Here is a 55,543-nt window from a genome sequence, read left to right as displayed (position 1 = left end):
GTGTGCAAGCCCGCGATCGCCTCGATCCTCGCCTCGCAGCATTCCCCGTACCCGCTCGACGGAGGCCTCGGCCCGCTCCAGGACACCAACGACCGGGCGCTGGCCAACATGCAGAAGGACGGGACGTACTCCGTGGTCCCGCGGATCCCGGGCGGGGAGATCACGCCCGCGAAGCTGGCCGTCATCGCCGGCGTCGCGGAGCGGTACGGCCTGTACACGAAGATCACGGGGGCGCTGCGGATCGACCTGTTCGGCGCCCGGCTGGAGCAGCTCCCCGACATCTGGCGCGAACTCGTCGAGGCGGGCTTCGAGTCCGGCCACGCGTACGGCAAGGCGCTGCGCAACGTGAAGAGCTGCGTCGGTTCCACGTGGTGCCGCTACGGCGTCCAGGACTCGGTGGACCTGGCGATCCGCATGGAGCTGCGCTACCGGGGCCTGCGCTCGCCGCACAAGCTCAAGATGGGCGTGTCCGGGTGCGCCCGCGAGTGCGCGGAGGCCCGGGGCAAGGACGTCGGCGTGATCGCCACGGCGGACGGGTGGAACCTGTACGTGGGAGGCAACGGGGGCGCGACCCCGGCCCACGCCGAACTCCTGGCCCAGGACCTCGACGAGGCAACGCTCATCCGCTACGTCGACCGGTACCTCATGTACTACATCCGCACCGCGGACCGGCTGCAGCGCACCGCGCACTGGATGCGCGACCTCGACGGCGGCCTCGGGCACGTGCGCGACGTGGTCGTCCACGACTCCCTCGGCCTGGGCGCCGACCTCGAGGCCGCGATGGACCGCCACGTCGAGGACTACGAGGACGAGTGGGCCGCCACCCTGAGGGACCCCGACCGGCTCCGCCGGTTCCGATCCTTCGTCAACGCGCCCCGGACGCCCGACGACTCGCTCGCCTACGCCGAGGAGCGCGGCCAGCGCGTCCCGGCCGGACCGGTGCCCCTGGGCACGTCGATCCCCGTGGGCGCCCCCGCCGGAGGCCGGGCGTGAGCCCCGCCGGGCGGCCCGGCCGCGTCACGCTCGTCGGGGGCGGCCCCGGGCCTGCGGACCTGCTCACGCTCCGGGCCGTCCGCGCCCTCCGGGCCGCCGACGTCGTCTTCCACGACCGGCTCGGCCCCGGCGCCTCCGTCGCCGGGCTCGCCCCCGGGGCCGAACTCGTGGACGTCGGCAAGGCGCCGGGACACCACCGGGTCCCCCAGGAGCGCATCAACGCGCTCGTGGTCGCCGCCGCGCTGGCCGGGAGGACCGTGGTCCGGCTCAAGGGCGGCGACCCGTTCGTCTTCGGCCGCGGCGGCGAGGAGGCGATCGCCTGCCGGGAGGCCGGGATCGAGGTCGAGGTCGTCCCGGGCGTCACGAGCGCCGTCTCCGTGCCCGCCGCCGCGGGCATCCCCGTCACCCACCGCGGGGCCGCCCACGCCGTCACCGTCGCCAGCGGACACGATCCGTTCTCGGAGGCCGAGCTGTCCCACCTGGCCGGGCTCGGGGGCACCATCGTCCTGCTGATGGGGGTCGGGACCCTCCAGCAGACGGCGGCCGGCCTGCTGCGCCACGGGCTCGCCCCGACGACGCCGGCGGCCGTCATCGAGCGCGGCTACACGCCCACGCAGCGCTGCACCCGGGCCCCGCTCGGGCGGCTCGCCGCCGCGGCGTCCGCCGCGCGCGTGTCCGCCCCGGCGGTGGTGGTGATCGGCGCCGTCGCGGCGCTCGGCGACGACGGCGTCCGGGCCGTGCTGGGCGACGACGGCGTCCGGGCCGTGCCCGGGCGGCTGGACGGGTCCGCGCCGTCCCGGAAGGTGACGGCGTGAGCGCGCCGCCGCTGGCCGGCTTCCGGATCGGCGTGACCAGCGACCGCCGCTCGTCCGAGCTCGTCCACGCGCTCGAGCGGCGCGGCGCCGCCGTCCTCCACGCGCCGCTGCTCCGGCTGGCGCCCCTGGATGAGGACGCGGAGTTGCTCGAGGCCACCCGGGCCGTGATCGCCGCGGCCCCCGAGACCGTGCTCGTCACCACCGGGTACGGGCTGCGCCGCTGGCTGGATGCGGCGGATGCGCACGGCCTCGGGCAGGACCTGCTCGCCGCGCTGGGGGGCGCGGCGGTGCGGGTCCGCGGGCCGAAGGCCTGCGGCGCGGCCCGCGCGGCGGGCCTCGTGGAGTCCTCGGTCGCCGCCGACGGGCTCACGGCCACCATGGTCGACGAGGCCCTGGCCGCCGGCGTCGCGGGCACGACGGTGGCCGTCCAGCTGCACGGGCTCGGCGACGCCGCCCAGCTCGGGCGCCTGCGGGCGGCGGGGGCGCGTGTCGTGGAGGTCTCCCCCTACCGCTGGCTGCCCCCGGAGGACGGTGCGGCGGCCGCCCGGCTGGTCGAGGCCGCCTGCGCCGGCCGGCTCGACCTGGTCACGTTCACGGCCGCCCCGGCCGTCGACGCGATGTTCGCCGCCGCGGCCCGGGCCGGCGGCCACGCGGCCCTCCTGGGCCAGTTCCACTCGGACCTGCTCGCCGCGGTCGTGGGCGACGTGACGGCCGCCCCGTTGCGCGCGCTCGGGATCGAACCCGTCGTCCCGGACCGGCACCGGCTCGGTGCGCTGGTCCGGGCCGTGACCGACCGGCTGTCGGCGGCGGGCGGAGTGCGCCTGCGGACGCGGTTCGGCGAGTGCACGCTCCAGGGCACCACGGTCTCGCTCCAGGGCTCCCACGCGACGCTGGCCGGCGCGCCCCTGGCCGTGTTCAGGGCCCTCGCCCGGGCCGGCGGCGCGGTCGTGCCGAGGGCGGCGCTGGCGGCGCACCTTCCCGAGGGCGGCGGCGACCACGCGCTGGACATGGCCGTCAGCCGCCTGCGCCGGACGCTTCCGGAGCCGCGCCTGGTCGCGACGGTGATCAAGCGCGGCTACCGGCTCAGCGTGTAGCCCCGGGTCAGGCGCAGCACCAGGCCCGCGGCCGCGACGGCCAGGACGGCGGCGATCGCCGCCGTCGTCCCGACTCCCGCGTCGAAGGCGCGCGCCGCGGACTCCAGCAGCGCGTCGCCCTGGGCCGCGGGCAGGCCGACCGCGGCCTCGTGCGCCCCGCCGAGGGTTTCGCGGGCGCGGTCCGCTGCGGCCGCGTCCGTTCCGGCGGGCACGACGACGGCGGCGCGGTAGGCGGCGTTGAGGATGCTGCCGAGCACCGCGGTGCCGAGCACGGAACCCAGTTCGTAGGCGGTTTCGGAGATCGCGGAGGCGGCGCCGGCCTTGCGGGCCGGCACCGCGGCGAGGGCGAGGTCGTTGGAGACGGTCTCCGCGAGGCCGACGCCGGCGCCCAGAACCGCGAACGCGGCGAGCAGCCCCGCCGTCGACCCCGCGGGGCCGGCGACGGCGGCCACCCCGTACGCGGCCGCCCCCAGCAGCAGGCCGGCCACCATCACCGCGGCGGGGCGCACCCGGCGCACGAGCGGGACGGCGGCGAACCCGAACGCCACCGTCAGTGCCAGCCCGGGCAGCATCGACGTGCCGGCGGCGACCGGGCTCAGTCCGGCGGCCAGCTGCAGGTGCTGGGCCAGGAAGTAGATGAACCCGACGAAGGAGAACACGCTGAGCAGGTTCACCGACAGGGCCGCCGTGAACACCGGGTTGGCGAACAGGCGCACGTCCAGCATCGGGACGCGGCGGCGCAGCTGGCGGCGGACGAACAGGGCCCCGCAGGCCAGTCCGAGGGCCACCCACGCCACCGCGGCCGGGGTGCCCGCGACGGCCGCCTTGATCCCGTACACGACCGGCACCAGGGTGCCGACGGCCAGCAACAGCCCGGGCGGGTCGACGGGGCCCGGCTCCGGGTCGCGGGACTCGGGCAGCAGGAATGGGCCCGCCGCCAGCAGGGGGAGCAGGGCCGGCACCGCCAGCAGGAAGACCGACCCCCACCAGAAGTGCTCCAGCAGCCAGCCGCCGACGATCGGCCCGAGCGCCGCCCCGCCGGAGAAGCCCGCGGCCCACACCGCGATGGCCAGGCGGCGCTCGCCGGCGTCCGTGAAGATGTTGCGGATCAGCGAGAGCGTGGCCGGCATCAGCGCCGCGCCGAACACCCCGAGCAGGGCGCGGGCCGCGATGAGCGCCTCGGGCCCCGGCGCGAACGCGGCGGCGGCGGACACGGCCCCGAAGCCGGTGGCCCCGGCCAGGAGGAGCCGGCGCCGGCCGATGCGGTCGCCGAGGGAGCCCATCGGCACCAGCAGGCCCGCCAGGACGAGCGGGTAGACGTCGATCAGCCACAGCAGTTGCGTCCCCGTCGGTTCGAGGGCCCGGGACAGGGCCGGGACGGCGAAGCTGAGGACCGTGTTGTCGACCGAGACGAGCAGGACCGGGCACATGAGCACCGCGAGCGCGGCCCAGCGCCGGGCGCGGCCGGGGTCGCGGCGCGTTGCGGGGGTGGGGGCTGCGTGCTGGGCCATGGGACACCTCGGATCGGGCGGCGGAACGTCGGGGGAGCGGGCGGAGGGCCGCGGCCCCCGCTGTAACTGTACCGTCCAGACGGTATAGTTGACGAGTTCGTTGGCTAGAGTGGCAGCCATGGCCCGCCCCGACACCCGCGAGAAGATCCTCGACGCCTACGCCGCCCTGGTGGCCGAGGACGGAGAGCGGGCCGCCACCATGGACGCCACGGCCGCGCGCGCCGGGGTGTCCAAGGGAGGGCTGCTCTACCACTTCAAGTCCAAGGACGCGCTCGCCGCCGGCGTCATCGAGCGCTTCGAGGCCGCCGCCGCGGAGGACCGGGACGCGATGCGGGCCGCCCCCGAGGGGGCCTCGCGCTACTACGTGCGTACGTCGTCCTCGACCGGGTCGGTCCTCGACACCTCGTATTCCGCCGTCGTCCGCCTCGCCGGCGCCCACCACGAACCGGCCCTCGAGGCGCTGGGCCGCGTCCACGAGGGCTGGATGTCCCTGATCCGCGCGGAGGTCGGGGACCCGAACGCGGCCGAGGCGATCATGCTCATCGGCGAGGGCCTCTACTACCACTCCACGCTCCCGAGCTGGCCCCGGAGCGCGCTCGGCCGGTCGCCGGAGGACCTGCTCGAGCAGGTGGACCGGCTGAAGGGAAGCACCGCCCCGTGACGCTCACACTGCCCCGGCACCCCTGGCGCGGCCGGATCGGGGCGCTGCTCGGGATCCTGCTGATGGCCCTGAGCCTGCGCGCCGCCGTCGTCTCCGTCCCCCCGCTGCTCGGCTCGATCCGCCCGGAACTCGGGCTCGACGCGCTGACCATCGGGGTGCTCGCGATGCTCGCGCCGGTGATCTTCGCCGTGTCCGGCCTCGGCACGCCCCGGCTCATCCGCGCCTGGGGCCTCGAGCGGACGCTCGGGGTGGCCGTGCTGCTGGCGGTGGCCGGGCAGCTCGCCCGCGCGGCGGTCGGCGGGGTCCCGCTGTTCCTGCTGCTGTCGGCCGTGACGATGGCCGGGTACGGGATCGGCAACGTCGTGCTCCCGCCCCTGGTCAAGAAGTACTTCCCGGACCGGCTCGGCGTCGTCACCGCCGGGTACGTGACGCTGCTGGCCGTCGGCACGGCGATGGCGCCGCAGTTCTCCGTGCCGCTGGCCGGCGTGCTCGGCTGGCGCGGGTCGATCGCGTTCTGGGCGCTGGCCTCGGCCGTCGTCCTGGTCCCGTGGATCGTGCAGCTGGCGCGCGACCGGCGCGCCCGGCGGCGGCCGGAGGAGTCCGACGGCGGCGCCCCCGCCCCCGGTCCTCCCGCCGCAACGCCGCGCGCCCCGGCGGACCTGCCGCACCTCGCGGCCGGCCGCCCCGACCGGCCCCGGGCCGGCGGGCCGCAGGTCCCCGCGTCCCCCCTGAACCCGTGGCGGCACCCCGTCGCCTGGGGGCTGGCGATCTTCCTGGCCGGCAACTCGGCCCAGACGTACGTCTACTTCACGTGGCTGCCCCCGTATCTTGTCGCGCAGGGCATCGGCGAGGCGACGGCGGGCAGCGCGCTGGCGTACTTCGCGATCCTCGGGCTGCCCGTGTCCCTGCTGGTGCCGCTGGTCGTTCCGCGACTGCGGCATCCGGTCCTGGCCGTCCTGCTGTTCACGGGATGCTGGGCCACCGGGCACCTCGGGCTCTACCTGGACCCCACGGGCGCGACCTGGGCCTGGATCACGTTCGCCGGCCTCGGTCAGGGCACGTTCGCGATGGCCCTGCTGATGGTCAACCTCCGCTCGCGCACCACGCACGGCTCGGGCGTGCTGTCCGGGTTCAGCCAGGGCCTCGGCTACGCGGGGGCGGCCCTGGTCCCGATGCTGTTCGGGGTGGTCCGCGACGCGACCGGCGGCTGGGGCGCGTCCTTCGCGATGCTGGCCGGCTGCATCGCCGTGATGCTGGTCGGCGCGGTGATGATCAACGGGCCGCGCCGGATCGAGGACGGCCCGCGCGTGCGGGAGCCGGAGCCGGCCGGGACCCGGTAGTCCGCATGACGGACGCCCCGGGCTGGGAAAGCCCCCGGGGGGGCGTCCCCGCGATGCGGATCGTTGGCAGTTGCGCGCCGGAGGGCGGAATCGTTCTGGGTTGTGGGCTCGAATCGTGAATCGTTGGCAGTTGCGCGCCGGAATCGGGAATCGTTCGAAGGTCATCCGCCCGATCGGGGCCTTTCCGGCCTGCAACTGAGAGCGATTTCCGGATCCGGGCGTGATCTGCGAACGGGATCGGCCGGGGGCCGGCAAGTACTAACGGTTCGGGCCCGGGGAACCCGCCGAGCAGCGGCCTCCCGCCGCAAGGGGCCCGTTGCCGGCTGGTGGCGGCTCGCTCCCGCGCCGTCCCGCTAGCCCTCCAGCGCCGCGCGGACCTTCCGCAGCGTGTTGAGGTTCCGGGTCGTGGTCCCGCGCCGGAACCGGGCCCGCCCGAGGACCTTGGCCAGCTCCGTGTCCAGGGTGCGGCCGCGCTCGACCTCGCGGTAGAGGACGTCCCCGGCCGCCCGCCAGCGGTCGTCGCCGCCGGACGGGGGAGCGGCGGCCGCCAGCTCCGCGACCGTGTCCGGCCCCGCGGCCAGGACGGCATAGGCGTGGCGGGCCACGCCGTCGTCCGCCGCCGTGAACGGGTAGCCGTCCACGATCGCGGCGACCTGCTCCGGGGTCTTGACGAGCACCCAGCCGCCGTAGCCGAACGCGTCCCGCAGGGAGGCCTCACAACGGGCGGCGACGGCCTCCGCGTCCGCGGTGTCGGCCTCCAGGACGGCGTTCCCGGTGGCCAGCAGCGTCCGCACCCCGGTGAACCCGGCCGCGGACAGGACGCGGGCCAGTTCGCCCATGTCGATGCGCACGCCCCCGATGTTGATGCCGCGCAGGAAGACGGCGTAGCGGTGCCGGGCCCCCGCGCGGACCGCCGGGCTCACCGGAGCACCCGGTACCACGAGCCGACGGCGTGCGGCGTCTCGGTCGCCAGCAGCCGCTCGAGCCGCACGGGCGGCCCGTCCGGCCGGTCGAAGACCCGCGTCCCGCCGCCGAGGAAGACGGGGGCGGCGAACAGCAGGACCTCGTCCAGTTCCCCGGCCTCGAGGCACTGCCGGGCCACGGACGCGCCCAGCACGTTCACGTAGCGGTCCCCGGCGGCCGTCCGCGCCGCGGCCACGGCCGGCGCCAGCTCGGTGTGGAACTCGGTCTCGGGGACCGGCTCGGCGGGCGGGTGGTGGGTGAGCACGAACTGCGGCCCGTGCCAGGCCCCGCCGAACGCGCCCTCGCGCTCCGGGTCGCCGCGGTGCGGGTCGTCCCCGCCGAACGTGCGCGCTCCGGCGAGGATCGCGCCGATCCGCGGCACCAGCCCGTCCACGAGCGGGTCCGCCTCCCCGAGGTACGCGGCCAGCCAGGACATGTCCCCGCCCGGGCCCGCGATGAACCCGTCCGCGGACACCGTCGCCGAATACAGCAGCGGCATGGTTCCTCCGTCCCCGCCCGGCCGCCGTCGCGCGCGGGCGCTGCCACCAGTGTGCCCGTGGTCCCGCGGAGGCGCCATGGCCGGGCCCGCCGGGCTCGGCCGCCGGGTCCGGCGGCGACGCCGCGGGCCCGGGCGCGGCCGGCGCCGTCCCCGATAGTCTGGCGCCATGACGACCCGCCTGCCCTTCGGTTCCTGGCCCTCGCCCCTGACCGCCGTGGACGCGGCGGCCGGCACGCTGCCCCTGGGCGGGGGCCGGTTCGTCGGCGGCGAGGCGTGGTGGCTCGAGGGCCGGCCCGCCGAGGGCGGCCGGCTCACCGTCGTCGCGGCGGCCCTGGACGACGACGGCGGCGCCCCGCCGCGCGAGCTCGTCCCCGCGCCGTTCAACGTCCGCTCGCGCGTCCACGAGTACGGCGGGGCCTCGTGGGCCCCGGTGGCCGTCGACGGGCGGGCCCACGTCGTGTTCGCCGAGTTCACGGACCAGCGGCTCTACCTGCTGGACCCCGCCCGGACCGAGGCGCCGGTGCCGCTGACGCCCGACTCCGGGACGGAGCCGGCCCTGCGCTTCGCCGAGTTCGGCCCCGGCCCGCGCGACGGGGAGCTGCTGGCGGTCTGCGAGGACCTGCGCGGTCCCGAGCCGCGGCGCTACGCCGTCGCCGTCCCCCTCGACGGGTCCGCCGCCGACGACCCGGAGGCGCTGCGGGCGGTGGCGCCGCCGTCGCGCTTCGTCGCCGGGCCCCGCGTCAGCCCGGACCGCCGCCGGATCGCGTGGATCGGCTGGGAGCACCCGGACATGCCGTGGGACGCCACCCGCCTCTACGTCGCGGAGCTGGGCGGCGACGGCGTCGCCGGCCCCGCCCGCACCGCGGCCGGCGGCCCCCGCGAGTCCGTGCTCCAGCCGGAGTGGCTCGACGCCGACACCCTCGTGTACGTCTCCGACCGCACCGGCTGGTGGAACCCGTACGCACAGCCGGCCGACGCCGGACCGGAGGCGGCGCGGGCGCTCGCCGGGCGCGCGGAGGAGTTCGCCGGACCGCTGTGGGCCATCGGCACCACCTGGTACGCGGTGCTCGACGGCGGCCGGCTGCTGGCCAGCCACGGCACGCACGGGGCGGCGCTCGGGATCGTGGACCCCGCCGCCGGGACGCTGCGCGACCTCGACCTGCCCTACACCCGGGCGGTGCCCACCGACGTGGACGGGGACCGGGCCCTGGTGCTCGGGACGTCCCCGGAGGACGGGGAGGGGCTGCGGCTCGTGGACTTGTCCACCGGCGCCACGCGGACGCTTCGCCGGGCCGTGCCGGAACCGCCCGACCCCGGCGTGCTGCCGCGCCCGGAGGCGATGGAGTTCCCCGCCCCGGACGGCGGGCGCGTGTACGCGCACGTGTACCGGTCGCGGCTGGAGGGGTACGCCGGGCCCGAGGGGGAGCTGCCCCCGTTCGTGGCGATGGTGCACGGCGGCCCGACGTCGCAGGCCTTCGCGAAGCTGGACCTGGGCATCGCGTACTACACGAGCCGGGGCATCGGCGTCGTGGACATCAACTACGGGGGCTCCACCGGCTACGGCCGCGCCTACCGCGAGCGGCTCAAGGGCCAGTGGGGGATCGTCGACGTCGCCGACACGGTCGCGGCCATGGAGGGCCTGGTCGCGGCCGGCCTGGCGGACCCGGCGCGGCTCGCGATCGAGGGGGGTTCGGCCGGCGGCTGGACGACCCTGGCCTGCCTGACCCGGAAGGACACGTTCGCCGCGGGGATCTCCCGGTACGGCGTCGCCGACCTGGCCGCGCTGGCCGCGGACACGCACGACTTCGAGTCGCGGTACCTCGACGGCCTGGTCGGCCCGTGGCCGGAGGCGCGGGAGGTCTACGCGGAGCGGGCCCCGCTGAACCACGTCGACGGGCTGGACTGCCCGGTGCTGCTGCTGCAGGGCGACGAGGACAAGGTCGTCCCGCCGAACCAGTCCCAGGCGTTCGCCGATGCCCTGGCCGCCAAGGGCATCCCGCACGCGTACGTGCTGTTCCCCGGGGAGCAGCACGGGTTCCGCCGGCTGGAAAACATCGTGCGGGCGCGGGAGCTTTCGCTGGCGTTCTATGCGAAGGTGTTCGGATTCGAGGCGGACGTGCCGCCGATCGCGCTGGCGGCGGGCTGACCGCGACCGCGGCCCGGAGGAGGGCCGCGGTCAACCGGGCCCGGGACGCGGGCCCGCGACGAGCAGGGAGGGACCATGCAGGCCAGGGAACACGACGCGCGGCTGGAGGCCGTCGCGTCCGGAACCGTGCAGGGCGTGGGGTTCCGCTACGCCGTGCGCGAGGCCGCCGAACGGCTGGGGCTCGCCGGGGTCGCGGAGAACCTGCCGGACGGCACGGTCCGCGTCGTTGCCGAGGGGCCGCGGACCGCGCTGGAGGAGCTGGTCGCCTGGCTCGGCTCCGGGCGGACGCCCGGGCACGTGACGGGTCTGGACAGCAGCTGGGGCCCGGCCTCGGGCGGGTACCGGGGGTTCGGGACCGCGTAGGCGCCCCCCGTCGCCGTGCCCGCGGCGGTGGCGGCGGCCGGAACGGCGGCCCCCAAGCGGCGGGAGGGTCCTAGTTGGCGCCGCCGGTCGCGTCGGCGCAGCCGTCGCGCAGGGCCTGGACGGCCTCCTCGGGCGCCTGGTCCCCGGCGGCCGCGATGTCCTGCAGCGGTTCGGCGACCTCGGCCGGGAGGCCGACCTGCTCGGCACCCTCGGCGAGGGCCGAGAGCAGGCGGACGTCCTCGGCGCTGAGCGTCCCGTCCTCGAGCGGCGCGCACGCCTGCCGGAGCACCTCGTCCCGGCCGGCCGCGATGGCGTCAGCGGCCGCGCTCGACGCGGCGTTCGCCACGTCGGAGGCCGCCTGGGAGGCGGCGTCGCGGGCGGCCTGCTCGGCCTGCTCGCATCCGGCGAGGGCGAGGGAGGCCGCGGCGGCCAGGACGAGGGCGGCGGCGGAACGGAGGGGGCGCATGGCTTAAGCCTACGCGCCCCCCGCCGCTACTTGCGGGTGCGCACCAGCTTGTGGTTGACGAACTCGCTCATGCCGAACTTGCCCAGCTCGCGGCCCACGCCGGAGCGCTTGACGCCGCCGAACGGGAGCTCGGCCGCGGTGCCGCTGGGCTCGTTGATGTAGACCATCCCGGCCTCGAGTTCGTTGGCCACGCGCTGGGCCCGCTCGGGGTCGGCCGTGTGGACGGAGGCGCCCAGGCCGAACGGCGTGTCGTTGGCGATGCGGATGGCGTCCTCCTCGTCCCTGGCCTTGAACACCATGGCGACCGGGCCGAAGAGCTCCTGCCGGTAGACGTCCATGTCCTCCGTGATCCCGGTCAGGACGGTGGGCCGGAAGTAGGCGGAGTCCGGCGCGACCTTGCCCCCGCCCGTGGTGGCCGTGGCCCCCTCGGCGAGCGCGGACTGGACCTGGCGCTCCAGCTGGTCCGCGGCCGCCTGCGAGGAGAGGGGGCCCAGGAACGTCTTGGGCTGGGTCGGGTCGCCCGGCTCGATGGCGGAGAGGGCGTCCGTGAACTTCTCGACGAAGTCGTCGTAGAGGTCCTCCAGCACGACGAAGCGCTTCGCCGCGTTGCAGGCCTGCCCGGCGTTGCCCATCCGCCCGAGCATGGCGCGCTTGACGGCGCCGTTCATGTCCTCGGTGTCCAGCAGCAGGAACGGGTCGGAGCCGCCGAGCTCGAGCACGACCTTCTTCAGGTGGCGGCCGGCGGTCTCCGCGACGGCGGACCCGGCGCGCTCGGAGCCGGTCAGGGACACGCCCTGGACGCGCGGGTCGGCGATGGCGTCCGCGACCTGCTCGTTGGTGGCGAAGAGGTTGACGTACGCGCCCTCCGGCGCACCGGCGTCGCGGAAGATCCTCTCCATCTCCAGGGCGGACTCGGGGCACTGCGGGGCGTGCTTGAGCAGGACCGTGTTCCCGTTCATCAGGTTCGGCGCCGCGAACCGGGCCACCTGGTAGTACGGATAGTTCCACGGCATGATCCCCAGCACCACCCCGACGGCCTCCTTGCGGACCACCGCCTTGCCGCCCGCGGCCACGTCGAGCTCCTCGTCCTCGAGGAACTTCGGCCCGTGCTCCGCGTAGTACCGGTAGATGGAGACCACGATGTCGATCTCGAGCCCCGCCTGGAAGGCCGGCTTGCCCATCTCGCGCGTGATGACGGCGGCGAGCTCCTCGCGGCGTTCCTGGTAGAGGTCGGCGACGCGGTTCAGCAGGTCGACGCGCTCCTGGACGGGGGAGCGGCGCCAGGTCCGGTAGGCGTTGCCGGCCGCATCCAGGGCGGCGGCGATGTCCGCGTCCGTCGCCGTCGGATACGTGGCGACGGTCTCTCCGGTGGCGGGGTTGGTGACGGCGTAGAGGCTCATCGGTGTCCCTTCTGTGGTGGTCGCTAGGGGAGCAGGAGGTCGGGGTCGGTGAGGACGTGGACGACGGCGGGGCGCCGCTGTTCGGTGACGGCCTTGAGCGCGTTCTCGACGGCGGCGGCCGCGTCCGCGTCGTCGGCCACGGTCTCGCCGTGCCCCCCGAAGGCCCGCGCCATCGCGGCGAAGTCCGGGTTGGCGAGCTGCGTGCCCGACACGCGTCCCGGGTAGCGGGCCTCCTGGTGGGCGCGGATGGTCCCATACTGCCCGTTGTCCATGACGATGGCCAGCAGGGGCGCACCGTACTGGGCGGCGGTCGCCAGCTCCTGCCCGTTCATGAGGAACTCGCCGTCCCCGCACACCGCGACGACCGGCCGCCGGGGGGACTCCAGCGCGGCCGCGACGGCGGCGGGGATGGAGTAGCCCATCGAGCCGTTCCGGGTGCCGAGCTGGGACGGGAACGTGTGGGTGGGGACGTAGCGCATCGCCCAGATGCAGTGGTTGCCCGCGCCCATCGTGGTCACGGCGTCCGCCGGGAGGCGCCGGACCAGCTCGCCCAGCACGGCCGTGAAGTGGGCGGTTCCGGGCCGGGTGGCGGGGAGCTCCGCTGCCTCCGGAAGCGCGGTGAAGGCCTCGCGGTCGGCGCGGCCCGCGGCCCGCCACGCGTCCCATGCGGCGGCCCGGCCCAGGTCCAGCCCGGAGACCGCGCGGGCGAACTCGGCCGGCGAGGCGACGACGTGCTCCGTCACGGGGCCCGAGCGGCCGCGCAGGGACGTGTCCATGGTGACCAGGTAGTTCACCGCGTCCGGGTCCTGGCGCAGCGTGAAGCCGTCGGTCGGCACGTCCGTGGGCACGGCCCCGACGGCGACGAGGACGTCCGCCTCGGCGAACATCCGGGCCGGCGTGTCCGCCCGGCCGTAGCCGAGCTCGCCGACGTGGGCGGGCGAGGACCACGGCACGCGGTCGGCCGCGTGCCAGTCGTGGACCACGGGGATGTTGTTGGTCTCGGCGAAGCGGGTGAGGTCCGCGGACGCCGCCGTCGTCCAGCGCTGGCCGCCCACGAACAGCAGGGGCCGCCGCGCCCCGCGCAGCGCCGCGGCGAGGGCATCGAGCTGGGCGGGCGAGACGGCGCCGTCGGAGACGGCGATCGGCCGGTGCACGGGGGCCGTGGACTCCCGGGTGATGACGTCCTCGGGCAGGCCGACGACGACCGGTCCCGGGCGCCCGGACTTCGCGGCGAAGAACGCCTCGGCCACGACCTCGGAGGCGCGGGAGGCCTCGTCGAGGACGAAGACGCGCTTGGTCTGCGTGCCGAACCAGGCGTGCGGGTCGAACTCCTGGAACGACTCGCGCAGGCGGTCCGCGACGGGGACGAGCCCGATGAACAGGACCATCGGCGTCCCGTCCTGCCAGGCGCTGTGCAGGGCGACGTAGGCGTTGGCCGCGCCGGGGCCGCGCGTGACCATCGCGACCCCGGGCTCGCCGGTGAACTTGCCGTGGGCCTCGGCCATGTACGCGGCGCCGCCCTCCTGGCGGCAGACGACGGTCTCGATGCCGGCGCCGTGGAGTCCGTCGAGGACGGCCAGGTAGCTCTCGCCGGGGACGGCGAAGACGCGGCGGACGCCGTGGGCGGCGAGGGAATCGACGATCGCCTGACCGGCGTGGGTGGGCTGGCCCATGGGTGCTCCTGGTGGTCGAAGGGGGTGGCGGGTGTCGGCCGCCGGGGCGGGTCTAGAGGGACCCGGCGGCGAGGCGGCCGCCGACGACGGTGGCGGTGACACGCGTGTCGGCGATGGCGTCGGCCGGGATGGAATACAGGTCGCGGTCCAGGACCGTGAAGTCGGCGAGCAGGCCGGGCGCCAGCGTGCCCTTCTCGCGCTCCTGGTGGACGGCATGGGCGCTGCCGACCGTGTAGGCGCGCACCGCCTGCTCCACGGTGATCCGCTCGGCGGGGCCGAACTCCGCGCCGCCGGAGGTGGTGCGGTTGACCAGGGAGGCGATGTTCAGGATCGGGTCGGGCGAGACGACGGGCGCGTCGGTGGACGCGGGGATTTCGATCCCGGCCTCGAGCAGGGCACCGACGCGGTAGGCGAGGGCAGCGCGCTCTGGCCCGATGGCGCGGACGACGCCGTCGCCCAGCTCGTACACGAACCGGCCCTGGGGGACCGGGACGAGGCCCAGGGCCGCGATGCGGGCGATCTGCGCGTCGGAGGCCATCGACGCATGCTCGATCCGGTGCCGCGCGTCGGGCCGGGGGCGCACGGCCTGCGCCTCCTCGACGATGTCCATGACCTTGTCCAGGGCCGCGTCGCCGATGGCGTGCACGGCCAGCTGCCACCCGGCGAGGTGGGCCCCGACGAGCCGCTCGCGCAGGGTCTCCTCGGGGAATTGCAGGAGCCCGTGGTTGCCGGGCTCGCCGGCGTAGTCGCAGCACATGTAGGCGCTGCGCCCGATCAGTGAGCCGTCGGAGAGGACCTTCGTGGGTCCGATGCGCAGGAAGTCGTTGCCGAAGCCGGTGCGCAGCCCGAGGTCCAGCCCGTACAGGGCGTGTCCGTCGACGGCGGAGTCCCCGAGCCGGTGCAGCGTCGTCAGGTACGGCATCACGGTGGCGCGCACGCCGAGCCGCCCGGCCTCCTGGGCCAGCTGGTAGCCGGCGAGGTCGAAGCGGGACAGGCCCAGGTGGTCCGGTGCGCCGATGCCCGGCTCGGTGATGGACGTGATGCCCAGGGCGAGCAGCTTGTCCGAGCCCGCCCCGACGTACCCGGCGACGTCTTCGGCCGTCTTGGCGGGCAGGTGGTCCATGACGAGGGCGCGGGCCGTCTCCAGCAGGACGCCCTCCGCGCGGCCCTCCCCGTCCTGGGGCACGGCGCCGCCCTCCGGTGCGGTGACGCCGCGGCGGCCGGGGTAGCCGGCCAGCTCGAACGCCGCCGTGTTGGCGACGCCCAGGTGGCGCGAGTTGTGGATCAGGTAGACCGGATGCCCGTGGCTGACCGCGTCCAGCTGCTCGGCGGTCGGATGCCGGTCGCCGAGGTGGTTCTGGTCGTAGCCCTGCCCGACGACCCATGCGCCGTCCGGGGCCCGGCGCGCCTCCGCGTCCACGGCCGCGAGCAGCTCGTCCAAGGACGCGACGGCGGCCGGCCTCAGGTCGACCTGGGACGCCGCCTCGCCGACGTGGGTCAGGTGGCAATGGGCGTCGTGGAAGCCGGGGACGACGACGGCGCCCCCGAGGTCGAAGCGCTCGCGGAAGGCGGAAGCGGGCACGTCGTCGTCGAGCGAGACGATCCGCCCGCCGTGGATCCCGACCGCGGACGCCACGGGCCGCCGGGCGTCCTGGGTGTGGAACCGGCCGTTGGCGAAGAGGGCGTCGAACACCGTGCTCGTCCTTTCTGGCAGGGCGGCGCCGTGTCGGCGCTCACACCAGTATTGCCCCATCGGACCATGCGGTCTAATGCCTCAAGAGTTCCATTCCCATGCCCATGCGGCATGGAAGCGGGTCACGCCCAGCGGGCGATGCGGTCGCGCATGCGCCCCGCGAGCGATTTCAGCGTGGGTTCGGCGTAGTGGCCGCGCAGCCACGCCATGTGCAGCGTGAGGAGGCTGCAGTCGGCGATCGGCGTGGACCGCACGCCTGGGCCGGGGTGCTCCGTCGTGATGCCGACGCCCCGCCCGGCCGCCGCGAGCGCCATGACCGTCGGTCCGTCGTCGCACTCCGTGGCCTCGCCGAGCGACAGCGAGCGCGCCGCGAGGTCCGCGTCGACGAGGTGCCGGCTGACGCTGTGGTGGGACGGCAGGATCAGGTGCTCGCGGACCAGCTCGTCCCACCCGAGGGGCTCCCGCCGTCCGGCCCACGGGTGCCTGGGGGCGACGAGGGCGCGCAGCGGGACCCCGCCGAGGTCCTCGCGCGCGAGATCGGGGCCGGGCGGCCGGGGCGCGATGATGAAGTCGACGCCGTGCAGGAGGGTGTCCTCGAGCTCGAAGTGCCCGGCCTCCCGGGTCGTGATCAGCGGGTCGTCCGGCCCGGTCGAGGCGATGAAGTCCGCGACGAAACCCCGGATGGAGGCCGCCGTGGCGGCGCCGGTGAGGCGCTCGACGCGCCCCGCCCGGAGGGCGTCGACGGCCTCCTGGGTGTCCCGGGCGTGCAGGACGAGGCGCCGGGCCATCGGGACGAAGGCGCTGCCCGTCGGGGTGAGGACGAGGCGGTTGCCGCGGGTCTCGAAGAGGCGCAGCCGCAGTTCGCGCTCGAGCGTGCGGACCTGCCGGCTCAGCGCCGGCTGGGCGATGCGCAGCTTCTCGGCGGCCGCGGTGACGGTCCCGGCGTCGACGACGGCGAGGAAGTACTCGAGGCGGCGCAGGTTCATGGGCCCATGATGCTGCATGCCGTTCCGGCATGGAAACCATGGGAAACCGGTAGTGGACGGTACGGGTTGCGTGGGTCACGCTGGAGTGGCCCGCACCGCACCGCGGGCGTCCGCCCCGGCCGCCCCGGCCGCCCGCGACGACGAATCGAGCGACGATGACACCCACCGAACCCACGCCCACGCCGCCGACGCCGGACGTGCCCGGGACCCCGGCCGCCGTGCAGTCCGACCCGAAGAAGGTCCGGAAGGCCCTCATCGGGTCCTACGTCGGCACCTCGCTGGAGTGGTACGACTTCTTCCTCTTCGGCACGACGGCGTCGATCGTCTTCGCCCCGCTGTTCTTCGGCGGCGACGACCCCGCGCTGCAGAGCATCCAGGCTTTCCTCGCCTTCGGCGTCGGCTTCATCGGCCGCCCCGTCGGCGCGCTGGTGTTCGGGCACTACGGCGATCGGCTGGGCCGCAAGGGGGTGCTGATCGTGACGATCGTCGTCATGGGCGTGGCCTCCGCGCTGATCGGCGTCCTGCCGACGTTCGAGACGGCCGGCATCGTGGCCCCGATCCTGCTGGCCCTGCTGCGCTTCGTCCAGGGCCTGGCCACCGGCGGGGAGTGGGGCGGCGCGACCCTGATGGCGGTCGAGTCCGCGCCGGCGGACAAGCGCGGCTTCTACGGCGCCGTCGTCCAGCTCGGGTCGCCGACCGGCACCCTGCTCTCCAGCCTCATCGTCGCCGGCGTCGTCGCCGCCTCGGGGGACGCGTTCCTCGCCTGGGCCTGGCGCATCCCGTACCTGATCTCGATCCTGCTCGTCGTCGTCGGCGTCTGGCTGCGCCTGTCCATCGAGGAGACCGCCGACTACCGGGCCGCCTCGGCCGTCCAGGACACGCACCACGGTGTCCCGGTCGCCCAGATCCTGCGCCACCTCCCCGGCCGCCTGGCCGTCGGCATCGGCACCTACCTGTTCGGCAACGCGGGGTTCTTCCTGCTGACCACGTTCATGATCGGCTACGTCTCCAACAACCTCGGGCTGAACCCGGCGGTCATCCTCACGGCCATCTCCTGGGGCGCGGTCGCGCAGATCGTCTCTATGTGGATCGCCGGCCGCGTCGCGGACCGCACCAGCGCCTCCGGCGTCGTCGTCGCCGGCTACGTCATCGCGGTCGTCGTGTCGTTCCCGGTCTTCTGGCTGGTCGATACCCGCAGCGCCTTCGCCATCACGGTCGCCATGGTCCTGGGCCTCGGCCTGGCGTCCATCCCGTACGCGACCGTGGGCACGACGCTGACGCAGCTGTTCCCGATCCGGCTGCGCTACTCGTCGATCGCCCTCGCCGCGAACATCGCGGGCATCATCGCGGGGTTCATGCCCGCCCTGGCCGTCGCGATCCAGCAGGCCGCCGGCGGAGGGTCGACCGGCCCGGCGATCCTGCTGTTCTCGATCGCCGCGGTCTCGCTGGTGTCCTCGCTCATCGCCCGCCGGATCATCCGGGCCGATGAGCGCGCCGGCCTGCAGGGCGGGGAGCGGCTCCCCGCGGGCCGGTAGTCGCTACGGCCCGGGCAGCGGGGCGACGCCCTGGACGTGGTCCGTGTCCAGCAGCCACGTCCCGAGCGTCGCGTGCCCGCCGGCGCCGCGCACGATCCGCCCGTGGACGGTGAACGCCCCGTAGACCGGATGCTCGAACGCCGCGGCCGCGTGGGCGCCGGGCTCCGGGGCGCCGCCGCCGTCGTCCGCCCCCGGCGCGGCGGCATCGGCCGCCTCGGCGGGGTGGCCGGCGCCGTCGTTCTCCGCCAGCGCGATCAGGCGCACCGACTTGTCGGGCGTCGTCTTGGAGCCGACCGGCAGGGCGGCCAGCAGCCACGCGTCCATGAGCGTGGAATAGCGGACCGGCCCGCGGACCACGAAGTCCCCCGCGCCGGGCTGGGTGAACACGACGTGCACGTCCATCCCCTCCTGCAGGGCGGAGAGGGCCGCCTTGACCGCCGCCACGTCGCGCTTGCCGGCAGGGGCCAGCTCCGCCGCCGTCGCCGGGGCCGGGCGCCGCGGAAGGTCCGCCCCGCCGCCCACGGCCCCGCCGAGGAAGCGCTGGATGAACTCGTCCTCGCCGAGGATGGGGATCCCGTAGTCGGCGGCCTTCTTGGCCTTGGACGTCGTGGCGTCCGGGTCGCCGGCGACCAGCAGGCTGGTCTTCTTCGAGACCCCCGGGCCGACGATGAAGCCCGCCGCCTCGATCGCCGCGGACAGGGCCGGCTTGGGCGTGCGGGTGTCGGTCAGGACGATCTGGTCGCCCGGGGAGATGCTGATCGCTTCCACCCGCACCACCCTACCGGCCGCCCCTGGCAGGCAAGCCTTGCCTTCGGCAATTCCGCAACGTGCCTAGTCGGTAGGCGGATAAGTTTGGCCGAACTTCGGTGCGCGATCACGGGGTCCGGCGTAGATTGGGGCCATGGAGCTCAAGGGAACACTCGAGAACGCATTCAACGACCAGGTGACGCTGGAGCTTGAGGCCTCCGTCGTCTACCGCCAGCTGGCCATCGACATGGAGACGCTGAACCTCCCGGGCATCGCCGGCTGGTTCCGCCACCAGGCGCAGGAGGAAGTGGTCCACGCCGAGAAGTTCATCCGGCACATGACCGACCGCGGCGCCCACCCGGTGATCGGGAACATCGCCGGCCCCGCCGGCAAGACGGAGAGCGTGCTCGCCGCGTTCGAGCTGTCGCTCACGCACGAGCGCCGGGTCTCCGACGCGATCCGCAACCTCTTCCGGACGGCACAGAGCGAGGGCGACATCGACGCCTTCCCGATGCTGAGCTGGTTCGTCGAGGAGCAGCTGGAGGAGGAGGCGACGGTCGACGAGATCATCGGCCGCGTCAAGCTCATCGGGGAGGACGGCGACGGGATCCTGCGCCTCGACTCCGAACTGGGCTCGCGCGGCGCCGGCCGCGGCCACGCCCACGGCGCCGCGGCCAACGGGGCGTAGCGCCCGCGGCCGCACCCCCGCGGCGGCGCCCCGCCGCGTCGGCCCCGCCCGGTGAGCACGCCGGGCGGGGCCGGCGCGCGTCCGGGGCCTACCAGCCGGTCTCGCGCAGCTGTCCGCGCAGGCGCTCCATCTCCCGGCGGTCCTTCTTGGTGGGCCGTCCGGTCCCGCGGTCGCGGACGGGAACGTCCGGGACCAGGGGCTTGGACCGGGGCGGCGTGCGGTCCTCGTAGCACTTCTCCGCGACCGGCGCCCCGACGCGCTTGGCGATCGTCTGCAGCACCACGAGCTGCCGCTCGAAGCCGGGCTGGCGGAGCCGGATCCGGTCGCCGGGGACCACGGTCTGGGCCGCCTTGGCCGGACGGTCGTTGAGGCGGACGTGCCCGGCCCGGCACGCGGCCGTCGCCGCCGAGCGGGTCTTGAACGCGCGGATGGCCCACAGCCACGCGTCGAGGCGCACGGCGGAACCGGACACTGGGGTGCTTGCCATGGGCAGGATGCTACCGCCCGGCGCCGGGGGAGCGCCGCCCGTCTCCGACGCCGCCGGCACGCCTCCACCGCAGGTCGGCGTGCGGTTAGGGTGACGGGGAGCACGCCCGCGGGCCGCCGCCCGCCGACCAAGGAGCCGCCGTGTCCACGACGCAGAACCAGCAGAAGGGCGCCGCGCTGTCGCGCGCGATGCGCCCCGTGAACCACCTCGTCGAGCGCTTCATCCCCTCCGCGCTCGTCTTCGCGATCGTCCTGACGTTCGCCGTCGCCGGCCTGGCCCTGCTGGCCACGGACTCCTCGCCGGTGCTCGTGGTCCGGTCCTGGGGCGACGGCCTGGCGGGGCTGCTGTCCTTCATCACCCAGATGGCGCTGATCCTCCTGCTGGGGCACATCCTCGCGAACACGCGGCCCGTGCGCCGCCTGCTCCGGGCCCTGGCCCGGGTCCCGAAGACGGCCGTCCAGGCCTACCTGTTCGTGTTCCTCGTCGCCGCCGTGGCCTCCCTGATCACCTGGGGGCTCGGCCTCGTCGTCGGCGCCCTGCTCGCGCGCGAGGTCGCCGCCCAGGGCCGCGAGCGGGGCCTGGCCCTGCACTTCCCGATGCTGGTCGCGGCCGGGTTCTCCGGCTTCGTCGTCTGGCACATGGGCTACTCCGGCTCCGGCCCGCTCGCCGCGGCCACGCCGGACTCCTTCATCTCCGAGCACCTCGGCGCGCCGCTGCCGATCTCGGAGACGACCTTCTCGGCGTGGAACCTGGTCGCTGCCGCGGCCACGGTCGCCGCCGTCGCGCTGGCCCTGTTCCTCGTGGCGCCGCGGGGCGCGGACCGGATCGTCGAGCTGCGCGTGGACGCGCGGGAGGCCGACGTCGCCATCGACGACGAGGTGGTCACCCCGGCGGACCGCGTGGATGCGAGCCGGCTGCCGACGCTGCTGCTGGGCGTGCTGCTGGTCGCCTACCTGGCCATCCACTTCGGCTCCGGCGGGACGCTCACGCTGGACATCGTGAACTGGTCCTTCCTCGCGCTGATCCTGCTGCTGGTCCGCAGCCCGTTCGAGCTCGTCGGGCTGACCAAGCACGCGGCCTCCCACGTCGGGGAGATCCTGCTGCAGTTCCCGCTGTACGCGGGCATCCTCGGCATCATGACCGGCACCGGGCTGATCCAGGTGCTCTCCGACGCGTTCGTCGCCATCTCCACGCCGCAGACGTTTGGCGTGCTGGCCATGCTCTCCGCCGGGCTCGTGAACTTCTTCGTCCCCTCCGGGGGCGGCCAGTTCGCCGTGCAGGCCCCGATCATGCTCGACGCGGCGGCCCGCCTCGGCGTCGACCCGGCCATTCCGATCATGGCCGTGGCCTACGGGGACCAGTGGACGAACATGATCCAGCCGTTCTGGGCGCTGCCGCTGCTGGCCATCGCGGGCCTGAAGATGCGCGACATCCTCGGCTACACGACGATCACGCTCATCGCCTCGGGCCTGGTCTTCGCGGCGACGCTGCTGATCGTGTCCCTGTAGCGGCACGCGGCCGCGGCGCTACCGGAGCAGGAACGCGACCAGCAGCACGACGGGCAGGGACAGCACGGCGCTGACGAAGATCGTGTCCCGCACCAGCGTGGATGGCATGCGGAACTGGCTGGAGAAGAGGAACACGTTCTGCGCCGTCGGCAGGGCCGCCATGGCGACGACCCCGAGCAGGGCGATGCCGTCTACCCCGAACGCGAACCGCGCCACGGCCCACGCGACGAGAGGCATGAGGGCCAGTTTCACGACGGCCGCGAGGGCGATGTCAGCGGCCAGCGCGCGCTGGCTGAAGGGGCGCTGGCCGTGGAGGCTCATGCCGAAGAGCACCAGCAGCAGGGGGATCGACGCATTGCCCAGCATTTCCACGGGCGTCCACACCGGTGGGGGCGGCTGCCATCCGGTCAGCGAGAGGACGACGCCGGCCGCTGTCGCCACCGTCACCGGGTTGGCTATGGAGCGCCCGAGTGTCCGCCAGAGCGGGGCGCCGCCGTCGCCCGCCGCGCGCGGGGCGCACCACGCGAACACCGAGAGGTAGGCCGGGGCGACGACGAGCAGCTGCGCGAGCAGCACGGCGACGACGGGCGTCGCGCTGCCCACGGCGTACAGCGCGATCGGCAGGCCGATGTTGCCCGCGTTGACGTACGAGGAGGCCATCGCCCCGATGGCGGTCTGGGCCGCCGTGCGGCGCAGCAGGAACCGGCTGACGGCGGCGTAGGCGCCGCCCGCGACCGCCGCGCTGACCAGGGCGATCGGCGTGTACACGCCCGCGACGGCGCCCAGGTCGGTGCCGGCCACGAGCACCAGCATCAGCGCGGGGTTGGTGATGTAGTAGATCGCGGGCGTCAGTCCCCGCTGCATCGCGGGGGCCTGCCCGGGCAGCAGCGCCGCCGTCGCGAGGCCCACGGCCACGATGACGAGCACGACGCTGAACCCGAGCAGGACCCCTTCCATGCGTTCCGGCCGGCCCCTAGGGTGTGTTGCTAAAGCTGGTTCCTAGCCAGTTGAGCGCGGAGGCGAGTTGGATTGCGGCGTGGAAGTTGCGGGCCGTTTTATCGGCTCGCATGGCCAGGCCGCGCCAGCGTTTGAGTTGGTTGAAGCAGCGCTCGACGACGTTGCGGCCCTTGTAGAGCTCCGCGTCGAAGGCCGGTGGCCGGCCGCCGCGGGATCCTTTCCTGCGGCGGTTGGCGGCCTGGTCGGCTGTCTCCGGGATCGTCGCGGCGATCCCGTGGGCGGCGAGCCAGGCGCGGTTCGCCTTGGACGGGTACCCCTTGTCGGCCAGGACCCGGTCGGGCCGCCGGCGCGGCCGGCCCGGCCCGGGCCGGGGAACCCTGATCTCATCCATCACGGCAGCGAGCATCGTGGTGTCGTTGACATTGCCGGCCGTCAGGACCGCCGAGAGCATGCGGCCCTTCCCGTCGGCCACGAGGTGGATCTTCGAGGTCAGACCGCCCCGGGAGCGCCCGATCGCGTGGTCAGGCGGCTCCGGGCCGGTTTTCTTGTAATTCGATCCGGCCCCCTGTGCCCCGGGCAAGGTTCGCGCCGTGCTGGTGCACGCGCACGATGGACGAGTCGATCGAGGCCACCCAATCCAGGTCCCCGAGCTCCTCGGCCCGGGTCTGGACCCGCTCGAGCACCCGCGCCCAAGTGCCGTCCTTGGCCCAGCGGTCGAAGTTCTTGAAGACCGTGTTCCAGTTCCCGAACCGCTCCGGCAGGTCCCGCCATGGGGCCCCGGTGCGGAACTTCCACACCACGGCCTCTACCACGGTGCGCCGGTCGGCCACGGGTCGCCCGGTTCCCTTGTAGGGAGGGAACACCGGACCGATCACTTCCCACACGCCATCGGAGATCAAATCGCGATTAGCCACTAAGCCATCGAACCCGATCAAAGCGCCGCAACGCTTTAGCAACACACCCTAGTGGACGGGGGTGAGCAGCGTCCCGGAGTCGAGCCAGCTCCGCAGGTTCGCGAGGGCGAGTTCCGCCATGGCGGCCCGGGTTTCTCGCGTCGCGCTGCCCAAGTGCGGGGCGAGCACCACGCGGTCCAGCCCGAGGAGGGCCTCCGGCACGCGCGGCTCGTGGGCGTAGACGTCGAGCCCCGCCCCGCCCAGCTCGCCGGAGACGAGGGCGGCCACGAGTGCTTCCTCGTCGACGACGGACCCCCGCGCCACGTTCACCAGGAAGCCTTCCGGGCCGAGGAGCGCGAGGGCCTCGGCGTCGACCAGTCCGGCGGAGCCGGGTCCACCGGAGGCCGCCACGACGAGCGTGTCTACCTCGGCCGCGAGTGCGTGCACCGAGCCGTGGAACCGGTACGGGGACCCGGGTACCGGCCGGCGGTTGTGGTAACGGACCTCGCAGCCGAACGCCTTCAGGCGCCGGGCGACCGCGCCTCCGATCCGGCCGAGGCCGAGGATGCCCACGGTCCGGCCCGAGGCCTTGGTGCCCAGGGGGCGGGGTGATCCGGCGGCCCATTCCCCGCGGCGCACGTAGCGGTCGGCGGCCGTGATGCCTCGGTGGACGTCGAGGTAGAGGGCCAGCGCGGTGTCCGCCACGCAGTCCGTGAGCACGTCGGGCGTGTTGCTGACCGCGATGCCCCGTTCCGCCGCCGCCACGATGTCCGTCGAGTCGTAGCCGACCCCGAAGTTCACTATGGCCTCGAGCGCCGGCAGCGAGGCCATCATCCCCGCGTCGACCCCGACCGTCCCGGAGCAGACGGCCACGCGCAGACCGGGCGCGTGGGCAGCCAGCAGCCTGCGGCGCCCGGAGGCGTCGTCGGGCCACCGGACGGCATCGAACTCGCTGGCCAGGACGGCCGACACGGTCGGGTCGACGGGGCCGACCTGGAGGATCCGCGGCGGGGCCGGGGCGGGGGGCGTGGCGGGGGACATGCCGCCAGACTACTGGCCGGCTGCCTCCGCCTGCTCCGCCTCGTCCCGCCCCGTCCAGATCTTCACGGCGGCCCAGCCGACGGCGGTCAGCGGCACGGACAGCACGGCGCCGACGATCCCGCCCAGCACGGTGCCGATGGTCAGGGCGAGCAGAATGACGAGCGCGTGCAGGTTCAGTGCCTGTCCCATGACGACCGGCTGCAGGAAGTTGCCCTCGAGCTGGTTCACGAGGATGACGACGCCGAGCACGATCAGCGCGACGACCGGCCCGTTGGCCACGAGGGCGACGAGCGTGGCCAGGACCCCGGCGATGGTGGCGCCGACGAGCGGGATGAACGACGTGATGAACACCGTGACGGCCAGGGGCAGCGCGAGCGGGACCTGCAGGATCCACAGCGCGATGCCGATGGCGGTGGCGTCGACGGCGGCGACGACCGCCGTGCCGCGGATGTAGCCGCCGAGGGTGTCGACGGTGCGGTCCCCGGTGCGGTGCCACCGCCCCAGCTGGTGCCGGGGGACCCACGAGAGGAAGAACTCCCAGATCCGGTCGCCGTCCTTGAGGAAGAAGAACAGGATCACGAGGAAGAGCGCGAGCCCGGTGAGGAACGTGCCCGCGGCGGACAGCCCCGTGAGCGCGCCCGCGCCGAACTGCGCGCTGGTCAGGTAGTCGGTGACGGCCTTGATGCCCTCGTCGATCTGCTGCTGGCTGATGGCGAACGGCAGGTTCTGCAGCATCGCCTGCAGCTCGTGGAAGCCCTGGACCGCCTGGTCGACCAGCTCGGGCCACTCCGCGCGGACCGAGAACCCGATCGCGGTCCCGATCCCGCCGAGCACGAGCAGCGCCCCGAGGAACACGGTCCAGGCGGCCAGCAGCGGCGACATGGCGCGCCGGGCCAGGCGCACCAGCGGCGCCAGCGCGCAGCCGATGATCAGCGCCAGCAGCAGCGGCAGGACGGCCAGGCTGAGCCGCATCAGCGCCCAGACGAAGGCGCCCGTCAGGAGCAGCACCACGATCAGTTGGACGGCGCGGATGGCGGCCCGGCCCAGCGGGTCCGCCCAGAGGTGCGTGATGCGGCGCGTCTCGAGCGCGGAGCGCCCGGGATCCGGCGGCGGGGGGACCGTGGAGGTGGCGGTTGCGGGGGTCTGCGCCTCGCGGCGCCGGGCGGACCTGCGGATCATGGATCTCCTCGGGTCGGGACTCGGTTCACACTCTAATCCAGCTCCGTCCGCATGCTTTCATGGTGCCGAAGCCCGCAATCTGGAGGATGCACCGCCGATGCCACGCCCGACCGACCCCGCGCCCGCGGCCCGCCCCGCCGTCCTGGTCGCCAGCCCCCTGGAGCCTCGGCTGGTGGACCGGATCCGGGCCGCCGTGCCCGGCGTCGACGTCCTGCACGAGCCCGACCTGGTGCCGGCCGCACGCTTCGCGTCCGACCACGTCGGCATCCCGCCGCGGCTCGGCCCCGCCGGGCTCGAACGCTGGCGCGCGCTCCTCGCCCGCGCCGAGGTCATGTTCGACTTCGACTGGCACGCCCCCGCCGCCTGGCGGGAGAACAGCCCCCGGCTGCGCTGGATCCAGGGCACGTCCGCGGGCGTCGGGGCCCGCGCCCAGGCCGCGGGGCACGCCGCCGGCGAGGTGCGGATCACGACGGCGGCGGGCGTGCACGCGGCCCCGCTGGCTGAATTCGCGCTCGCCGGGCTGCTGCACTTCGTCCGCGGGGTCCCCGGGCTCCTGCGCGACCAGGCGGCCCACCGCTGGGGGAGCGGGAACGTGGACACGCTCCGCGGCCGGAGCGCGCTGGTCGTCGGTGCGGGGAGCATCGGCCGGGAGGTCGCGCGGGTCCTGGATGCGTTCGGGGTCCGCACCGCGGGCACCACCCGCAGCGGCCGGCGCCTCGCGGCCCCCTTCGCGGCCACCGTGCCGCTGGCCGGGCTGGCCGAGTCGGCCGAGCTGGCGGCCGCCGACATCCTCGTCCTCGCCTGCCCCCTGACGCCCGAAACCACGGGGCTCGCGTCCGGGGCGCTGCTGGACCGACTGCCCCGCGGGGCCATGCTCGTGAACCTGTCCCGCGGTCCCGTCCTGGACCAGGACGCGCTGCTCGCCGCGCTGGGGTCGGGGCGGCTGGCCGCGGCGGTCCTGGACGTGGCCGACCCGGAGCCGCTGCCCGCCGGGCACCCGCTGTGGGACGCGCCGAACGTGCTGATCAGCCCGCACAACGCCGCGAACGTGCGGACGGAGAACGACGCCGTCGTCGAGCTGTTCGTGGACAACCTGCGGCGCTACCTGGACAGGCGTCCCCTCCGGAACGAGTACGACCCGGGCCGGGGCTACTGACGGAGGCGGGCGCCGGGCCATGCGCCCCTTAACGGGTGAAGCACCGGCCAACAGCGGAAAAGGAGGCATTCAAACCGCTGCGGCCGGTGCTTCTGATCACTCGCACCTTGAGAAGGTGGTTCCAACCTAGCGGCGGAATCTTGGAGCAACCTGTGCGCCGGTTGGGAGTCCGGTGGGGACCGGCGGGTCAGTAGTTCTCGGGCGGGTCGGACGCGGGGAAGGACTCCTCTTCCCATTCGTCGACCCGGGCGTCGTCGTGGGCGAACCGCAGGGCCACGGCCTCGGCCTCGGCGCGGCTCGCCGCGTCGTCCACGGCGGCCCCGGGCTCCGGCGTCGGCAGGTCCTCGGCGGGCGTGTTGGCGGTCATGGTCTCTCCTCGGTCAGGGGTCCCTGTAGTCCCCAGTCTCACCCCGCCGGGGGGAGAAGTCGAGGGGGCCGTGGACCGGCCGCCGCTGGGCGCGCCGCGCGTTAAAAGCGCGAGCACCGGTCGGGCGGCGTGGGGGGGAGTTGCCGCTAAATCCAACCGGTGCTCGCATCACTCGCACCTTCATGAGGTACACACGAATCTAGGACCCGAACCTGAGGGTTTCCTGAAAAACACCCGCGACCACCGTGTGAATCGCGGCCCCCCGCTATCCCGCGAAGGCGGACAGGCCCGTGATGGAGCGGCCGATGATGAGGGCCTGCACGGTCTCCGTGCCTTCGTAGGTGTGGATCGCCTCGATGTCGGCCAGATGCCGCGCCACCCGGTTCTGGAGCAGGATCCCGTTCCCGCCCAGGAGGTCCCGCGCGTTGCGGGCGATGTCGCGCGCCGTGCGCGTGCACGTGTACTTCGCCAGCGACGCCTGGACCGGCGTGAGCGTCCCGGCCTCCTCGAGGGCGGTCATGTGGCGCACCATGAGCTGCATGGTCGCCAGCTCGGAGTGCATCCGCGCCAGGCGTTCCTGGATGATCTGGCTGGCGGCCAGCGGGCGCCCGAACTGCCGGCGCTGGGCCGCGTACTGGACGGCGGACTCGTAGCAGGCCACGGCATGCCCGACGGCGGACCAGGCGACCCCCAGCCGGGTCGCGAACAGCACTTTCGAGGTGTCCTTGAACGACCGCGCGCCCGGCAGCGCGTCCGCGTCGGGGACGAACACGTTCTCCATGCGGATGTGGGCCTGCCAGATGGCGCGCAGGCTCAGCTTCCCCGGGATGGTCGTGCCCGTGTAGCCCTCCGCGTCCTGCGGGACGATGAACCCGCGGACCGCGCCGTCGTCGTCCCGGGCCCAGACGACGGTGGCGCCGCCCGTCGAGCCGTTGCCGATCCACTTCTTCTCGCCGTTGAGGACCCAGCCCCCGGCCGTGCGGGTCGCCGTCGTCTCCAGGGACACCGAGTCGGACCCGTGCGTCGGCTCGGTGAGCGCGAACGCGCCGAGGACCTCGGCCCGGGCCAGCCGCGGGCCCCAGTGGGCCACCTGCTCGGGGGAGCCGAGGAGGGCGATCGAGCGCAGGGCGAGCCCCGCCTGCACGGCCGCGATGGTGCCGACGGATCCGTCCGCGCGCGAGAGCTCCATGTTCACCAGCCCGGCGGCGAGTCCGCTCATCGCCGGGAAGCCGGGCAGGTCGAGCCCGTCGCGCAGCAGGTCCAGCTCGCCCAGCCGGCGGGCGAGGTCGAAGGGGTAGTCCGCTGCGTCCCAGTGCGCGTCGATGACCGGGCGGACCTCCTCGAGGCTGAAGCGGCGGGCCCGGTCCCAGTAGGCGCGGTCGGCCTCGGGCACGTCCGCGAAGAGGCCCGCGGGGTCGGTGTCGACCTCGCCCCAGAGCTCGTACTCGGGTTCGACGGTCCCCTGCGGGAAGGGGGCGGTGGGCGCTGGCGCGGAGGGGTGCATGGCGGTTCCTTCACTGGACGGTGGCCACCAGCGTATTGGAACCGAGTCCCAATTCCAAGGGACTGAGTCTCAGATCGACGGGGGGAGCGCCCGGTCGACGGCCTCGAGCACGGCGCGCCGGTCGGCTCCGGGCGGCAGGACGACGACGACGGCCGGCGCGGGGACCCCGGCCGCCGGGGCCGCGGCCGCCCCCGCGGCGTCCGGCCCGCCGGGCGCGCCGCCGTCGTCCCCCGCCAGCCGCGGGGCGAACAGCGACGCGAGGGACTCGAGCTGCGAGCGCAGCGCCTCCCGCGGGGCGCCCGCCGGATCGCGCAGCCAGGCGCGCAGGAACGCGTTGTGCACGGCGACCGTCGCCGCCGCCAGGGCCGTCGCCGCGACGCGCGCCGCCGAGTCGTGGCCGGCCCCGTCCAGGCCGTACGCGGTCTCGAGCCCGTGGCGGAAGGCGCGCTCGTAGCGGTGCGTGGTGACCAGTTCGCGGTCGCGCAGGGCGGGCACCTCCCGCAGCAGGCGGTGGCGCAGCAGGGTCGACTCGCCGAGCCCGGCGTGGTGGTCGAACACGGCGAGGGCCGCGTCCACGACCGCGGCCAGCGGGTCCGCGGGGCCCGCCAGGCGGGCCTGGACGTCGGCCAGCACGGCCTCGTGGTCGGCGAAGACCATGCCCTCCTTGGACCCGAAGCGGCGGAAGAACGTGCTGCGCCCCATCCCCGCCGCGGCCGCGAGCTCGTCGACGCTGGTCGTGTCGAAGCCCTGCGCGAGCAGCAGCTCCAGGGCCCCGTCCGGCACGTGCGTGGTCATGGGCGGGGCTCCTTCACGGTCACCGGGTGGGGCGCGGGGGTGGGGGTGCGGAAGCAGAGGGCGACGGCGGCGCCCGCGAGCGCGGCCAGCCCCGGCAGCAGCAGCGACTGGGCCAGGCCCGCGCTGAAGGCGGCGTGCAGGACCTCGGGGACAGCCCGGCCCATGCCCTCGCCCACGCTGCCCGGCTCCGCGGCCGTGTCCGGGGCGGTGCCGGGCGGCAGGGCGGCGAGCACGGCGGCGCTCTCCGCCGCGATGCGGGACTCCATGAGCGCCGCGATGAGCGCCGAGCCCAGCACGGCCCCGACCTGCCGGGTCGTGTTGTACACGCCCGACCCGGCGCCGGCGTTGGCCGGGCCGAGGTCCCGGGTGGCGGTCAGCGAGACGGCCGGCCACACGCAGGCGCTGCCCAGCCCCATGAACGCGGTCGCCGCGACCAGGGGCCACAGCGGCGCCTCTGGCCCGGCCAGCGCGCCGAACGCCAGGATCGACGCGCCGAACAGTGCGAACCCCGGGGCGGCGAGCCACTTCGGGTTCACCCGGTTCACCAGGCGGCCCGCGAACGGGGCGACGACGCCGGCGACCAGGGCCATGGGGGCGATCGCGAGCGCCGCCTGGGTGGGCGTGAGCCCGCGCACGGACTGCAGGTAGAACATGATCGGGATGCTCACGCAGGTGATGGTCACGCCCATGCAGGTGATGGCCACGTTCGCCAGCGAGAAGTTGCGGTCGGCGAACAGGCCGAGGGGAAGCAGCGGCTCGCCCCGGTTGGCGTGCTGCCACGCGACGAACACGCCCAGGAGCACGACTCCGGCGCCGATCAGGTGCCACACGGTCAGCCATCCGGCCATCCGGCCCCAGCCGTAGGCGTTGCCCTCCTGGATGCCGTAGACGATGAGGAACATGGCCCCGGCCGAGAGGAAGACGCCGGGCACGTCGAAGCGGTGGGCGTGCCGCGGCAGCTGCGGGACCCGGTGCGCGACCCGCCAGAACGCAACGACCCCGACGGGCACGTTCACGAAGAAGATCCACTCCCAGCCGAGCGTGTCCACGAGCGCGCCGCCGAGCAGCGGCCCCGCCAGGGTGGCCAGCCCGGCCACGCCGCCCCACACGCCCATCGCCGCACCCCGCCGCTCCGCGGGGAAGAGCCGGGTAATGAAGGTCATCGTCTGCGGCGTCATCAGGGACGCGCCCAGGCCCTGGAGCACGCGGGCGGCGACGAGCCAGCCGATGGTCGGGGCCATCCCGCAGGCCAGGGAGGCGAGCGTGAAGACGGCCAGCCCGGCCAGGTAGAGGTGCTTGGGGCCGAACCGGTCCCCGAGGCGCCCCGTGATCAGCAGCGGCACGGCGAACGACAGGAGGTAGGCGCTGTTGACCCAGATGACCCCGTTGATCCCGGTCTCGAGGGCGCCCATGATGGCGGGCATCGCCGTCGAGACGATCGTCGTGTCCACGAGGATCATGAAGAACCCGATGACCAGGGCCCACAGGGCCCGCCACGCCGCGCGGTCGCGGTGCGGGTCGGGCGGGGCGGTCGCGTTGTTCGTCACCGCACGAGCCTACTGGAGGCCTCAGCCGGTGAGCACGGTGCCCCGGACGCAGGCGAGGGCGCTGCCCGCCACCCAGATCCCGTCCGGCTCCCGGCTGGCCTCCACGAATCCGGAACGGCCCAGCCGCGTCCCCTGCCGCACGGTGTACCGCTCGGGCGCGCGGCCGGAGCCGATCAGCCACTCGGCCAGGCCGGCGTTGAGGCTGCCGGTCACCGGGTCCTCGTCCATCCCGAAGCCCGGGCAAAACGCGCGGACCTCGAAGTCGGCGGGGGCGTCCGGGCCCTGGTGGGGGCCCACGACGCCGACCTCGAGCCCGGACAGGGCGGCGAAGTCCGGCTCGAGCGCCAGCACGGCGTCCGCGTCGGCCAGCAGCAGGCCGGCCCAGAGCGGGCCGTTGGCGACCCACTGGTGGTCGACGACGTCGCCGCGGCCCAGCCCGAGGCCGCGCAGCGCCGCCTCCAGGAGCCCGGGCTCCAGCGGGCCGGTGCGCACGAGCGGCGGCGCCTTGAGCGCCAGCCGTCGGGCCCCGCCGGGACCGGGTTCGCCGGCCCGCACCTCGACCAGGCCGGCCCCGCACTCCTGGACGAGGGTCCCCGGGCGGGCCGGGGTCCCGCCGGCGTCGAGCCACGCGTGGGCGGCGCCCAGCGTGGGGTGTCCGGCGAAGGGCAACTCAGTCTCCGTCGTGAAGATCCGCACGCGGTAGTCGGCGCCCGGTTGCGTCGGCGGCAGCAGGAACGCGGTCTCCGACAGGTTGGTCCAGGCCGCGAACCGTGCCATCTGCGCGGTGTCCATTCCGTCCGCGTCCACGACCACGGCCAAGGCGTTGCCGAGGTAGGGCGTGTCGGTGAAGACGTCGATTTCCGCGTAGGGCCTGGTCGTCATGGCGCTATCGTGCCACGGCCGGGGCGCGGGAACGCACGGAACCCGCGGCCGCGGCCGCGGGTTCCGGGGGTGTCGCTGGCGGGCGGCGGCGCCTACCAGCGGTGGGCGACGTCGACGACGAGGCGCGAGCCGGTGCCCGGGCCGTCGAGGGCGAAGACGCGGAACGGCAAGCGGGCGCGCACGCCGAGGCCGAAGGACGTCTGCCCCTCGAAGCTGCCGAGGTACGCCGCCTGGCGGAAGGTCCGGAATCCGTCGACGTTGACGATCCGGTTCCGGTTGGCGGGGGCGTAGGTCGGTTGCCCGGAGGACGTATAGGCGGGGGCCCGGACGACGATCTGCAGGTCGGCGGCGCCGGCGAGCGGGACGCGGCGGCCCTCGCCCTCCGTGAACACCGCATCGACGTAGCGGACGTCGTAGCCCCTGACATCGCCGCGCAGGTCGACGACGAAACGGTCGAAACACGCGTGCCGGCCGACGCGGACGTCGGTGACGCGGGCCGTGGACATCGCGGCGCGGGACTCCGCGAGCGATCCCCAGTAGATGCCGCAGTAGGGCGCGGCCTGGGCCGGGGACAGCGGCGCGAGCGTGGCGCCCGCAGCCAACAGTGCCCCGGCGAGGCCCAGCTTCAGGGCCTTCATGGTGGTTCATCTCCCCAAGACGGTGGACGGGTGGTTCGATCCATGATCCGCCTCGGAGGGGGCCGCAAACAGGGGTTTCCACGGTTGCGGCGCAAGTGTTATCGCCGGGGGCGGGCAGCCGGCCGGGAGACGCGGGACAGGGACGAAACGGCGACGGCGCGGTCACGGCGTGGGGCCGGGCCCGCCCGGAGGTCACGGCCCGGGAGGCACGCCCCGGCGCGGCAGCGTTTGGCGCGGGCCCCCGTACGGGTGGAACGATGGGAGCCATGGTCCGCTTAGCCGCCAACGACAGCCTCTCCAAGATCACCCAGCCCCTGGACGGCCTCACCGACGAGACGAACTCCCTGCCGGAGTTCGTCCAGCCCCTCGTGGGCGTGGGAATCGCCGTCGTGTTCGCCGCCGTCGTCACGCTCGTGCTCGCCCTGGTGGGCAACCGCCTGCTCCGCGGCCGGCCCCTCCTGCGCGGGGACCTCGCGAAGGCCCGGGTCCCGTTCTTCCTCGTCCTGGCGATCGCGGGCTCCATCAGCGCGCTGCGCGCCGTCGCCGACGACGCGGACTGGCATGGTGCCGTGAACTTCCTCCTGCTGGTGGCGCTCATCGGCAGCCTCGCGTGGCTGGTGACCCGACTGCTGCTGCTCGTCGAGTCGGCGCTGCTGGCCAAGTACCGGTCGAACCTGCCCGATGCGCGGCGCCTCGCCAAGATGCGCACGCAGGTGACGCTTCTGCGCCGGGTGGTCTCTGCCGTCGTGCTGACGCTGGCGGTCGCGGCGATCCTGCTGCTGATCCCGCAGGTCCGGGCGCTCGGCGCCGGGCTCCTGGCCTCGGCGGGCCTCGTGTCGGTCGTGGCCGGCCTCGCCGTGCAGGGGACCCTGTCCAACGTGTTCGCGGGGCTGCAGATCGCCTTCACCGACGCCATCCGGGTCGACGACACCGTCTTCGTCGAGGGCCAGCGCGGCACCGTCGAGGAGATCACGCTGACCTACGTCGTGATCGCGACGTGGGACGAGCGCCGGCTGATCATGCCCTCCACGTACTTCACCACCCTCCCGTTCGAGAACTGGTCGCGCGGCACGGAGAACCTCGGCGGGTTCTTCACCCTGCAGCTGAACTGGACCGCCCCCGTGGACGCCATCCGCGCCGAGACCACGCGGCTGCTGGAGGCCAGCGAGCTGTGGGACAAGCAGGAGAACGACGTGTCCGTCACCGACGCCGTCGGGGGCACGATGACGCTCACCGTGATCCTCAGTGCGCGCAACGCCGGGGACCTCGTTGGCGTGAAGAACGAGGTCCGCGAGGGGCTCGTCGCCTGGCTCCGCGAGCACCAGCCGGACGCCCTGCCGGACCCGCTGCTGCGCCAGCAGCCGACGGCGTAGGCCGGCCGCGCACGCCAGCGCCGCACTGCGGCCGGAATCCGCCGCCGGGGCGCCTTGGGGCGCCCGCGGCTACAGGTGCAGCGCCGCCGGGCCGTAGTCGGCGCGGCGTGCGGCGGCCGCGGCGGCGGCCTGCGTGCGGCGGCGCAACACGTCCACGAGCTGGCCCGCCTTGGCGACGAGGTCGGCGATCTGCGCGTCGTCACGGTCCACCCAGCGGGCCTTCGGTTCGGCGTGCACCGGCACGAAGTCGCGGTGCTCCTCCCAGACCACGAGCGTGCGCTCGGCCCCGATGACGTACTGCTGCCACCAGACCTGGCGCAGGTAGTGGCGGGGGATGGAGCGCCACGGCTTGTTGGTCGTCTTGATCTCCGCCAGCTCCACCCGCCCGTCCGGGCGCACGGCCAGGCCATCGGGCGTCGCGAGGTGCAGGCGCTCGCGCTCGGCGTGGAAGAGCAGCGTGCTGGGGACGATGCCGTGTTCGGCGCTGACCCAGGCCGCGATGACCGGCTCGCGGGCGCGCCCGTGCTCCGTGTACGGGTTGCCGCCGAAGCCGCTACCATGCAGCTTGGAGTGCGCCGCGGCCTCGATGCTGCGCGGCGTGGAGAGCTTCGCGACGTCCGTGGCGGTGATCCCCCGCGAGCGGGCCCGCAGCCATCCCACCCGGTCCGACGAGTCCGCGAGGATGCGGGACAGGCAGGGCGCGGCGGGGGAGGTCACCGGACCATTCTGCCCCGTCCGGGCGCCTCCGGTGCGCACCGCGGGGGCGTGCCGCGGGCCTCAGGCGAAGTAGACGCCGATCCGCTGGCCGTCGATCTCCTCGATGCGGATGTCGATGTCGTAGATGTCGCGCAGGACGTCGGGGCGCATGATCTCCCCCGGCGTCCCCTGGTGGAGCAGCCGCCCGCCGCGCATGGCGAGAATCGTGTCCGAGTAGCAGGACGCGAAGTTGATGTCGTGGATGACGACCACCACGGTCTTGCCGGTCTCGTCCGCAAGCCGCCGGATCAGCCGCATCGTCTCCACGGAGTGGCGCATGTCCAGGTTGTTGAGGGGCTCGTCCAGGAGCAGGTACTCGGTGTCCTGGGCCAGGACCATGGCGATGAACGCGCGCTGGCGCTGGCCCCCCGAGAGCTCGTCGAGGTAGCGCCCGGACAGCGCCGCCAGGCCCAACTGGTCCAGCGCGGCCTCGATGTGTTCCCGGTCCGCCGCCGTCGGCCGGCCCCCGGAGTGCGGGAAGCGCCCGAAGCCGACGAGGTCACGCACGGTCAGGCGCAGCGGCAGGTGGTTGTCCTGGCGCAGGATCGCGAGCCGGGTGGCCAGCTCGCGGCTCGGCGTGGAGGCCACATCCAGGCCGCCCACGCTGACGCTGCCCCCGTCCAGGGGCTGCAGGCGGGAGACCATCCCCAGGAGCGTGGACTTGCCGGCGCCGTTGGGACCGATGATGGAGGCCACCCCGCCGCGGGGGATCTCGGTGGTGACGGAGTCCACGACGCGGGCGGCGCCGTAGGTCTTCGTGGCGCCGTCGATGCGGATCACTTCAGGGAACCCTTCAGCAGCAGGAACAGGAACAGCAGGCCGCCGGCGAACTCGATGACGATGCTCAGGGCCGTGGCGAAGCCGAAGACGTGCTCGAGGACGAGCTGCCCGGCGACCAGGGCGATCGTGCCCAGCAGCGCCGTGGTCGGCAGCAGCCACCGGTGCGTGAACGTGCGGCACAGCTGGTAGCCGAGGCTGGCCACGAGCAGGCCGAAGAACGTCACCGGGCCCACCAGGGCGGTCGAGACGGCGACCAGCACGGCGCAGAGCACCAGGACGACGGTGACGCAGCGGCGGTGGTCGATGCCCAGGTTCACGGCCGTGTCCCGGCCCAGGGCGAGCACGTCGAGCGTGTGCCGCATGCGCCAGGCGACGGCCGCGGCGGCGGCCACGATCGCCGCGGAGAGGCCGAGCAGCGTGGGGTCCACGTGGTTGAACGAGGCGAAGAACAGGTCCTGGAGGATGATGAACTCGCTGGGGTCCATGAGCCGCTGGAGCAGGGACGCGGTCCCGCGGAAGAGCGTGCCGAGGACGATCCCGACGAGCAGGACCAGGTGCAGCGAGCCGGTCCCGCCGGTGAACAGCCACCGGTAGAGCAACATCGAGAACGCGACCATCAGGACGACCTCAAGCGCGAAGGACGCGGCCGGCGGCGTGGAGACGACGCGGGCGGCCCCCAGCCCGAACACGAGGACGGTCTGGATCAGCAGGTACAGCGCGTCGAAGCCCATGATCGAGGGCGTGAGGATCCGGTTCGCGGTGACCGTCTGGAACATCACGGTAGACAGCCCGACGGCGGCCGCGACCAGGACCATGGCGGCGACCTTCGTGCCGCGCAGCGGCAGGACGTAGGACAGGTTGCCCTGGAGGCCGACGGTCAGGAACGCGGCGACGGCCGCGAGCGCGAGCGCGCCCAGCAGCGCCGTCGTGGCCGCGGGGGAGGGCCGGCGCCGCGACCCGGGAGCTTGCCGGGCGGCGGAGACGGGGGCGGGGCTAGCCACGCCGGGCCGCCTTGAGCAGCATCGCCAGGAATGCCGCCGCGCCGAGGACCGCCATGACCATCCCGACGGGGACCTCGTACGGATAGCGGATGGTCCGGCCCAGGATGTCGCACACCAGCACCAGGCCGGCGCCGAAGACCGCCGTCCACGGCACGGCCGCCCGCAGGTGGTCCCCGAAGAGCCGGGAGACGAGGTTCGGCACGACGAGTCCGAGGAACGGCAGTGCGCCGACCGTCGTGACGACGACGGCGGAGATCAGGGCGACGATGACCAGGCCGAGCCGCAGCGTCGCCCGGTAGTCGAGGCCGAGGTTGGTGGTGAAGTCCGCCCCCATGCCGGCGACCGTGAAGCGGTCCGCGGCGAGGTAGCCGACGAGCGTGAGCGCCGCGACGACCCACAGCAGCTCGTAGCGGCCGCGCAGGACCCCCGAGAAGTCGCCGACCAGCCAGGCGTTGAGCGTCTGGAGCAGGTCGTGGCGGTAGGCGAAGAACGTGGCGACGGCGGAGACGACGCCGCCGAGCATGATGCCGACCAGCGGCACCAGCAGGGTGTTGCGGGCGGGCAGGCGGTTCAGGATCGCGATGAAGACCGCCGTGCCGGCCACGGCGAACGCGCTGGCGACGCCCATCTTCGCGAGGAGGGGGGCCGCGGGGGCGAGCACCGTGACGGCCAGGATGCCCAGCGTCGCGGACTCGACCGTTCCCACCATGGACGGCTCCACGAACCGGTTGCGAGCCATCAGCTGCATGACTAGTCCGGAGACGGCGACGGCCATGCCGGCCAGGACCACGGCCAGGGTGCGCGGGACGCGGGAGACCCACAGGAGGTCCCAGGCCGCAGCGTCGCCGGCCAGCAGGTCGGGCAGGGCGACGTCGGAGACGCCCACGAACATGCTGGCTGCGGCCAGCACCAGCACCGCGGCCGCCGCCCCCGGCAGCGCGAGGCGGCCGCGGAGCCCCGCGGCGGACAGGCGGACGGCCGCCGCGGGGGTTTCCGCGGCGGCCGTGCCGGTGGCGGCGGGTGCGCTCATGGGTGGGGCGCCGGGCTAGAGGGCCGCGGCGACGTCGCCGACCATCGCCTCGACGTTGTTCAGGCCGTAGCCGACCAGGTACCAGGACCCGGGGTCGAGCATGACGACCTTGTCGTTCTTCGCGGCGGCGGTGGACGCGACGAGCTCGTTGTCCAGCACGGCCCGCGCCGCCTGGCCGCCTTCGGTGCCGATGGCCGCGTCGCGGTCGATCACGTAGAGCAGGTCGGGGTCGGTCTCCTGGATGAACTCGAAGGAGACGGCCTCGCCGTGCGACCCCTCGGACTCGACGTCGGCGGCCGGCTTCAGTGCGAGCACGTCGTGCACGATCCCGAAGCGCGAGCCGGCGCCGTACGCGGTGACCTTGCCGCCCGAGGTCAGCACGACGAGGGCCCCGCCGGCGTCGGCGGCCTGCGCCCGCACGCCGTCGATCTGCTCCCCGATGCCCTCGAGCAGGCCGGCGGCCTTCTCCTCCTGCCCGAAGATGCGGCCCAGCGTCTCGGCCTGCTCCGTGAAGGAAGCCATGGGGTCCGCCTGGTCGACGCTCAGGTCGATGGTCGGCGCGATCCTGCTCAGCTCGCCGTAGGCGCCGGCGGTGCGGTCCGAGATGATGATCAGGTCCGGGGCCCCGGCTGCGATCGCCTCGAAGTCCGGCTCCTTCATGGACCCGATCTTCGCGTAGTCCGCGCCGGAGTACTTGGCCAGGGACCCGGGGAACCGCGCCTCGGGGACGCCGTCGGCCTCTTCGCCCAGGGCCTCCATGCTGTCGAGGACGCCCAGGTCGAAGGTGTAGACCGTCTCCGGGTCCACCGGGACCTCGGTCGAGCCCTGCGCGTGCTCGACGGCGATGGTCTCGCCGGCCTCGGCGTCGGCGCCGGCGTTCCCGCCGCAGGCGGTCGTGGCGAGGAGGGCGGCGGCCGCGGCGGCGGTGCCGAGCACGGAGCGCAGGGGCGTCTTCACGGGATCTCCGATCCTAGGGCCCCGGAACGGGGCGGACTCAAGGGGGCGTCATTAGCGAACAAGCAGGTTTCGTAAATCGGCTGTGCTTTCTGAAGCTATAGCAAGGCAAACCTAAGTCGCAAACCGTGTCGGCGGGCCGGAGCGAGCGCCCGGAACGGGCCCCGGGGGGCGCCCGGAACGGGCCGGCGGGGCGGCGCGGAACGGGTCGGCGCGGGCGTCAGCCGCGGCGGGTGAGGCGCTCGACCACGCGGTCCGGCAGGACGCGGGCCGCGGTGACGGCCGCCCGGTAGCGCAGCGTCGGGATGCACACGGCCCGCCCGCGGTCGGCCGCGTCGAGGGCGGCCGCCACCACCGGTGCGGGATCGAGCCACATCGGCGCCGGGATGCCCCGCGTGTCCATCCCCATGCGGGCGTGGAACTCGGTGCGGACCAGGCCCGGGCACACGGCCGTCGTCGTGATCCCGGAGGGGCCGTAGTAGGCGTTGGCCCAGCGGCTGAAGTTCACGATCAGCGCCTTGGCCGCCGAATACGTGCCCCGCGGAGTGAAGGCCGCGACGGAGGCGACGTTGATCACGGCCCCGCCACCGGCCCGGCCCATGGCCCGCAGGGCCGCGTGGGACAGGGCGAGCGGCACCTCGGTGTGGATCCGCAGCAGCGCCCGCTCGTCCTCCCAGGGATTGTCCGCGAAGTGCCCGCCCAGCCCGTGGCCGGCGTTGTTGACCAGGAGCCCGACGGGCCGCAGCGGGTCCGCGAGGCGGCCGGTGACGGCGGCCACGCCGTCGTCCGTGGACAGGTCCGCGGCAAGGGTCTCGACGGCCGCGCCGGACGCGGCCCGCAGCGCCGCCGCCGCGGCCTCGAGCCGGGACGGGGTCCGCGCGACGAGGACCAGGGGCCAGCCGGCCGCCGCCAACTGGCGGGCGAACTCGGCGCCCAGCCCCGCCGTCGCGCCGGTGACCAGGGCGAACGGCACCGGGCCGTCCGGGGTGCGCTTCGGGCGGGGGAGCCTGGGGGTGCGGCGCGGGCGCGGGGGGAGTGCCATGCGCCGACTGTAGCGGCGGACGCGGCGCGTCACATTACGCGTCGTCTGCGTTGCGTAATTGTGGTCACTAAGGCTAACCTCACCAAGGCGCCACCCCGTTGACCCCGGGCCGACCGACCGTTCCGGCCCGCCCGATACCCGAAGGAAACCCATGGAATTCACCCGCCGGACCGGCCTGCTCGCCGCGGCCGCCGCCGCCGTCCTCGCCGTCTCCGCCTGTGGGGGCACGGCCGACGGCGAAGCCGCCCCGGGCGCCTCCAGCGCCTCCGCCTCCGGGGCCTTCCCGGTCACCGTCGAGCACATCTACGGCGAAACGACGATCGAGGAGCAGCCGCAGCGCGTGGCCACGATCTCGTGGGTCAACGCCGACGTCGCGCTGGCCCTCGACACCGTCCCGGTCGGCATGGCCCTGGACACGTGGGGCGCCAACAAGAACGGCTCGACCGACTGGAAGGACGCCAAGCTCGAGGAGCTGGACGCCCCGATCGGTTCCGACCAGGCCCCGGTCCAGTACGACGAGACCGACGGCGTCGACTTCGAGGCGATCGCGAAGCTCTCCCCGGACGTCATCCTGGCCGCCTACTCCGGCCTGACCCAGGAGGACTACGACAAGCTGAGCAAGATCGCGCCGGTCGTCGGCCCGGTGGCCCCGAACTACACGGCCTCCTGGCAGGACGCCACCACCACGATCGGCAAGGCCCTCGGCAAGTCCGAGCAGGCCGCGCAGGTCGTCGAGGAGGTCGAGGGCACCGTGGCCGAGGCCGCCGAGGCGAACCCGGCCCTCAAGGGCACGACGTTCATCGCGGGCAGCGTCAGCCCGCAGCCGCCGATCTACGTCTACGCCGGCGAGGACAACCGTCCGCGCTTCCTGACCGCGCTCGGCATGAAGCAGGCCCCGGTCGTGGACCAGAAGGCCAAGGAGGGCGAGTTCTACCTCGAGTGGGCGCCCGAGAACGCCGACCAGCTCAAGTCCGACATCTTCTTCACCCCGTTCGACACCATGAGCGCGGCGAAGATCAAGGCCGACCCGCTGTACGGGCAGATCCCCGCCGTCAAGAACGGCGGCCTGGTCGGCACGGCGGACCAGCAGACCATCCTGTCCATCTCCGCCGCCAGCCCGCTGAGCGTGCCGTGGGCCGTCGAGCACTTCGTCCCGGAGATCGCCAAGGCGGCGGAGGCCGTGTCCTAGCCGTGCGCGACCGCGGCCCCGGCCCCCGGGCCGGAACGTCAGCGCTCCGTGGCCCCCAGCAGGTACTCCAGCTGGGCGGCCACGGAGCGCTCTGCCGCACCCCGGACCGACGGGTCGACGTCCGCGTACACGCGGTCCGTGACCTCCGCGACCCCGGGCACGTGGTCCGCCCCGGCGTCCCGGGCGATCGCGGCCAGGGCGGCCCGGACCTGGTCCAGTCGCTCCCGCCGGTGCGCGGCGTACTGGGCCACGACGGCGGAGAGGTCCGGCAGCACGGGGCCGTGGGCCGGCAGCAGGACGGCCGGGCCGAACCCGGCCAGCGTCTCGAGGCTGCCGAGGTAGTCGCCGAGGCGCCCGTCGGGGGAGTCCAGGATCGTCGTCCCGCGGCCCAGGACGGTGTCGCCGGTGGCCATGGCCCCGTGCGGCCCGTCGTGCGGCAGGAAGACGGAGACCGAGTCGGACGTGTGCCCGGGGGTGGCCAGCACCCAGAGCTCCAGCCCGGCGGCCCGGACCACCTCGCGCCCGGACAGCGGCAGGTCCCCGGCCGGCGGCGGACCGCCCAGCAGCGGCTCCGCGTCCCGGCAGAACTCCGGCAGCACCGCCCGGACCGGGGCGCCGGTGGCGCGGTGGAGCGCGTCGATCCCGGCCGTGTGGTCGGGGTGCCGGTGCGTCACGATGACCAGGCGGACCGTGCCGGCGGCCGCGAGGCGCGCGACGTGCCCCGGATCGTCCGGCCCCGGGTCCACGACGACCGTCTCCGTGGAGCCCGGGAAGCGCAGCACGTAGGTATTGGTGCCGTCCAGGGTCATGGGGCCCGGGTTGGGCGCCGTCAGGACGGACGCGAACGCGGACACGGGCTCTGGCTCCGGGCCGCGGTACGGGCCGGGACTCGTCGGGGCTGGCATGGCGCCAGTCTAGGGCGGACCGGCACACGATGAAGGAACAGGACATGAGCAGCACCACCCAGCGGACGACCGCGACGGGCGGCGCGGCGGCGGCCCCTCCGGCCGCCGCGGGACCCGCGGCGGCCCGGGGCGCGGCCGCACCGGCCCGGCCGCGGTCCCGCCCGCGCGCCGCGCTCGCCGTCGGGCTCGTCCTCGTGGTGGCCGTCGCCGCGGCGGCCGCCCTGTCCCTCGGGGTCGGGGCCCGGCCCGTGCCGCCGTCCACCGTGTGGGACGCGCTCACCGCGGCCGACCCCGCCAACGGCGACCACGCCGTCGTCCTCTCCCGCATCCCGCGGACCGTCGGCGGCCTGCTCGTCGGCGCCGCGCTGGCCCTGGCCGGCGCGGCCATGCAGGGGCTGGCGCGCAACCCCCTGGCCGACCCCGGCATCCTCGGCGTCAACGCCGGCGCGGCGCTCGCCGTCGTCCTCGGCATCCACCTCGTCGGCCTGGCCTCGGTGACCGGGTACATCTGGTTCGCGTTCGCCGGCGCGGCGCTCGCCGCCGTCCTCGTCTACCTGGTCGCGAGCCTCGGCCGCGAGGGGGCGACGCCGGTCAAGCTCGCCCTGGCCGGCGCGGCCGTCGCCGCGGGGCTGGGCAGCGTCATGAACGGCGTCCTCATGGTCTCGCTCGAGGCCCTCGACGGCTTCCGCTTCTGGCAGGTCGGCACGCTCGGCGCCCGGTCGCTGGGGGAGATGGCCAGCGTGCTGCCCTTCCTCGCCGTCGGGGCCGCGGTCTGCCTGGCGGCCCCGCGGTGGCTGAACGCCCTGGCCCTCGGCGACGACGCCGCCGTCTCCCTCGGCGTGCGGACCGGCCGCGCCCGCGCCGTCACCGGCCTGGGCGCCGTCGTCCTCTGTGGGGCGGCGACCGCCCTCGCCGGCCCGATCGCGTTCGTGGGCCTGATCGTCCCGCACGCCGTCCGGGCGCTGGCCGGCTCGGACTACCGGGCGGTCCTGCCGCTGTCCGCCCTCGCCGGACCGGTGCTGCTGCTGGCCTCCGACGTGGCCGGCCGGGTCCTGCTGCCGCCCACCGAGATCCAGGTCGGGGTCATGACGGCCCTCGTCGGCGCCCCCGTCTTCATCTGGCTCATCCGCTCCCGGAAGCAGGTGTCCCTGTGACCGCCACCCGCCCCGCCGCCGAGGACGCGGTGCCCGGCCCCGCCCGTCACATGCCCGAGGCGCCGGCCCCGCACCGCGCGCCCGCCACCGCGGCCCCCGACCCCGCCCCCGGGCTCGAGCCCGCCGGCGGGCGGCACGCCCCGGCCGGCGCCGCATCGCGGCCGACGCGAGGACGGGCCCGCGGCACCGCCGCCGGCCCCACCCGGTCCCCGCGGCGCGCCGCCGGCCGCGGCCGCACCGTCACCGCGCTGCTGGCCGCCGCCGTCGTGCTCCTGGTGGCCGTCGGCACGATGCTCGGCGACTTCGTCGTCGCGCCGGACGTGCTCGTCCAGGTCCTCTCCGGCGAGACGGTCCCGGGGGCGAGCTTCATCGTGCTGGAGGACCGGCTGCCGTCGGCCGCCGTCGGCGCCCTGGCGGGCGCCGCGTTCGGGCTGTCCGGGGCCCTCTTCCAGTCCCTGCTGCGCAACCCGCTGGCGAGCCCGGACGTGATCGGCATCGGCTACGGCGCGGCCGCCGCCGCCATCGCCGGGATGCTCGTGTTCGGCCTGCAGGGCCCGCCCCTGTTCGCGGCCGCGTTCGCGGGGGCGCTCGCCGTCGCCCTGGCGATCTACCGCCTCGCGGACTCCGGCCGGCACACCGGCGGGCGGCTGATCCTCGTCGGGATCGCGTTCGCCGCGATGCTGCAGGCGACGATCAACTACCTGCTCACCCGGACCGACGTCCGGGTCGCCGGCGATGCGCTGCACTGGCTCGTCGGCTCCCTGAACTCCAGCAACTGGGAGCGGGCCGGCCTGCTGGCCGCCGCCCTGGCCCTCCTGCTGCCCGCGGCCGCGCTGGCCGCGGGGCGGCTGCGGATCCTCGAGCTCGGCGACGAGACGGCAGCCGGGCTCGGCCTGGACCCCGGCCGGGCCCGGCTCGCGCTCGTGGCCGTCGGGGTCGCCCTGACCGCCGCGGCCACCGCCGTCGCCGGCCCCCTGGCCTTCGTCGCCTTCCTGTCCGGGCCCCTGGCCCGGATGATGAACGGCGGCCGCACCCACCTGACCAGCTCCGCCCTGACCGGCGCCGTGCTCGTGCTCGGCGCCGACTTCCTGGCGGGCAACGCATTCGGCGGCACCAACCTGCCGGCCGGAGTCGTGACGGGCGCCCTCGGCGCCCCGTTCCTGCTCTGGCTGCTGGTGCGCGCCAACCGACACGGAACCGGAGGCTGATGTGCCCACTCTCGAGGCGCGCTCCCTGACCCTCTCCTACGACGCCGCGACGGTGGTGGACGGGCTGGACCTGACCCTGCCGCCCGGCGAGATCACGATGATCGTCGGCGCGAACGGGTGCGGCAAGTCCACGCTGCTGCGCGGGCTCTCCCGGCTGCTCAAGCCCGCCGGCGGCTCCGTCCTGCTGGACGGGCGGGACATCCACTCCGGCTCCGCCCGCGAGGTCGCGAAGGTGCTGGGCCTGCTCCCGCAGACGCCCACGGCCCCGGACGGGATCACCGTGCGCGAGCTCGTCGGCCGGGGCCGCTACCCGCACCAGGGCTGGTTCCGGCGCTGGAGCGCGGAGGACGACGCCGCCGTCGATCGCGCCCTGGCCTCCACCGGGACGGTGGAGCTGGCCGAGCGCAACGTCGACGAGCTGTCCGGCGGCCAGCGGCAGCGCGTGTGGATCGCCATGGCCCTGGCCCAGGAGACCGAGCTGCTGCTGCTCGACGAGCCCACCACGTACCTCGACGTCGCCCACCAGCTGGAGGTCCTCGACGTCGTCGCGGAGCTCAACCGCCGCCGCGGCACCACCGTCGCGATCGTCCTGCACGACCTGAACCTTGCGGCCCGGTACGCCGACCACCTGATCGCCCTCAAGGACGGGGGCATCGTCGCCGCGGGCCGGCCCTCCGCCGTCGTGACCGAGCAGATGGTCATGGATGTGTTCGGCATGCCCTCGCGCGTCATCCCGGACCCGGTCGCCGGCACCCCGCTGGTGCTGCCCATCGGGCGGCACCGCGCCGTACGCCCGGGAGCGGACGCGGCGGGGGCCGCGGAGGCGCCCGCGGCGCTCCGTTCCACGGTCACCCGCTTCGTGCCGGCGGACCGCGACCGCGCGGGGGAGGGGGACGACGGCGGCGCCGGAACCCCCGCCCTCGAGACCAGCTCCTCGATCGCGTTCGGGCTGACCGTCGTGGACACCCAGGAGCTCGGGCCGAGCTTCCGGCGCATCACGCTGGCCGGGGCCGAGCTGGAGCACTTCGGCACCGGAGGCCACCCGCTGGACCTGCGCATCAAGGTGGTGGTCCCGCCGGCCGGCCGCGCGGAGGGCGCGGACGCGCCGGACCCGCTGGCGCACCTGCGCCCCGGGGGCACGCTGCCCGACGGCGACGCGAGCGGCTGGTACCGCGAGTGGCTCGGCCTGGACCCGGAGGTCCGCGGCACGATGCGCACGTACACCGTCCGCTCGTTCCGTCCGGCCGGCCACCCCGGCAACGCCGGCCCCGACCCCGAGCTGGACGTGGACTTCGTGCTGCACGTGCGGCGCGAGCACGGGCGCCTCGTCGGCGGGCCGGCCTCCGTGTGGGCCGCGCAGGCCGAGGCGGGGGACCCCGTGACGATCATCGGGCCGAACCGCCGGCTGTGCGGCCCGGAGTGGGGCGGCATCGAGTTCCGGCCCGGCTCGGCCCGCCGGGTGCTGCTGGCCGGGGACGAGACCGCGGCCCCCGCGATCTGCTCCATCCTGGAGTCGCTCCCGCCGGGAATGACCGGCAACGCGTTCATCGAGGTCCCCTCCGTGGACGACATCCAGGGCTCGTTCACGCGCTCGGGCGTGACCGTCCAGTGGCTGCCCCGCGGCGCGCACCCGCACGGCGAGCTGCTCGACGCGGCGGTGCGCTCCGCCGTCGCCATCCCCGCGGCCGGCGCCGTCGTCACCGGGGCGGAGCCGGAGGACGTCGACATCGACGCGACCATCCTCTGGGAGACCAGCATCGGCGGCTCGCAGCCGTTCTACGCGTGGCTCGCCGGGGAGGCCGGGACGATCAAGGCGCTGCGCCGATACCTGGTCCGCGACGCCGGCATGGACCGCAAGCAGGTCGCGTTCATGGGGTACTGGCGCCGGGGCAAGGCCGAACTCTAGGCCGACCCGCCCGGAACCCTCCCGCTCGGGGTCCCGGCCGCCGCCCCGGCGGCGGCCGCGGGCCGCGGCTCGAGCTCCAGGAGGTTCGCCTCCACGTGGTCCAGGGCCAGGCGCAACGCCCCGGTGGCCACGAGCTCGTCGCCCATGTCGGAGACCGCCAGCCGCGGCGGGACGTCCATGAGCCGCGGCAGCTCGGCCTCGATGCCGGGCAGCAGCATCGCCGCCGAGCGGGCCACGGCGCCGCCGATGACGACCAGGCCGGGGTCGAGGAACGTGCCGAGCAGGGCCACCACGCGCGCGATCCGGCGCGCGATCCGCTCGAGGATGTCCACGGCGACCGCGTCCCCGGCCGCCGCGGCCTCGAACACGTAGCGGGCCGAGGCGCGGTCGGTGCCCGGCCCCACGAGCTCCCGGATCAGCGTCTCGCGGCCCTCGCGCAGCGCCGCCGAGCCCCAGTGCCGGGCGAGCTTGGCGATGCCGTCCTGGCTGCCGACGCCCTCGACGAGGCCGAGCGACGAGCCGACCTCGCCCGCGCCGCCGCCGGCGCCGTGCAGCAGCCGGCCGCCCTCGATCAGGCCCGTGCCCAGGCGCTCGCCGGCCAGCATGACGGCCAGGTCCTCCTCGCCGGCGCCCACGCCCCGCCAGTGCTCGGCCAGGGCCGCCAGGTTCGCGTCGTTGGCCAGCAGCACCGGCCAGGCCCGGTCCGCCCACACCGTGCCCGGCAGGTCCAGGTCGAAGGTGGCCGCCAGCGGGTGCCCCGGGGCGATGCGGCCGCGCCGGTCCACGACGGTGGACACGCCGATCCCCGCCGCGAGCACGTGCCCCGGCCCCAGTCCCGCGCGGTCCAGGGCCCTCCGAGCCGTGGCGTCGATGGTCTCCCGCCGCTGGGCGACGGACGCCTTGGCGTCGCCGGGGAAGCGGCTCGAGGCGCGCCCGACGACGGCGCCCGCGAGGTCGGCCACCAGCACGGTCGCGGTCGCGAGGCCGACGTCGATGCCCAACACGTGGCCTGCGCCGGTGTCCAGCTCGAAGCGGCGGGCGGAACGGCCGCGCTGCGCCGTGGAGCGCACACCCTCGACCTCGCGGACCCAGCCGCGGCCCGTCAGGTCGTCGCACACGGCGATCGCCGTCGCCCGCGTGAGCCCGGTGGCCTCGATGACGTCGGTTCCCGTGACGGTGCCCCGGCGGCGCATCACGTCCAGCACGGCCCGCAGGTTGGCGTGCCGCAGCATCTGGGGGTTCGTCGCCGAGCGTTCCACCGGTCTCCTTCGTGCGGGTCGGGCTGGTCCGGGCCGGGTCTTGCGTCCCGCGGACCATCAGCCCATAATAGACATGGAAGCTAAATTTAGAGACTAAATAAAGAGTCTCAATCCATTGGCGACAGCCAGCCTCAGGACCACCGCCCGCCAGGAGGAACCATGACCGCCCGCATCGGAATCAACGGCTTCGGCCGCATCGGCCGCAACTTCTTCCGCGCCGCCCTCGCCCAGGGCGCCGACCTCGAGATCGTCGCCGTCAACGACCTCGCCTCGCCGGAGACCCTGGCCCACCTGCTCAAGTACGACTCGGTGACGGGGCGGCTCGGCGTGGACGTGCGCGTCGAGGGAGGGAACCTCGTGGTCGGCGGGCGCACCATCCGCGTCCTGGCCGAGCGCGACCCGGGCAGCCTGCCGTGGCGCGAGCTCGGCGTGGACATCGTCATCGAGTCGACCGGCTTCTTCACGAACGCCGCGGACGCCGAGAAGCACCTCGTCGCCGGGGCCCGCAAGGTCCTGGTCTCCGCGCCCGCCACGGGGGAGGACCTGACGGTCGTCATGGGCGTCAACGACGGGCTGTACGACGACGCCGCGCACCACATCGTCTCCAACGCCTCCTGCACGACGAACTGCCTGGCGCCCCTGGCGAAGGTCCTCAACGACCGGTTCGGCATCGAGTCGGGGCTGATGACGACCATCCACGCCTACACCGCCGACCAGAACCTGCAGGACGGCCCGCACAAGGACCCGCGCCGCGCCCGCGCCGCGGCCCTGAACGTCGTTCCGACCTCCACGGGCGCCGCCAAGGCGATCGGCCTGGTCCTGCCGGAGCTGAAGGGCAAGCTGGACGGGTACGCCGTCCGCGTCCCCGTGCCGACCGGCTCCGCCACGGACCTGACCGTGACCGTCTCCCGCGACGTCACCGCCGAGGAGGTCAACGCCGCCTACCGGGAGGCCGCCGCCGACCCGCGCTGGGCCGGCGTCCTGACGTACACCGAGGACCCGATCGTCTCCTCCGACATCGTCTCCGACCCGGCGTCCTCGATCTTCGACTCCGGCCTCACGAAGGTGATCGGCGGGAACCAGGTCAAGGTCGTCGCCTGGTACGACAACGAGTGGGGATACTCCAACCGCCTCGTCGACCTCGCGGGCCTCGTCGCCTCGAAGCTCTCCTAGGCGCCCGCACGGAGGGCCCCGGCCCGGGCCGGGGCCCTCCGTGCGTCGCCCGCCGCCCCGCCTGCGCACGGTGGGGCCGCCCGGTGTCCCCGGCCCCGCTCAGGCCGGGGGTTCTCCGTGTCCGCCGTCGCGTGCCGGCGCGTCGCCGTCCGGGTCCGCCAGCCGCGCCAGGATCCGGGCGAGCTCGCCGCGGTCCTCGGGGGTCAGGTGGGCGAAGTACGCCTCGGCGCCCCGGCGCCGCGCCGCGCCGATCCGCCCCCAGAGCGCGTGTCCGTCCTCGGTGGCGGCGACGAGGGTCGCGCGCCGGTCGCCGGGATCCGCCGCCCTGCGCACGAGCCCGCGTTCCTCGAGCTGGTCCACGACCTCGGTGGCCGACCGGGGGGCGATGCCCAGCTTCGCCGCGAGGTCCTTGAGGCGCAGGCCCCCGTGGGCGTGGGCGACCGTGTTCAGGGCGCGCCACTGGGCGGGGTGCAGGCCGTAGGGCGCCAGCTGCTCCGACCAGCGCCGCCGCAGGCCCCGGAAGGCGCCGTGGAAGAGCATCGCGAGGTCGGAGGGGCTGCGCTCGGTGTCCACGGGCCCAGCCTACCGCTATTGTCGGGCTACATCATAGTGAGGTAGCCTCTGCAATGAAGCGGCGGGCGAGGGGCGGCCGCGGCGAGGGAGGCAGCGATGCAGGCACCGGGACCCGCGCCCATCGGCATGGGAGGAGCCGCGCCGCCCGCCGGCCCCGGCGCTGGGGGTGGCGGAGGCGGACCCGCGCGGGCGCAGCCGGCCGACCGCGAGCAGCTCGGGCAGTACCCGGTCCCGCTGCGCCGCATCGCGGCGCTCTTCCGACGGCACGTGGGCACCATCGCCGCCGTCGTCGGCCTGATCACCGTCTCCTCCGTGGCCGGCATGGCGCAGCCGTTCCTGGTCCGCGCGGTCATCGACGACGCCCTCCCGAACCGCGACGTGCCGCTCCTTGGCCTGCTGGCCGGGGGGATGGTGCTCGTCGCGGTCGCCACCTCCGCCATCGGCGTGACCCAGACGTGGATGGCCACGCGGATGGGGCAGCGCGTCATGCACACGCTGCGCGTCGGGCTGTTCACCCACCTGCAGGCGCAGTCGCTGGGCTTCTTCACGCGCAACCGCGGGGGCGAGGTCCAGTCCCGCCTGACGCACGACATCTCCGGCATGCAGTCCGTGGTCACCTCGTCCGCCACCGCCGTCGCCGCCAACCTGACCACGACGGTGGCGACGGCCGTCGCGATGGTCGCGCTGTCCCCGGCCCTGAGCCTGCTGACGCTGCTGGTGCTGCCCCCCGCGATCTGGATGTCGCGCCGCGTCGCCCTGCTGCGCCGGGACATCACGGCCGAGCGCCAGCGCGAGCTGGCGTCCCTGCACACGCAGGTCGAGGAGTCGCTGTCGGTCTCCGGCGCGCGCCTGGCCAAGACGCTGGCCACGGGGCCCGTGGATGCGCGGCGCTTCGCCGACCGCTCCGAGCGCCTCGTGGGGCTCGAGCTGCGCAGCCAGCTGGCGGGGCGGTGGCGCATGGCCACGATGCAGATCGTGTTCGCCGCCATTCCCGCCGCGGTCTACTTCACGGCCGGGCTGCCGTTCGCGGGCGACCTGAGCATCGGCACGGTCGTGGCGTTCACCGCCCTGCAGGCGGGCGTCTTCCGCCCGCTGATGGGGCTGCTCAACGTCGGGGTCCAGTGGGTGGCGGCCCTCGCGTTCTTCAGCCGCATCTTCGAGTACCTCGACCTGGAGCCGGAGATCCTCCCGCCGGCCCGCCCCGTCCGCCTGGACCCGGCCTCCGCGCGCGGGCACGTGCGCTTCGAGGGCGTGGGTTTCGCGTACGACGGCGGGGCGCCGGTGCTGGAGGGCGTGGACCTGGACCTGCCGGCCGGGTCCTCGACGGCAGTCGTCGGGCCGACGGGCTCGGGCAAGTCGACGCTCGGGTCGCTGGTGCCGCGCCTGAACGACGCCTCCTCCGGGCGGGTGACCATCGACGGGGTGGACGTGCGCGACCTCCACCCCGAGGACCTGGCCGGAATCGTCGGCGTCGTGTCCCAGGAGACGCACCTGCTGCACGCCTCCGTGCGCGAGAACCTGCTCCTGGCCGCCCCGGACGCGGACGACGCCCGGCTGTGGGAGGTCCTCGGCGCGGCCCGGCTCGCGGACACGGTGGCGGCCCTGCCCGAGGGGCTCGGGACGCTCGTCGGGTCGCGGGGGCACCGGTTCTCCGGGGGCGAGCGCCAGCGGCTGGCGATCGCGCGGACGCTGCTGCGCAATCCGCGCGTCCTCGTCCTCGACGAGGCGACGAGCGCCCTGGACAACACGACGGAGGCCCTGGTGCAGGCCGCCCTCGACCGCCTGGCCGCGGGCCGCACGACCCTCACGATCGCCCACCGGCTCTCGACCGTCGAGGACTCCGACCAGGTCGCCGTCCTGGAGGCGGGCCGGATCACGGAGCGGGGCGCCCCGGCGGAGTTGGCCGGGGCGGGAGGGCCGTTCGCGCGGCTCGCGGCGAGGCAGGCCGTGGAGGAGGCCGCGCCGCCGGTCTAGCGGCCGCCGAGGCGGTGGCGACCGTCGCCGCGGCCGAAGAGCCGGGCCATCCAGCGGGGGCCGGGCACGTGGCCCTGCTGCTCGAAGGGGTCCGCGGACTCGTCCGGCAGGCGGTAGTCCTCGCCCCGGACGATGTGGGCCGTGCCGGGGCCGGGGATCTGGGCCGCCGCGATGTTGGGCATGCCGGGGCTCTCGGCCGAGCCGTGCAGCGCCCGCGGGCCCATCCTCTCCATCCGGCCGACGGGGTTTTCGCTGGGGTGCTGCTGTCGCTTCATGGCCATCACCTGGTTCCTCGGTGCGGCCATTCTAGGCCCGGCGCCCGCGCCGGGACAGGGCGGGGGCGCCGGCGTGGGCCGGCCGGGGAGCGTCCTACCAGTGGCCGAGGCGCTCGCCGGCGGCGCGGATCCGGGCCAGCATCGAGCGCAGCTGCTCCCGTTCCGCCGCGTCGAGCGGGTCGAAGACGGCCTCGCGGACGAATCCGACGTGGCCCGGTGCCGCCGCGCGGATCGCCTCCCACCCGGCGGCGGTCAGGGAGACCTCCTGGCCGCGGGCGTCGCCCGCGGACGGGCAGCGCTCCGTCAGTCCACGGGTCTCCATGCGGCGCAGCAGGTGCGAGAGGCGGCTGCGCTCCCAGTCGAGGGCGGCGGCGAGGTCGCCGGCACGGCGGCGCCCGCCCTCCGACTCGGAGAGCTCCGCGAGCACGGAGTACTCGACGCCGGACAGGGCGGAGTCCCGCTGGAGTTGCCGGTCGACGGCGGAGGGGAACTCCCAGGCGAAGCGCCGCACTTCCCTCCAGATGTCCTGCTCGCCGGCGCTGAGCCAGCGCGTGTCGTCTCTCACACTTCCCCCTTCATTGTTGACGCATCAATTTTCGCGCGGGATGCTGGTTTCAGCAAGTCGTTGACACGTCATCCACGCACAAGGAGTCGACATGACCAAGATCGCCATCGTCACCGGATCCACCCGCCCCGGCCGGAACAACCTCCAGGTTGCGGAGTGGGTCCTCGAGCAGGCCCGCGTCCAGCACCCCTCCGTGGACTTCGAGGTCGTCGACATCGCCGACTACAACCTCCCGATCCTGGACGAGGCCTACCCGGCAGCCTTCGGGAACTACCAGAACGGGCACACGCAGGCGTGGGCCGCGAAGATCGCCGGGTTCGACGGCTACGTCTTCGTGACCCCCGAGTACAACCACTCCGTCGCCCCGGCGCTGGCCAACGCCCTGTCCTACCTGAACGCCGAGTGGGCCAACAAGGCCGCCGGCATCGTCTCCTACGGCTCCGCCCACGGCGTGCGCGCCGTCGAGCACCTGCGCGGGATCCTCTCCGAGCTGCAGGTCGCCCACGTGCAGAAGACCGGCATGTTCTCCCTCTTCACCGACTTCGAGGAGTTCGCCACCTTCAAGCCGACCGAGCTGCAGGCCGCCTCCCTGGCCCCGGTCCTGGACCAGCTCGTCCCGTGGACCAAGGCCCTCGAGGCCGTGCGCGCCGAGGCCTCCGTCTCCGCGTAGCCGCGCGCCGCGATCCAGTACCGGCGGGGCCGGGCCGCATGGCCCGGCCCCGCTCCACGTCCTAGGGTGGGAGCCATGAGCGAGCAGAAGTACTCCACGAAGGGGTCCTACGTCACCGGCGGGGAATTCACGCGCGACACCAACTACATCGAGGACCGGATCGTCGCCGACCCGGAGGCCGTGCGCGGGGCCGCGGGCCCGGACGGCGGCAAGATCGGCCACCCGGAGGCCGGCGCCTCCGAGGGCGCCGAGCTGTGGCCCGTCGAGCCCGGCCGCTACCGGCTCGTCGCCGCGCGCGCCTGCCCCTGGGCCAACCGCACGCTGATCGTCCGCCGCCTGCTCGGGCTGGAGGACGTCCTCTCCGTGGGGCTGCCCGGCCCGACCCACGACTCCCGCTCCTGGACCTTCGACCTTGACCCGGACGGGCGCGACCCGGTGCTCGGCACCGAGCGCCTGCAGGAGAACTACTTCAAGCGCTTCCCCGGCTACCCGCGGGGGATCACGGTGCCCGCCGTCGTCGACATCGCCAGCGGCGCCGTCGTCACGAACGACTACCCGCAGCTCACGCTCGACTTCTCCACCCAGTGGCGCGAACACCACCGCGACGGTGCCCCGGACCTGCTCGCCGGGGACTGGGCGGAGATGGCCCCGGTGATCGAGCGGATCTTCACCGAGGTCAACAACGGCGTGTACCGGTGCGGGTTCGCCGGCTCCCAGGAGGCCTACGAGGAGGCCTACGCCCGCCTCTGGGCCGCGCTGGACTGGCTCGAGGAGCGGCTCGCGACCCGGCGCTTCCTGATGGGGGAGCGGATCACGGAGGCGGACGTGCGGCTCTTCACGACCCTCGTGCGGTTCGACCCGGTCTACCACGGGCACTTCAAGTGCAACCGCAGCAAGCTCGACGAGATGCCGAACCTCTGGGGCTACGCGCGGGACCTGTTCCAGACGCCGGGCTTCGGCGACACGATCGACTTCGTCCAGATCAAGCGGCACTACTACGAGGTGCACGAGGACATCAACCCGACCGGCATCGTCCCGGTCGGCCCCGACCTGTCCGGCTGGCTGGAGCCGCACGGCCGCGAGCGGCTCGGCGGCGACCCGTGGGGCGGCGGCACCGCGCCCGGGCCGGTGCCCGACGGCGAGCGGGTCGAGGCCGGGCACAACCCGCTCTACCCCGCGGAGGGCTGACCGCCGGACCGGGGCGCCGCGCCGCGCGTGGCAGGATTGACGGCATGACGATCACTGCCGCCGCTGACGGATCCGCCCTCGGAAACCCCGGCCCCGCCGGCTGGGCCTGGTACGTGGACGACGCGACGTGGCGGGCCGGCGGCTGGCCGCACGGGACCAACAACATGGGCGAGCTCATGGCGGTCCTCGACCTGTTCCGCTCCACCCGGCACGTCGGCGGGGAGCGCCTGCACATCCTGTGCGACTCCCAGTACGTCATCAACTGCGTGACCAAGTGGATGCCCGGCTGGAAGCGCAAGGGCTGGAAGAAGGCCGACGGCAAGCCGGTGCTCAACGTCGACCTCCTCAAGCAGATCGACTCCGAGCTCAAGGGCCGCGAGTACACGTTCGAGTGGGTCCGCGGCCACGCCGGGCACGACCTCAACGAGGCCGCCGACGCGCGGGCCCGCGCCGCCGCCACGGCGTTCCAGGGCGGCCGGGCCGTCGACGCCGGGCCCGGCTACCCCGGCGCCGCGACGGACGCCGGCGCCGCCGTCCGCGCCACCGAGGGGGCGGCGGTCCCCGCCGCTTCCGCGGCCGCCCCCCGCCGGACGGCGGCGGCCGCCCCGCCCCAGCCGGACCTCTTCAGCGACCTGGAGGACCTGCGGGAGACGGGGACCGGCAACGCGGACGTCGACACCGTCGCGACCCTCGAGCGCGAGCTGCTCGAGCCCGCGGTGCGCGGGGAGGTCAGCCAACTCGAGTACCTGCTCCACCCGGCCTACCGCGAGCTCGGCCCCGACGGCGCGCTCCGCGACCGCGACACCGCGATCGCGCTGCTCGCCGCCGGGTCGCGCCTGGACGCCGACCCCGAGCCGGTCCCCGACGACGCCGACGGCGACGACGTCGCCCCGCTGCCCGCCGCCCCGGCGCCGGGGTACGGGTTCGAGCTGCTGGGCGCCGACGTGCTGGGTCCCGACACCATCCAGCTGGCCTACCGCCTCCGCGCCCCGGGCGGCACCGCCGCCGTCGGCTCCCTCTGGAGCCGCGACGGCGGCCGGTGGCGCCTGCGCTTCCGCCAGGAGACGCCGGAGCGGTAGGCCCCGGCGGCCCTCCACAGCCGCCCGCGGCCGGCACCCCGGCCCGTACACTGGCCGCGTGACGCAGACCCAGCCCACCGCCCCGCGGACCGAGACCGTCCACCCGCGCTTCGCGCCCGTCGCCGAGCTCCTGCGCTCGTTCGCGGAGGAGGACCCGGACTACTCGGCCCAGCTGGCCGTGTACCACCTGGGCAGCCGCGTCGTGGACGTCTCGGTCGGGCCGCATGCGGACCTCGACTCGCTGACCGGCGTCTTCTCCTGCAGCAAGGGCATGGCCGCCGTCGCGGTCGGCATCCTCCTCGACAACGGGGTCCTGGACCTCGACGCGCCCGTGGCCGCCTACTGGCCGGACTTCGCGGTCCGCGGGAAGGACCTCACCACGGTGAGGCAGCTCCTCAGCCACCAGGCGGGCCTGCCCGGCGCCGACGGCGGGCTCACCCTCGAGGAGTACGCCGACTCCCGGCTGGCCGCCCGCATCCTCGGGGCCTCCGCGCCGCTGTGGAGGGCCGGGGCCGCCCACCAGTACCACGCCCTGTCGCTGGGCGTCTTCATCGAGGAGCTCACCCGGCGCACGGCGGGCGAGACCGTCCAGGACCTCTTCGAGCGTCGGGTCCGCGCGCCGCACGCCATCGACGCCTACCTCGGCCTGCCCGGGGAGCTCGAGCACCGTTTCCGCGCCGTCCTTCCGGCGCCCGCGGCGCAGGAGGCCGGCTTCGTGGATCCGTTCGGCCACGCCGGGCTCGCCCTGAACTCGACGGCCGGCTTCGAGGGCCCGGACGGGCCGACCCGCGACCTCTTCGAACTGCCCAACGTCCGGGCCGTACGCGAGGCCGGGCTCGCCGCCGTCGGCGGCGTCGCGAGCGCGGAGGGCCTCGCCCGCCTGTACGCGGCGGTCTCGACCGGGCTGGCCGACGGGGACGGCGGCGGCGCCGGGACGCCGGTCCTGTCCGAGGGGGCCCGGG

53 protein-coding genes (2 of these 53 cut by a window edge) are annotated in these 55,543 nt (G+C 74.7%); 22 read left to right on the top strand and 31 right to left on the bottom strand.

All coding sequences use genetic code 11. The features are described 5' to 3' along the window. The 3 genes in view from nirB to AC1Q5D_RS01095 are tightly spaced (each overlapping or abutting the next) and all read left to right on the top strand, a layout consistent with a single transcriptional unit that may run on beyond the window. Positions 1-993 carry the end of a nitrite reductase large subunit NirB gene (gene nirB, locus AC1Q5D_RS01105; RefSeq protein ID WP_481736710.1) on the top strand. It extends 1,689 nt beyond the left edge of the window, so 993 of the gene's 2,682 nt are visible here — the last part of the coding sequence; its start codon lies off the left edge, out of view; it ends in the stop codon at positions 991-993. Then, positions 990-1,808: a uroporphyrinogen-III C-methyltransferase gene (gene cobA, locus AC1Q5D_RS01100; protein WP_481736709.1), complete on the top strand. Its 819-nt coding sequence runs from the start codon at positions 990-992 to the stop codon at positions 1,806-1,808. Before nirB ends, cobA begins: the two co-directional genes overlap by 4 nt. After that, positions 1,805-2,902 carry a uroporphyrinogen-III synthase gene (locus tag AC1Q5D_RS01095; RefSeq protein WP_481736708.1) on the top strand — a complete coding sequence of 366 codons (1,098 nt, stop codon included), beginning with the start codon at positions 1,805-1,807 and terminating at the stop codon, positions 2,900-2,902. The genes cobA and AC1Q5D_RS01095 overlap by 4 nt, the downstream gene beginning before the upstream one ends. On the opposite strand, the gene AC1Q5D_RS01090 is transcribed toward AC1Q5D_RS01095, so the two are convergent. After that, positions 2,884-4,413, bottom strand: coding sequence for an MFS transporter (locus AC1Q5D_RS01090; protein ID WP_481736707.1), 1,530 nt, complete (start codon positions 4,411-4,413; stop codon positions 2,884-2,886). The genes AC1Q5D_RS01095 and AC1Q5D_RS01090 overlap by 19 nt on opposite strands. A gap of 118 nt (positions 4,414-4,531) precedes the next feature. Here AC1Q5D_RS01090 and AC1Q5D_RS01085 point away from each other — a divergent pair, with 118 nt between their 5' ends. Both AC1Q5D_RS01085 and AC1Q5D_RS01080 read left to right on the top strand, forming a co-directional pair. After that, on the top strand, positions 4,532-5,074 hold the full coding sequence (locus tag AC1Q5D_RS01085; RefSeq protein WP_481736706.1) for a TetR/AcrR family transcriptional regulator: 543 nt from the start codon (positions 4,532-4,534) through the stop codon (positions 5,072-5,074). After that, complete coding sequence (locus tag AC1Q5D_RS01080) at positions 5,071-6,414, top strand: MFS transporter (RefSeq protein ID WP_481736705.1); 1,344 nt, start codon at positions 5,071-5,073, stop codon at positions 6,412-6,414. The genes AC1Q5D_RS01085 and AC1Q5D_RS01080 overlap by 4 nt, the downstream gene beginning before the upstream one ends. A 353-nt stretch (positions 6,415-6,767) precedes the next feature. On the opposite strand, the gene AC1Q5D_RS01075 is transcribed toward AC1Q5D_RS01080, so the two are convergent. Together AC1Q5D_RS01075 and AC1Q5D_RS01070 are read right to left on the bottom strand one after the other, a co-directional pair. Beyond that, a complete protein-coding gene (locus tag AC1Q5D_RS01075; protein WP_481736704.1) occupies positions 6,768-7,337 on the bottom strand; it encodes a DUF1697 domain-containing protein in 570 nt (189 codons plus the stop codon). Then, on the bottom strand, positions 7,334-7,876 hold the full coding sequence (locus AC1Q5D_RS01070) for a dihydrofolate reductase family protein (RefSeq protein ID WP_481736703.1): 543 nt from the start codon (positions 7,874-7,876) through the stop codon (positions 7,334-7,336). The genes AC1Q5D_RS01075 and AC1Q5D_RS01070 overlap by 4 nt, the downstream gene beginning before the upstream one ends. 166 nt (positions 7,877-8,042) lie before the next feature. Here AC1Q5D_RS01070 and AC1Q5D_RS01065 point away from each other — a divergent pair, with 166 nt between their 5' ends. Together AC1Q5D_RS01065 and AC1Q5D_RS01060 are read left to right on the top strand one after the other, a co-directional pair. Beyond that, the gene (locus tag AC1Q5D_RS01065; RefSeq protein ID WP_481736702.1) at positions 8,043-10,022 is read left to right on the top strand and encodes a S9 family peptidase; all 1,980 of its coding nucleotides are present in this window, start codon (positions 8,043-8,045) and stop codon (positions 10,020-10,022) included. A gap of 75 nt (positions 10,023-10,097) precedes the next feature. Further along, positions 10,098-10,385 carry an acylphosphatase gene (locus AC1Q5D_RS01060; protein ID WP_481736701.1) on the top strand — a complete coding sequence of 96 codons (288 nt, stop codon included), beginning with the start codon at positions 10,098-10,100 and terminating at the stop codon, positions 10,383-10,385. 70 nt (positions 10,386-10,455) lie between these two features. On the opposite strand, the gene AC1Q5D_RS01055 is transcribed toward AC1Q5D_RS01060, so the two are convergent. The 5 genes from AC1Q5D_RS01055 to AC1Q5D_RS01035 form a co-directional block, all read right to left on the bottom strand. After that, positions 10,456-10,851, bottom strand: coding sequence for a hypothetical protein (locus AC1Q5D_RS01055; protein WP_481736700.1), 396 nt, complete (start codon positions 10,849-10,851; stop codon positions 10,456-10,458). Between the two features lie 26 nt (positions 10,852-10,877). Next, a complete protein-coding gene (locus tag AC1Q5D_RS01050) occupies positions 10,878-12,251 on the bottom strand; it encodes an NAD-dependent succinate-semialdehyde dehydrogenase (protein WP_481736699.1) in 1,374 nt (457 codons plus the stop codon). Between the two features lie 23 nt (positions 12,252-12,274). Next, positions 12,275-13,924 (bottom strand): thiamine pyrophosphate-dependent enzyme, encoded by a 1,650-nt coding sequence (locus AC1Q5D_RS01045; protein ID WP_481736698.1) that lies wholly within the window; start codon positions 13,922-13,924, stop codon positions 12,275-12,277. Positions 13,925-13,976: 52 nt separating this feature from the next. Continuing rightward, positions 13,977-15,617, bottom strand: a complete 1,641-nt coding sequence (locus tag AC1Q5D_RS01040; RefSeq protein ID WP_481736697.1) for an amidohydrolase — start codon at positions 15,615-15,617, stop codon at positions 13,977-13,979. Positions 15,618-15,739: 122 nt separating this feature from the next. Next, a complete protein-coding gene (locus AC1Q5D_RS01035; RefSeq protein WP_481736696.1) occupies positions 15,740-16,603 on the bottom strand; it encodes a LysR family transcriptional regulator in 864 nt (287 codons plus the stop codon). A gap of 155 nt (positions 16,604-16,758) precedes the next feature. Here AC1Q5D_RS01035 and AC1Q5D_RS01030 point away from each other — a divergent pair, with 155 nt between their 5' ends. Then, positions 16,759-18,138, top strand: coding sequence for an MFS transporter (locus tag AC1Q5D_RS01030; RefSeq protein ID WP_481736695.1), 1,380 nt, complete (start codon positions 16,759-16,761; stop codon positions 18,136-18,138). Positions 18,139-18,141: 3 nt separating this feature from the next. On the opposite strand, the gene AC1Q5D_RS01025 is transcribed toward AC1Q5D_RS01030, so the two are convergent. Next, positions 18,142-18,906 (bottom strand): BRCT domain-containing protein, encoded by a 765-nt coding sequence (locus AC1Q5D_RS01025; protein WP_481736694.1) that lies wholly within the window; start codon positions 18,904-18,906, stop codon positions 18,142-18,144. A 133-nt stretch (positions 18,907-19,039) separates the two neighbouring features. Between AC1Q5D_RS01025 and AC1Q5D_RS01020 the strand changes: the two genes are divergently transcribed. Next, positions 19,040-19,573, top strand: a complete 534-nt coding sequence (locus AC1Q5D_RS01020; RefSeq protein ID WP_481736693.1) for a ferritin — start codon at positions 19,040-19,042, stop codon at positions 19,571-19,573. A gap of 88 nt (positions 19,574-19,661) precedes the next feature. On the opposite strand, the gene AC1Q5D_RS01015 is transcribed toward AC1Q5D_RS01020, so the two are convergent. After that, complete coding sequence (locus AC1Q5D_RS01015) at positions 19,662-20,060, bottom strand: RNA-binding S4 domain-containing protein (protein WP_481736692.1); 399 nt, start codon at positions 20,058-20,060, stop codon at positions 19,662-19,664. 188 nt (positions 20,061-20,248) lie between these two features. Here AC1Q5D_RS01015 and AC1Q5D_RS01010 point away from each other — a divergent pair, with 188 nt between their 5' ends. After that, positions 20,249-21,568 (top strand): short-chain fatty acid transporter, encoded by a 1,320-nt coding sequence (locus tag AC1Q5D_RS01010; protein WP_481736790.1) that lies wholly within the window; start codon positions 20,249-20,251, stop codon positions 21,566-21,568. An 18-nt stretch (positions 21,569-21,586) separates the two neighbouring features. On the opposite strand, the gene AC1Q5D_RS01005 is transcribed toward AC1Q5D_RS01010, so the two are convergent. The 4 genes from AC1Q5D_RS01005 to AC1Q5D_RS00990 all read right to left on the bottom strand — a co-directional run bounded on the left by AC1Q5D_RS01005 (position 21,587) and on the right by AC1Q5D_RS00990 (position 25,638). Beyond that, complete coding sequence (locus tag AC1Q5D_RS01005) at positions 21,587-22,525, bottom strand: AEC family transporter (RefSeq protein ID WP_481736691.1); 939 nt, start codon at positions 22,523-22,525, stop codon at positions 21,587-21,589. A gap of 16 nt (positions 22,526-22,541) precedes the next feature. After that, positions 22,542-23,439 (bottom strand): IS5 family transposase gene (locus AC1Q5D_RS01000; RefSeq protein WP_481736690.1). Its coding sequence is split into 2 segments (ribosomal slippage): positions 22,542-23,090 and positions 23,092-23,439, totalling 897 coding nucleotides; the frame shifts between segments, so codons are not numbered across the junction. Between the two features lie 48 nt (positions 23,440-23,487). Beyond that, complete coding sequence (locus tag AC1Q5D_RS00995) at positions 23,488-24,459, bottom strand: 2-hydroxyacid dehydrogenase (protein WP_481736689.1); 972 nt, start codon at positions 24,457-24,459, stop codon at positions 23,488-23,490. Positions 24,460-24,468: 9 nt separating this feature from the next. After that, on the bottom strand, positions 24,469-25,638 hold the full coding sequence (locus AC1Q5D_RS00990) for an AI-2E family transporter (protein ID WP_481736688.1): 1,170 nt from the start codon (positions 25,636-25,638) through the stop codon (positions 24,469-24,471). Positions 25,639-25,735: 97 nt separating this feature from the next. On the opposite strand from AC1Q5D_RS00990, the gene AC1Q5D_RS00985 reads away from it, so the two are divergent. After that, on the top strand, positions 25,736-26,794 hold the full coding sequence (locus AC1Q5D_RS00985) for a D-2-hydroxyacid dehydrogenase (protein ID WP_481736687.1): 1,059 nt from the start codon (positions 25,736-25,738) through the stop codon (positions 26,792-26,794). A 187-nt stretch (positions 26,795-26,981) separates the two neighbouring features. On the opposite strand, the gene AC1Q5D_RS00980 is transcribed toward AC1Q5D_RS00985, so the two are convergent. The 6 genes from AC1Q5D_RS00980 to AC1Q5D_RS00955 all read right to left on the bottom strand — a co-directional run bounded on the left by AC1Q5D_RS00980 (position 26,982) and on the right by AC1Q5D_RS00955 (position 32,527). Beyond that, on the bottom strand, positions 26,982-27,161 hold the full coding sequence (locus tag AC1Q5D_RS00980; RefSeq protein ID WP_481736686.1) for a hypothetical protein: 180 nt from the start codon (positions 27,159-27,161) through the stop codon (positions 26,982-26,984). Between the two features lie 265 nt (positions 27,162-27,426). Continuing rightward, complete coding sequence (locus AC1Q5D_RS00975) at positions 27,427-28,665, bottom strand: acyl-CoA dehydrogenase family protein (protein ID WP_481736685.1); 1,239 nt, start codon at positions 28,663-28,665, stop codon at positions 27,427-27,429. A gap of 69 nt (positions 28,666-28,734) precedes the next feature. After that, on the bottom strand, positions 28,735-29,460 hold the full coding sequence (locus tag AC1Q5D_RS00970; RefSeq protein WP_481736684.1) for a TetR/AcrR family transcriptional regulator: 726 nt from the start codon (positions 29,458-29,460) through the stop codon (positions 28,735-28,737). After that, positions 29,457-31,007 (bottom strand): MDR family MFS transporter, encoded by a 1,551-nt coding sequence (locus AC1Q5D_RS00965; RefSeq protein ID WP_481736683.1) that lies wholly within the window; start codon positions 31,005-31,007, stop codon positions 29,457-29,459. The genes AC1Q5D_RS00970 and AC1Q5D_RS00965 overlap by 4 nt, the downstream gene beginning before the upstream one ends. A gap of 21 nt (positions 31,008-31,028) precedes the next feature. Continuing rightward, positions 31,029-31,889: a PhzF family phenazine biosynthesis protein gene (locus AC1Q5D_RS00960; RefSeq protein WP_481736682.1), complete on the bottom strand. Its 861-nt coding sequence runs from the start codon at positions 31,887-31,889 to the stop codon at positions 31,029-31,031. 92 nt (positions 31,890-31,981) lie between these two features. Beyond that, complete coding sequence (locus AC1Q5D_RS00955; protein WP_481736681.1) at positions 31,982-32,527, bottom strand: AMIN-like domain-containing (lipo)protein; 546 nt, start codon at positions 32,525-32,527, stop codon at positions 31,982-31,984. A gap of 266 nt (positions 32,528-32,793) precedes the next feature. Here AC1Q5D_RS00955 and AC1Q5D_RS00950 point away from each other — a divergent pair, with 266 nt between their 5' ends. After that, positions 32,794-33,900, top strand: a complete 1,107-nt coding sequence (locus tag AC1Q5D_RS00950; protein WP_481736680.1) for a mechanosensitive ion channel family protein — start codon at positions 32,794-32,796, stop codon at positions 33,898-33,900. Between the two features lie 69 nt (positions 33,901-33,969). Here AC1Q5D_RS00950 and AC1Q5D_RS00945 read toward each other — a convergent pair whose 3' ends face one another. The 6 genes from AC1Q5D_RS00945 to AC1Q5D_RS00920 all read right to left on the bottom strand — a co-directional run bounded on the left by AC1Q5D_RS00945 (position 33,970) and on the right by AC1Q5D_RS00920 (position 39,463). Next, positions 33,970-34,617 carry a YqaJ viral recombinase family protein gene (locus AC1Q5D_RS00945; protein WP_481736679.1) on the bottom strand — a complete coding sequence of 216 codons (648 nt, stop codon included), beginning with the start codon at positions 34,615-34,617 and terminating at the stop codon, positions 33,970-33,972. A 60-nt stretch (positions 34,618-34,677) separates the two neighbouring features. Next, entirely contained in the window at positions 34,678-35,436 is a 759-nt protein-coding gene (locus AC1Q5D_RS00940; RefSeq protein WP_481736678.1) for an iron ABC transporter ATP-binding protein, read from the bottom strand. Beyond that, a complete protein-coding gene (locus AC1Q5D_RS00935; RefSeq protein ID WP_481736677.1) occupies positions 35,433-36,437 on the bottom strand; it encodes an iron chelate uptake ABC transporter family permease subunit in 1,005 nt (334 codons plus the stop codon). Before AC1Q5D_RS00935 ends, AC1Q5D_RS00940 begins: the two co-directional genes overlap by 4 nt. Beyond that, a complete protein-coding gene (locus tag AC1Q5D_RS00930; RefSeq protein WP_481736676.1) occupies positions 36,430-37,467 on the bottom strand; it encodes an ABC transporter permease in 1,038 nt (345 codons plus the stop codon). The genes AC1Q5D_RS00935 and AC1Q5D_RS00930 overlap by 8 nt, the downstream gene beginning before the upstream one ends. Before the next feature lie 15 nt (positions 37,468-37,482). Then, positions 37,483-38,424, bottom strand: a complete 942-nt coding sequence (locus AC1Q5D_RS00925) for a siderophore ABC transporter substrate-binding protein (protein WP_481736675.1) — start codon at positions 38,422-38,424, stop codon at positions 37,483-37,485. Between the two features lie 217 nt (positions 38,425-38,641). Beyond that, on the bottom strand, positions 38,642-39,463 hold the full coding sequence (locus AC1Q5D_RS00920) for an SDR family NAD(P)-dependent oxidoreductase (protein WP_481736674.1): 822 nt from the start codon (positions 39,461-39,463) through the stop codon (positions 38,642-38,644). A 151-nt stretch (positions 39,464-39,614) separates the two neighbouring features. Here AC1Q5D_RS00920 and AC1Q5D_RS00915 point away from each other — a divergent pair, with 151 nt between their 5' ends. Then, positions 39,615-40,652 carry an iron-siderophore ABC transporter substrate-binding protein gene (locus tag AC1Q5D_RS00915; protein WP_481736673.1) on the top strand — a complete coding sequence of 346 codons (1,038 nt, stop codon included), beginning with the start codon at positions 39,615-39,617 and terminating at the stop codon, positions 40,650-40,652. 38 nt (positions 40,653-40,690) lie between these two features. Here AC1Q5D_RS00915 and AC1Q5D_RS00910 read toward each other — a convergent pair whose 3' ends face one another. Then, positions 40,691-41,557 (bottom strand): MBL fold metallo-hydrolase, encoded by an 867-nt coding sequence (locus AC1Q5D_RS00910; protein ID WP_481736672.1) that lies wholly within the window; start codon positions 41,555-41,557, stop codon positions 40,691-40,693. 44 nt (positions 41,558-41,601) lie between these two features. Between AC1Q5D_RS00910 and AC1Q5D_RS00905 the strand changes: the two genes are divergently transcribed. From AC1Q5D_RS00905 to AC1Q5D_RS00895, 3 genes are read left to right on the top strand one after another with little or no spacing between them, the layout of a single operon-like run. After that, positions 41,602-42,711: a FecCD family ABC transporter permease gene (locus tag AC1Q5D_RS00905; RefSeq protein ID WP_481736671.1), complete on the top strand. Its 1,110-nt coding sequence runs from the start codon at positions 41,602-41,604 to the stop codon at positions 42,709-42,711. Then, positions 42,708-43,919: a FecCD family ABC transporter permease gene (locus AC1Q5D_RS00900; protein WP_481736670.1), complete on the top strand. Its 1,212-nt coding sequence runs from the start codon at positions 42,708-42,710 to the stop codon at positions 43,917-43,919. The genes AC1Q5D_RS00905 and AC1Q5D_RS00900 overlap by 4 nt, the downstream gene beginning before the upstream one ends. A gap of 1 nt (position 43,920) precedes the next feature. Next, positions 43,921-45,825, top strand: a complete 1,905-nt coding sequence (locus AC1Q5D_RS00895) for an ATP-binding cassette domain-containing protein (RefSeq protein WP_481736669.1) — start codon at positions 43,921-43,923, stop codon at positions 45,823-45,825. On the opposite strand, the gene AC1Q5D_RS00890 is transcribed toward AC1Q5D_RS00895, so the two are convergent. After that, the gene (locus tag AC1Q5D_RS00890) at positions 45,822-47,084 is read right to left on the bottom strand and encodes an ROK family protein (RefSeq protein ID WP_481736668.1); all 1,263 of its coding nucleotides are present in this window, start codon (positions 47,082-47,084) and stop codon (positions 45,822-45,824) included. The genes AC1Q5D_RS00895 and AC1Q5D_RS00890 overlap by 4 nt on opposite strands. A 159-nt stretch (positions 47,085-47,243) precedes the next feature. On the opposite strand from AC1Q5D_RS00890, the gene gap reads away from it, so the two are divergent. Further along, complete coding sequence (gene gap, locus AC1Q5D_RS00885; RefSeq protein WP_481736667.1) at positions 47,244-48,257, top strand: type I glyceraldehyde-3-phosphate dehydrogenase; 1,014 nt, start codon at positions 47,244-47,246, stop codon at positions 48,255-48,257. A 99-nt stretch (positions 48,258-48,356) separates the two neighbouring features. Here gap and AC1Q5D_RS00880 read toward each other — a convergent pair whose 3' ends face one another. Further along, the gene (locus tag AC1Q5D_RS00880; protein WP_481736666.1) at positions 48,357-48,830 is read right to left on the bottom strand and encodes a MarR family winged helix-turn-helix transcriptional regulator; all 474 of its coding nucleotides are present in this window, start codon (positions 48,828-48,830) and stop codon (positions 48,357-48,359) included. A gap of 96 nt (positions 48,831-48,926) precedes the next feature. On the opposite strand from AC1Q5D_RS00880, the gene AC1Q5D_RS00875 reads away from it, so the two are divergent. Further along, on the top strand, positions 48,927-50,804 hold the full coding sequence (locus AC1Q5D_RS00875; RefSeq protein WP_481736665.1) for an ABC transporter ATP-binding protein: 1,878 nt from the start codon (positions 48,927-48,929) through the stop codon (positions 50,802-50,804). Here the strand turns inward: AC1Q5D_RS00875 and AC1Q5D_RS00870 are convergent. Together AC1Q5D_RS00870 and AC1Q5D_RS00865 are read right to left on the bottom strand one after the other, a co-directional pair. Next, a complete protein-coding gene (locus tag AC1Q5D_RS00870) occupies positions 50,801-51,085 on the bottom strand; it encodes a hypothetical protein (protein ID WP_481736664.1) in 285 nt (94 codons plus the stop codon). The genes AC1Q5D_RS00875 and AC1Q5D_RS00870 overlap by 4 nt on opposite strands. A gap of 88 nt (positions 51,086-51,173) precedes the next feature. Next, positions 51,174-51,644, bottom strand: coding sequence for a MarR family winged helix-turn-helix transcriptional regulator (locus AC1Q5D_RS00865; protein ID WP_481736663.1), 471 nt, complete (start codon positions 51,642-51,644; stop codon positions 51,174-51,176). A gap of 91 nt (positions 51,645-51,735) precedes the next feature. Here AC1Q5D_RS00865 and AC1Q5D_RS00860 point away from each other — a divergent pair, with 91 nt between their 5' ends. The 4 genes from AC1Q5D_RS00860 to AC1Q5D_RS00845 form a co-directional block, all read left to right on the top strand. Continuing rightward, a complete protein-coding gene (locus AC1Q5D_RS00860) occupies positions 51,736-52,314 on the top strand; it encodes an NADPH-dependent FMN reductase (protein ID WP_481736662.1) in 579 nt (192 codons plus the stop codon). Positions 52,315-52,389: 75 nt separating this feature from the next. Then, a complete protein-coding gene (locus tag AC1Q5D_RS00855) occupies positions 52,390-53,502 on the top strand; it encodes a glutathione S-transferase family protein (protein WP_481736661.1) in 1,113 nt (370 codons plus the stop codon). A gap of 44 nt (positions 53,503-53,546) precedes the next feature. After that, positions 53,547-54,581, top strand: coding sequence for an RNase H family protein (locus AC1Q5D_RS00850; protein WP_481736660.1), 1,035 nt, complete (start codon positions 53,547-53,549; stop codon positions 54,579-54,581). A 58-nt stretch (positions 54,582-54,639) separates the two neighbouring features. Next, positions 54,640-55,543, top strand: the 5' portion of a protein-coding gene (locus AC1Q5D_RS00845; RefSeq protein ID WP_481736659.1) for a serine hydrolase domain-containing protein. The gene runs 272 nt beyond the window's last position; only the first 904 of its 1,176 coding nucleotides appear in the window; the start codon lies at positions 54,640-54,642; its stop codon lies beyond the right edge, outside the window.

This window comes from Arthrobacter paludis (assembly GCF_056782315.1).
This window is presented reverse-complemented; position numbering and strand designations above follow the sequence as displayed.

Coding starts and splice junctions, on each gene's coding strand:
- AC1Q5D_RS01090 (WP_481736707.1), bottom strand. CDS start 4,413: ATGGCCCAGCACGCAGCCCCCACCCCCGCAACGCGCCGCGACCCCGGC.
- AC1Q5D_RS01085 (WP_481736706.1), top strand. CDS start 4,532: ATGGCCCGCCCCGACACCCGCGAGAAGATCCTCGACGCCTACGCCGCC.
- AC1Q5D_RS01070 (WP_481736703.1), bottom strand. CDS start 7,876: ATGCCGCTGCTGTATTCGGCGACGGTGTCCGCGGACGGGTTCATCGCG.
- AC1Q5D_RS01065 (WP_481736702.1), top strand. CDS start 8,043: ATGACGACCCGCCTGCCCTTCGGTTCCTGGCCCTCGCCCCTGACCGCC.
- AC1Q5D_RS01060 (WP_481736701.1), top strand. CDS start 10,098: ATGCAGGCCAGGGAACACGACGCGCGGCTGGAGGCCGTCGCGTCCGGA.
- AC1Q5D_RS01055 (WP_481736700.1), bottom strand. CDS start 10,851: ATGCGCCCCCTCCGTTCCGCCGCCGCCCTCGTCCTGGCCGCCGCGGCC.
- AC1Q5D_RS01050 (WP_481736699.1), bottom strand. CDS start 12,251: ATGAGCCTCTACGCCGTCACCAACCCCGCCACCGGAGAGACCGTCGCC.
- AC1Q5D_RS01045 (WP_481736698.1), bottom strand. CDS start 13,924: ATGGGCCAGCCCACCCACGCCGGTCAGGCGATCGTCGATTCCCTCGCC.
- AC1Q5D_RS01035 (WP_481736696.1), bottom strand. CDS start 16,603: ATGAACCTGCGCCGCCTCGAGTACTTCCTCGCCGTCGTCGACGCCGGG.
- AC1Q5D_RS01030 (WP_481736695.1), top strand. CDS start 16,759: ATGACACCCACCGAACCCACGCCCACGCCGCCGACGCCGGACGTGCCC.
- AC1Q5D_RS01020 (WP_481736693.1), top strand. CDS start 19,040: ATGGAGCTCAAGGGAACACTCGAGAACGCATTCAACGACCAGGTGACG.
- AC1Q5D_RS01015 (WP_481736692.1), bottom strand. CDS start 20,060: ATGGCAAGCACCCCAGTGTCCGGTTCCGCCGTGCGCCTCGACGCGTGG.
- AC1Q5D_RS01010 (WP_481736790.1), top strand. CDS start 20,249: ATGCGCCCCGTGAACCACCTCGTCGAGCGCTTCATCCCCTCCGCGCTC.
- AC1Q5D_RS01005 (WP_481736691.1), bottom strand. CDS start 22,525: ATGGAAGGGGTCCTGCTCGGGTTCAGCGTCGTGCTCGTCATCGTGGCC.
- AC1Q5D_RS00995 (WP_481736689.1), bottom strand. CDS start 24,459: ATGTCCCCCGCCACGCCCCCCGCCCCGGCCCCGCCGCGGATCCTCCAG.
- AC1Q5D_RS00990 (WP_481736688.1), bottom strand. CDS start 25,638: ATGATCCGCAGGTCCGCCCGGCGCCGCGAGGCGCAGACCCCCGCAACC.
- AC1Q5D_RS00985 (WP_481736687.1), top strand. CDS start 25,736: ATGCCACGCCCGACCGACCCCGCGCCCGCGGCCCGCCCCGCCGTCCTG.
- AC1Q5D_RS00980 (WP_481736686.1), bottom strand. CDS start 27,161: ATGACCGCCAACACGCCCGCCGAGGACCTGCCGACGCCGGAGCCCGGG.
- AC1Q5D_RS00975 (WP_481736685.1), bottom strand. CDS start 28,665: ATGCACCCCTCCGCGCCAGCGCCCACCGCCCCCTTCCCGCAGGGGACC.
- AC1Q5D_RS00970 (WP_481736684.1), bottom strand. CDS start 29,460: ATGACCACGCACGTGCCGGACGGGGCCCTGGAGCTGCTGCTCGCGCAG.
- AC1Q5D_RS00960 (WP_481736682.1), bottom strand. CDS start 31,889: ATGACGACCAGGCCCTACGCGGAAATCGACGTCTTCACCGACACGCCC.
- AC1Q5D_RS00955 (WP_481736681.1), bottom strand. CDS start 32,527: ATGAAGGCCCTGAAGCTGGGCCTCGCCGGGGCACTGTTGGCTGCGGGC.
- AC1Q5D_RS00950 (WP_481736680.1), top strand. CDS start 32,794: ATGGTCCGCTTAGCCGCCAACGACAGCCTCTCCAAGATCACCCAGCCC.
- AC1Q5D_RS00930 (WP_481736676.1), bottom strand. CDS start 37,467: ATGAGCGCACCCGCCGCCACCGGCACGGCCGCCGCGGAAACCCCCGCG.
- AC1Q5D_RS00920 (WP_481736674.1), bottom strand. CDS start 39,463: ATGGCACTCCCCCCGCGCCCGCGCCGCACCCCCAGGCTCCCCCGCCCG.
- AC1Q5D_RS00915 (WP_481736673.1), top strand. CDS start 39,615: ATGGAATTCACCCGCCGGACCGGCCTGCTCGCCGCGGCCGCCGCCGCC.
- AC1Q5D_RS00910 (WP_481736672.1), bottom strand. CDS start 41,557: ATGCCAGCCCCGACGAGTCCCGGCCCGTACCGCGGCCCGGAGCCAGAG.
- AC1Q5D_RS00905 (WP_481736671.1), top strand. CDS start 41,602: ATGAGCAGCACCACCCAGCGGACGACCGCGACGGGCGGCGCGGCGGCG.
- gap (WP_481736667.1), top strand. CDS start 47,244: ATGACCGCCCGCATCGGAATCAACGGCTTCGGCCGCATCGGCCGCAAC.
- AC1Q5D_RS00875 (WP_481736665.1), top strand. CDS start 48,927: ATGCAGGCACCGGGACCCGCGCCCATCGGCATGGGAGGAGCCGCGCCG.
- AC1Q5D_RS00870 (WP_481736664.1), bottom strand. CDS start 51,085: ATGGCCATGAAGCGACAGCAGCACCCCAGCGAAAACCCCGTCGGCCGG.
- AC1Q5D_RS00860 (WP_481736662.1), top strand. CDS start 51,736: ATGACCAAGATCGCCATCGTCACCGGATCCACCCGCCCCGGCCGGAAC.
- AC1Q5D_RS00855 (WP_481736661.1), top strand. CDS start 52,390: ATGAGCGAGCAGAAGTACTCCACGAAGGGGTCCTACGTCACCGGCGGG.
- AC1Q5D_RS00850 (WP_481736660.1), top strand. CDS start 53,547: ATGACGATCACTGCCGCCGCTGACGGATCCGCCCTCGGAAACCCCGGC.